Here is a 57,671-nt window from a genome sequence, read left to right on the forward strand (position 1 = left end):
CAAATCATATCGATAATGCTTCTCGCATTTGTCATTCACCTAGCAAAACCGCTCTTAAGCGTTCTCTTGGTATAGGTGCCTCCAGCTGTAATTACAGTGATTGGATTGGAACGGATGTATTGATTTTTTGGGGCTCTGTCGCAGCAAACAATCAGCCTGTTTCTACTAAATATATGTACGCCGCTAAAAAGAAAGGGACTAAAATTATTGTCATCAATCCATATAAAGAGCCTGCGATGGAAAAGTACTGGGTTCCCTCTATTCCAGAGAGTGCATTATTCGGCACAAAAATAGCTGATGATTTTTACCAAGTCAATATAGGCGGCGATATTGCATTTATGAATGGCGTCATCAAACATTGGTTTGACATGGAGGAGCATGCTCCTCATTCCGCTCTTGACCATGAATTTATTCAAGCACATACAACCGGCATACAGGATTTAAAGCAACATGTCGATCAGTTGAAATGGGAGGATCTAGAAGCATCATCAGGCTTATCTAAGGAAAGAATGAAGGAATTTGCTGTACTTCTTGCCAATGCCAATTCAGGTGTTTTTATTTGGAGTATGGGCCTCACCCAGCATCGTTTTGCAACTGATAATATATCACAAGTCGCAAATCTTGCCATGTTACGTGGATTTATTGGCAGAAAGCATTGTGGTGTCATGCCTATTCGCGGACATAGCGGCGTCCAAGGTTCAGGAGAAATGGGCGCCGATCCATTCGTGTTGCCAGGCAGTGATTTTGATGAAGAGAATATTGAAAGAATTGAGAAGATATGGGGATTCGACATTCCAAAATGGCATGGTGACACCATTGGTCAATCATTTGAGAAAATGACTCTTCCAAAAGAACACCCGCAAAAGCTCAAGATGTTGTTTACTAGCGGTGGAAACTTTTTAGAAACGATGCCAAATCCAGAAGCGATTGAAAAGGCATTATCTGAGCTTGAACTCCGTGTCCATCAAGATATTATTTTGAACACCTCTACACTCGTAGAAGCAGAAGAGACCGTGATTGTTCTGCCTGCTATGACACGATATGAACAGCCAGGCGGAGGTACATCAACTAGTACGGAGCGCATGGTGTATTTCAGCCCGGAAATTGAAGGACCTCGTATTGAAGAAGCCAGAGCTGAATGGGACATTTATATTGATCTTGCGAAAAGGGTTCGTCCAAAAGATGCCGAGCTGATTCATTTTGAGAATGCTGAAGCCATTCGTCGTGAGATCGCCATCGCAAATCGAAACTATGATGGCATACAGCATTTGCGTCATAAAGGGGACGTCTTTCAATGGGGAGGCGCTTGGCTTTGCGAAGATGGCGTGTGTCCAACACCGGATGGCAAAGGACACCTTCTGCCTGCCCAGCTGCCTCAATATCGGAAAACGGAGGGGCATTTCAACATCACGACAAGACGAGGTAAGCAATTCAACTCAATGATTTACAGTGAAAAGGATGCCTTTAATGGCGGAAAGCGGCATTCTATCTTGTTGAACGAGGAAGATGCAAAAGAGCTTTATATCAATGAAGGAGATCCAGTTGTCCTTTTTAATCAATATGGGTCCTATCAAGGAGTTGCTCAATTCGGAGATCTGAAACGTGGAAATATTGCTGTTTATTGGCCTGAAGGGAACGTTTTAATACCAAAAGGAGTTTATGAAAGCTATTCACAGATTCCAGAATATAATACCACTGCAATATTAGAAAAAGCCGAAACCTTTCATGCAAGAAAAGATCAGCACTACGTGGAGAAACGAATTGATGAATTAGAAACGACTTTAAATTAATCTTCAACTAAAAAAAACAGCTGGGGGTTTGTCTCCCCAGCTGCCTATTCACATCCTACTGGCCAAAAGAGCTAGCTTCTTTTTGAAGAATGTGATTCAATTCTTCTGCATTTGCTGCTGGTTGATATTGTCCACCGCCAGCTTTTGCAACAGATTTTAGACTTTTTGCTTCTTTTTGATTTACATCGAAGCCAATGATATTGACGATTGTATCAATACCTTCTTCATGTAATTGCTTTGCTGCTTGTGATGGGCTCCCGCCACAAGTTTCTTCACCATCACTGACAACATATACAATATTTTTTCCCTCAGCTTGGTGATCTTCAAAATCTTGTTTCGTATCAGTTAATGCTTTTGCAAGTGGTGTCCAGCCTGTTGGACCATACACATTCAGCGCTTGTTGAAAGGTTGATTCCTCATAGGTTCCAAACCCATAAACTGCTTCAGAACTTTCACAAGAAACGGCTTTTCCTGCATTTTTATTGGTTCCTTCATGACCAAAAACACGAAGCAGGACTTGCGTATCTTCTGATAAAAGACTTGCGAAGCTTTGAATCGAACGTTTTGCGATATCAATTTTCTTTTCGCCTTCAACCGATTGTGCCATACTGCCACTTAAATCAAGTAAAATCACCACATGAGCCGGCTCCTTTTTCGTTATAGCATGAGCAGGTGAAGAAAGAAGCAGGACAAGACTAGCTAAGATGGTTAATACAATATTTCTTTTCATCAATAAAAAACCTCCCTTTTTTCATTTGTACAGAAAAAGAGAAACGAAAGCATCAATCAATCGTTTCCCTTTTCTTCTGCAAGTTTATTCGTGTAGTTTTAATGATTCTGCTGTAAAGATAGAACCCATTTCTTTGCCAGTGCTTGCTTGGTAGTAAGAGCCTTTACCAGCTTTGGCTACTTCCTTCAATTGGCCTTCATAGCCATCGTTAAAGTCTAATCCGATTACATTGACCACAGTAGATCCTTTTGAGTTATGCAAATCTTTTGCTACTTTCACTGGATCTCCGCCACAAGTTTCTTCACCATCAGTAATTAAGTACACAATATGTTTTGTTCCATTATGAAGCTGCTTATCCGTTTGCTTTGCACTTTCAAGAGCACGTGCAATCGGTGTCCAGCCATTTGGTCCAAGACCGTTTAGAGAGTTTTCGAAGCTTTCCTTTTCATAAGGTTGAACACCGTAAACGCCTCTAATGACTTCACATGATTGAGCTTTACCTGAGTTTTTGTTGTTTCCTTCAGAACCAAACAAGCTCATACGGATTTTCGCGTTTTTCGGAAGTGATTGAGCAAATTTGAATACCTCTTGTTTTGCTAGATCAAATTTGCGCTCTCCTTCTACTTTTCTTGCCATGCTTCCACTGGCATCAAGTAAGATTGTCACTCTTACATCTTTCTTATGTTTTTTGGCTGCTGTTGCTTCTGCAAATACTGGTGAAGAGATTGACATTGATAATGTCAATACAGCTAAGGCTACGAGTGTAAATACTTTTTTCATCATGCTTTTCCTTCCTCCTTATGTATTTGATTGAAACATCTTAATCGTAAATTATTCTCACTTGGAATGGTATAGGACTCGATCCCTTTTTCTCTTTCATCAAAATCACTAAAATTCTGTCAGATGTCTAGATATTTTCACCTAACGCTTCCTTTTTCCCTTTATTTTCTCTTTCTTTCGAGGGACTTTGTATCGGCCATCGGTTCTTGTCGGGACATAAATGTTTAAGATTTCCTGACCTGAGCCTTAAGTCACAATTTGACACATTCTGTTCAAACCTCTTTGAAAACAAAAAAAGATGCCCCATTTTACGGCACCTTTTCCTTTATTTCTTAGCCATATATGTGTTGAGAAAGCGATCAGCTGATTCAATTTGAATTCCTTTATAATAATGTTTCACGATCTCATCTACTTTTTTGCCTGACTGGGCCATATAATGTGCACCATACTGACTCATTCCCACACCATGGCCATATCCTTTTGTCGTAATCACAATTTGCTGGCCTTTTCGTTCCCATGTAAAGTCCGCAGAATGCAGCCCTAGTGATTCACGAATATCTCTGCCTGTCAGTGTTTTCCCGTTTATGACTGCTTTGGCTACTTGATTTCCTGGTGTCCGTTCTACAATCTCTCCCACCTGATGATGCTGATTGAGGGTTACACCCAGTTTTTGCTGAAATTCACTAACTGTGATGGTTTGCTTGTTTTGAAATTTGGGTGATTTTTCGTCCCATTTGCTTGAAACACTTTTCAAATATGGGATTTCGTTTTTCCAATAGGCTTCTGCATTTTCAGTTTTCCCGTTACTTGTTGAAAAGAAAGAAGCATCAATTGGTTTTTCATCATAAGTCAGCACTTTCCCTTGTGTGCTGGCGACGGCTTCTGTGATCTTTTTTAATTTCCAATTGTACGCTTTCCCCCAAATTTTCTTCAGTTCCTGTTTATTTTTGTAGACCTGGAACATTTGTGTGTCATCTACAAGAGAGCCTTTTGGCGATTTTACGGTCTTGTCGATGATCATTTGTCTGACGATATACGTTCTAGCGGCGAGTGCCTGTGCTTTGAGTGCCTCGATTTCAAAATCAGCTGGCATTTCCGAAGCGACGACACCGATCACATACTCTTCTAAGGGGATGTTTTCTACCTGTTGATGCGCTGAACGATAGACTGGAATGGAGACGGGTGATTGCTTCAATTTGACTGAACCTTTCACTTCTTTTTTTGCTGATGGTTCTGCTGCTACGTGTTGGCTGGCCGTTGGTTTTCCTTGGAACGTCGGCAACACGAGTAAGGTTGGAATCATTAAAATGATGATGCATATTCCTGCGATTGTCCATATCATTGGTTTCATATTTGGCTGCCCCCATTTGTCATTGAATCTCTTTTATCCTATGGACAAGGACAAGCTAATATGACAGCTTCTTTCATTCATTGGACAAGTCTTTTGGTGATATGCTGGTGCTCTTCATCATTTGATTTTACTGTTCGTCTTTATGAATAAAATTTAAGATGATTGGATACACTAATGATAAGCTTTTAAAAATAAAACACTCTATGATTCTAAAAAAAATCAGCATGCCCAAATGGACACACTGATTTGTTTATTACGCGTTTAGATCTGACACAACTTGTTCTTGTGTCACATCTGCTGATTCATCATTTACTCTTTCAATGTCTGCACCGATTGCTGCAAGCTTTTGGTGGAAGTTCACATATCCACGGTCAATATGCTTCAATTCAGTGACGCGTGTATGACCTTCTGCCACTAATCCAGCAAGTACAAGTGCTGCTCCTGCTCTTAAATCAGTCGCTGAAACTTCAGCACCTTGAAGTTGAACCGGCCCATTGATAATCACAGAGCGACCCTCAATTTTAATATCGCCATTCATGCGGCGGAATTCTTCAGCGTGCATAAAACGATTTTCAAACACAGTTTCTGTGATCATGCTTGTTCCGTTCGCACGAAGCAATAGCGCCATCATCTGAGACTGCATATCCGTTGGGAACCCAGGATGCGGCATTGTTTTTAGATCGATTGGCTTGAGCTCAGATGGTCCAATGACTCTTAAACCTTCTTCTTCTTCAATGATCTGAATACCCATTTCTTCCATTTTTGCAATAAGTGAAGTCAGGTGTTCCGGAACTGCGCCTTTCACAAGCACATTTCCTTCTGTAATGGCTGCTGCCACCATGAAAGTACCCGCTTCAATTCGGTCAGGAATGATGGTGTGTTTTGCACCGTGAAGTGTTTCCACACCTTCAATTTTGATTGTACCAGTACCAGCCCCGCGAATCTTACCGCCCATGGCATTAATGTAGTTTGCCAAATCAACAATTTCAGGTTCTTTTGCTACGTTCTCTAAAATGGTTGTTCCTTCAGCTAATGCTGCTGCCATGATGATGTTTTCAGTTGCACCTACACTTGGGAAATCCAAATAAATTTTTGCACCTTTTAGACGGCCTTTTACTTCAGCCTCGATGAATCCATTACCTACTTGAATTTTAGCTCCCATTGCTTCGAAGCCTTTTAAATGCTGATCAATTGGTCTTGAACCAATTGCGCAGCCTCCAGGTAATGCAACCCTTGCATGACCTGTTCTAGCTAAAAGTGGTCCCATGACGAGCACAGATGCTCGCATTTTACGCACATACTCAAACGGAGCCTCAGTTTCTAGTGCATGAGATGCATCTACTGATACTTCGTTATTTTCAAAATGTACTTCTGCTCCTAAATGACGTAACACTTCATTGATTGTATATACATCGGAGAGCGTAGGTACATCACAAATTACGCTTTTTTCTGTACTTGCTAACAAAGATGCAGCGATAACTGGTAAAACGGCATTTTTTGCGCCTTCTACTTTAACTGTGCCGTTTAACTTTTGACCGCCGCGGACGATGATTTTTTCCAAGGTCTTCCCCTCCGCGTCCCAAATTCTCTATATTAATATTCAGTCGTTACGATTGGTGTGCCAACCGTAATCGTATGATTTTCGTTCATTTCCGAACTTCTGATGGCAATTTGAACATTCATTTTATCATTTGAAGTCATAATGAACTGTTCCCACTTCTCTGTGTAAGCGGAAAGCGACACAAAATTAGACTCAACGAGGTACTCAACTGGTTTTGCTTGAAATTCATTTGCTATCATTTTAGCTTTTTTTTGCAAAACAACATCCATCATACCATTTACATGACCATTAAGACAAGTAAAAATCACAATTTTTTCTTGTAATATGCTTTTTGCATGACGTACGAACTGATCATATGTATGCTCCCAGGTATTCAGTGGACGAGCACCTTTTTGCTCATATAATAAATACGACTTTTGATTGGATTTTGTGTCGGTCTTCACGAGTAAAATTTTCGAAAATGTATCATTTTTTTCATCTTTGTAAATACCTGTGACTTTGGTGACATGTTTCTCTTTTTTTTCGGTCCACTCATATTGTCGTAGTTCGTCTTTCAAACGTTTCACTTTATTTGAAAATTGTTTGGATGAAATATCTACATTTGTTTTGGCATGAAGGGTCCATCCATCCACTTCGATTTGCTGGTTTTTCAGACCTTCTGCTATTTGGGCGAGCGGAGACGTTTCTTCCGCACGCACACCTTGAATCATTAGAACAAAAAAAAGAATAAACGCAAATAATGGCCAACCCTTCAAATACTTTCTCATTTGTCATTCCCCCTTGCTACAAGTGTTGCCGCAAGGAGATAAATGCATACGTGGAAAAGTCATCAAAGACCATCCTTTTGACACTTCTTTTTACGTTCCCGCAGAAGGTTGCGATCAAACCTTTTTTGTTAAAACATATAAGGGATTTGTCTGGAGAAATTTAAATAATCAAGGAAGAAATTGCTGACTGCCGATGCAATGGCAATGGTGATTAGCATCATCAGCAACCTTGCTTGAACGATTTTTCCTTTTTTAATCAGTGGATCGATATTCACGGCAAGCAATGCCCACCACGTAATGGCGATAAAAAATAAGTGGATCACAATACTGACAATTGCTTGTTGTCCTACGTCTTCCATACAGTTGAATCCTCCTTTTATTTATTTCTGTAAAGGAAAACTCCCTTTCATTATATCCGCTAAAATCGGAAAGATGAATCATTTGGAAAAAAGAGCTACATTTAGTGTAAATCCCCTCTTATTCTGATACGAAGGAGATGATATACTGCGTGTGGAAGGAGCTGAACAGATTGAAAGATTCTTTTCCTGACTTTGTTGATTTGTACGGAGAACAGGTTCCCTCATTTGATCATGAATGGGAGGCCATTGCTTTCTACTTTGATTATAGACAGACACAGCTAGAAGAATTAGCCCAATTGTGTCATTTTCATCACATTTCTTTAGATTATTCTGAGGACAGCCTGTATCAGTTAGAATCATTATACTTCGATGCGTTTACCCAGCAGCTTTTTGCTGAGTGGAAAATGCCAATTGATGCATTGGAAGCGATGATGAGTGTGTATATGGGAGAGGTTGTCATCAGGCATCATTCGGATGCTGACTGGGTGGTGCTGCCTTATATGGACTCTCCGCATCAATATACCCTCGGCTTGCGCCGAGACAATAAGACATGGCATAGTCCCGCATTTTGCGAGCACTTATATCTTGAAAAGCAAGCATCTCATCCTTATGTGTCGATGTATCAGTCTCTCATGTAACTCTTAAAAAAATCCTTCTTATCACAATGATAAGAAGGATTTTCTGTTTTATTTCCCTGCTACATTTAAACGGTTTAACGCCCGTTTTAATGCGAGTTCCGCCCGGCGTACATCACTTTCATTCGGGTGGTTCAAATGCTCTTCAGCACGCTGTTTTGCTGATTTAGCACGTTCTACATCAACTTTGTCTGATGTTTCAGCAGCTTGAGCAAGAATGGTTACTTTTTCAGGGCGAACTTCTACAAAGCCGCCGCTGACTGCAACCAATTCAGTTGATCCACTATGTTTTAAGCGAACTGCACCGATTTTTAGCGGAGCAACCATTGGAACGTGGCCAGCTAAAATACCAAGCTCACCGCTTTCTGCTCTTACACTGACCATTTCCACATCCGCTTCATACACTGGGCCGTCGGGAGTAACGATATTGACTTGAACGGTCTTCATGCTTTTACCCTCCTAAGGACCAGATTAGGCCTCTACACCCATCTCTTTGGCTTTTTCAACCACTTCTTCAATGCGGCCGACTAAGCGGAATGCATCTTCTGGAAGGTGATCGTATTTACCAGATAGGATTTCCTTGAAGCCTTTAACAGTTTCTTTCAATGGCACATAAGAACCTTTTTGGCCAGTGAACTGTTCTGCTACGTGGAAGTTTTGAGATAGGAAGAATTGAACACGACGAGCTCTGTGTACCACAAGCTTATCGTCCTCAGATAATTCATCCATACCTAAAATGGCAATGATATCTTGCAATTCTTTATAACGCTGTAATGTTTGCTGAACTTCACGCGCAATGGCATAATGCTCTTCGCCAACAATCTCAGGTGCAAGGGCACGAGATGTTGATGCAAGTGGATCTACCGCTGGGTAAATCCCCATTTCTGTCAGCTTACGCTCTAGGTTTGTCGTTGCATCAAGGTGAGCGAACGTTGTAGCTGGAGCTGGATCTGTATAGTCATCCGCAGGTACATAGATCGCTTGAATCGATGTAACCGATCCTACGTTTGTAGACGTGATACGCTCTTGAAGCTGACCCATTTCTGTTGCAAGGGTTGGCTGATAACCTACCGCTGAAGGCATACGTCCAAGAAGGGCTGATACTTCAGAACCTGCTTGTGTAAAACGATAGATGTTATCGATGAAGAACAATACGTCTTGACCTTGTTCATCACGGAAATGCTCTGCCATTGTCAAACCAGTTAGAGCTACACGCATACGTGCACCTGGTGGCTCGTTCATTTGGCCGAAGACCATCGCTGTTTTTTCGATAACGCCAGAATCTTTCATTTCGTAGTAAAGGTCATTTCCTTCACGTGTACGCTCTCCAACACCAGCAAATACAGAAATACCGCCGTGTTCTTGTGCGATGTTGTTGATCAATTCTTGAATCAGAACGGTTTTACCTACACCGGCTCCACCGAATAGACCGATCTTTCCACCCTTGATGTAAGGAGCAAGAAGGTCTACAACTTTGATACCTGTTTCAAGAATTTCAACTTCTGTAGAAAGTTGATCAAAAGAAGGCGCTTGTCTGTGGATTGGATCTCTTTGAGCTTCCACACCAAGTGGCTCATCTAAGTCAATGTTATCTCCCAGTACGTTGAATACACGTCCAAGTGTTACGTTACCAACTGGTACTGAAATTGGTTTTCCAAGGTCTACAGCTTCCATACCGCGCTTCACACCGTCTGTTGATGCCATTGCGATGGTTCTCACTGTATCATCACCTAAATGTAGTGCTACTTCTAAAGTTAAGTCGATATCAACTTCACTTTCGCTTTCCGCTTTATGCGAAACTTTGATCGCATTATAAATCTCAGGCAAGTGACCGTCTTCAAAACGAACGTCTACGACTGGTCCCATGATCTGACTGATGCGTCCTGTTTTCATTGCATTCCCTCCTGACAATTATTTCTATTCTAAGGCAGCTGCTCCGCCGACAATTTCTGTAATCTCTTGTGTAATCGCTGCTTGACGAGCACGGTTGTAAGAGAGTGTCAGGCTGTCGATCAATTCTTTTGCGTTGTCTGTTGCACTCTTCATTGCTGTCATTCTTGCAGCATGTTCACTTGCTTTGCTGTCAAGAAGCGCACCGAAAATCAAACTCTCTGCATATTGAGGAAGGAGAACTTCAAGAATTTCTTCTTCAGAAGGCTCAAACTCATAAGATGCGGAACGTTTATTTGGTGTCGCTGCGGCCGAAAGGTCCGTTAGCGGCAATAATTTTTTCTCTGTTACTTCTTGTGAAATGGCACTGACGAAATGGTTATAGAACATGTAAAGCTCATCAAACGCTTCATCAGAGAACATTTGCACTGTACTGCTTGCTAATTCTTTAATATCAGCAAACGCTACTTCGTCTCCAAGCCCTGTTACTTCAGAGATCACTGGAATACCGCGCTTTTTGAAGAAGTCGCGTCCGATTTTACCAATCACAATCACCGCATATTCATCAGCAGACTGATGACGAGATTGAATGGTTTGGTAAGCGGCACGCAAAACCGAGCTGTTAAAAGGTCCGGCAAGTCCTCGATCAGATGTAATGACGAGATACCCTGTTTTCTTAACAGGTCTTGAAAGAAGCATTGGGTGCTTAGCACTTGTTCCAGTTGCGATTGCCGCAACGACTTCTTGGATTTTCTCCATGTATGGAACAAAGGACTTCGCATTGTTTTCAGCACGATTCAGTTTCGCAGCTGATACCATTTGCATCGCTTTTGTGATCTGACTCGATTTTTTTGTTGACGTGATCCTTGACTTAATATCGCGTAATGAGGCCAAAGATTTCACCACCTTTTTTCAGGAATCCGTGTTCATTTACGTGAAAAGAGAGAAAAAGAGAATCTTTTTCTCTCGGAAAGATTACTAATTAGTTGCTTGGTGCAAACGTACGTTTAAAGCCTTCGATTGCTGTCTTCCACTCTTCATCAGCAGGCATGTTTCCTGTTTGAGAGATTGTGTCAAACAAGTCTTTATGGTTTTCTTCAATGTACATGAATAACTCAGCTTCAAAACGTTTGACATCAGCAACAGCTACATCGTCTAAGTATCCTCTTGTCAGTGCATAAAGAATCGCTACTTGTTTTTCAACTTTAAGCGGTTTGTTCAAGTCTTGTTTTAAGACTTCAACTGTTCTAGCACCACGGTTTAATTTGGCTTGAGTCGCTTGGTCTAGATCAGATCCAAACTGAGCGAATGCTTCAAGCTCACGATAAGAAGCAAGATCCAGACGAAGTGTACCTGCTACCTTTTTCATCGCTTTGATTTGTGCAGATCCACCTACACGAGATACAGACAATCCTGCGTTTACCGCTGGACGTACGCCTGAGAAGAAGAGGTCAGATTGTAAGAAGATCTGTCCATCTGTGATTGAGATAACGTTTGTTGGGATATATGCAGAGATATCACCAGCTTGCGTTTCTACGAAAGGCAATGCTGTGATAGAACCGCCACCCTTTTCATCACTAAGCTTCGCTGCACGCTCTAATAAACGAGAGTGAAGATAGAAAACATCACCAGGGAATGCTTCACGGCCTGGAGGACGACGAAGCAATAATGAAAGCTCACGGTAAGCTGCCGCTTGTTTAGAAAGGTCATCATACACAACAAGCACATGCTTGCCGTTATACATGAATTCCTCACCCATCGTTACACCTGCATAAGGAGCAAGGTAAAGAAGTGGAGCTGGCTGTGATGCAGAAGCTGTGACAACGATTGTGTAATCAAGCGCACCATGCTTACGAAGTGTTTCAACAACACCACGAACAGTTGACTCTTTTTGTCCGATCGCTACATAGATACAGATCATGTCTTGATCTTTTTGGTTTAGGATCGTATCAATTGCAACAGATGTTTTACCTGTTTGACGGTCCCCAATGATCAATTCACGCTGTCCGCGTCCGATTGGAATCAAGGCATCAATCGCTTTAATTCCCGTTTGAAGCGGCTCATGTACCGATTTACGATCCATAACGCCTGGTGCTTCACTTTCGATTGGACGTGTTTTGCTTGTTAAAATTGGACCTAGTCCATCAACAGGCTGACCAAGTGGGTTCACAATACGTCCGATTAACTCTTCTCCTACTGGAACCTCCATGATACGACCTGTACGTTTTACATCGTCACCTTCACGGATATCTTTGTAAGGTCCTAAGATTACGATACCTACGTTAGACTCCTCAAGGTTTTGAGCCATACCCATTACACCGTTAGAGAACTCAACAAGCTCTCCTGCCATAATGTTGTCAAGGCCATGTACACGCGCGATACCGTCCCCTACTTGAATGACTGTACCGACATCTTTTACTTCAATTTCAGATTGATAGTTTTGGATTTGCTGCTTTATCAGCGCGCTAATCTCTTCAGCTTTGATACTCACTAAGGTTTCACCCCTTCTAACGATTTTCGCCTGCAAGCTGACGTTCAATGCGGGAAAGCTTTCCGCTGACACTGCCGTCATAAATGCGGTTTCCGATACGGATTTTCACTCCGCCTATTAGATCCTTGTCAATCACGTTTTCAACACGCAGTGATGTGACGCCGGCTTTTTTCGCAAATACTTCAGATAAAGATTGAATTTCAGCCCCGCTGAGCGGTTTAACTGAATACACGATCGCATCGTCTATTTGTTTTGCACGGTTTGCAAGTTTCACAAACTCAGACGTCATTTCAGAGAAAATATTCGTGCGTCCGCGGTCAATCAGTAAATACATTGTGTGCAACACATGCGTTGAAACACCTTTGAAAGCTTCTGCAATTAGATGTTTCTTTTTGTCTGACGTAATCTTCGGATGAACAAGAAAGTTTTTCAGTTCTTGATCAGCCTTTAGAACTTTTTTGATCTCATTCAGCTCTTTTTCAGTTTCGTCTACTGCCGAAGAAGCAAGAACGATGTCAAAAAGAGCAGAAGCGTAACGCTTAGAGACAATAGTCACGCTCATCGGCTTTCGCCTGCCTCTTTAAGGTACTCTTGGATCAATTTCTCTTGTGCTTGCTCATCAAGTTCTTTTTCAATCACTTTAGAAGCAATTAACACAGATAGTGATGCAACCTGCTCACGCAGCGCAGCAACAGCTTGTTCTTTTTCTTTCACGATTTCAGTTCTAGCAGACTCTTTCAAGCGCTCTGACTCTTGACGTGCTGCTTGAATGATCTCTTCTTTTTGTTTCTCACCAATTTTTTTCGCGTTTTCGATGAGTGTATGTGATTCTTCGCGTGCTTCTTTCAATAAAACACGTTGTTCTTCAAGAAGCTTTTCAGCTTGGACATGTTTTTGTTCAGCACTTGAAATTTCATTTCCTATATAATCTTCACGCTGTTTCATAATCCCTAATAAAGGCTTAAGCGCAAATTTCTTTAAAAGTGCAAGCAGGATGAGCATAGCGATTAGCTGGAACAACATATCCCCGGCGTTAAAACTTAAGCCCCCTGCTCCTAAAACCACTGGTAACTGAGACATTTAGTACGGCAACTCCCTTCTTTAAATAATATGTTAAGAAACAAAACATAAAGGAATGGCGAAGTTTCGAACTAATCTGATCTTCGCCATTAAAATTCATATTAGAACGCTTCTCACATATTAACCAAAGAATGCCAAGAATGCGATAACGACAGCGATAATTGGAAGTGCCTCAACTAAAGCTACCCCGATGAACATAAGTGTTCTTAGTTCTCTACCAGCTTCTGGCTGACGAGCGATTCCTTCAACTGTTTTAGATACGATTAGACCGTTACCAATACCTGCTCCTAGTGCTCCTAAACCGATTGCAATTGCTGCTGCTATTAAATTCATTAAAAAGCTCCTCCTTTAAAATAACGTCCATTTTGGACTCTCAATTTTTTAGTGTTCGTCGCTGACTTTATGGGAGATATACACCATTGTCAGCATGGTGAAGATAAATGCCTGGATGGTTCCGACAAACAAACTGAATGCCTGCCATACAATCATCGGCACGATGGCACCTAATGTACCAACAATACCTAGTGCAATGTTTTGCGTGTAGAAATTGGTCGCAAGTCCTGCGAGCAAACCAAGAAGAATCTCTCCAGCGAAAATATTTCCGTAAAGACGCAAACCAAGTGTTAACGTGTTTGCAAATTCTTCAATGATTTTCAGCGGCACTAAATATGGGATCGGCTTGAAAAAGTCTTTTGTATATTCCTTGACTCCTTTTGCCTTGACACCATAGTAATGTGTCAATCCCATGACCATAATCGCTAGTGTCATTGTGATTGCAGGATCAGCAGTTGGTGATTTCCACCATAAGTTGTGATCGACCGTAATCGAGAATGGCAGTCCCAGCATGTTTGAAACGAATATGTACATGAGTAATGTAACGCCAAGCGCTAGAAATGGGGCTCCTGTTTTCATGTCCATCGAACTACCTATGATATTTCGAACAAAATCAACGATCCATTCCATGAAGTTCTGCGCCTTTGTCGGACGAATAGACAGAACACGAGTAGTCAGCACCGCTATGAGAAGAACGATGATACTAGCAATCGTAATCATGAGAACATTGGATAAGTTGAACGTTAACCCTAAAAATTCTGTCGTTTTTGAACTGTGACCCAAAGAGTATTCACCTCTCTTCCATAGTAGAACGTTTAAGTTGAATGAAGGAATCTATCATAATGACAGGATATATTGTCATTAATCCTATAACAACACCTGCCAGATGAACTTCATTAGGATAACGCCAAGCAATCGCTACTGCGAGAATCGCGTTGGCCCACCTGGCTGTACTTCCCATTGAACGAATGGATTTTCCTTTTTTAACTGCTCGATCAAAAGCGTGCATTCTCCGTATAAGTAGAAATAAATTAAAGAAAGCAAAAATTGTGCCGATAATGAAACCAAGAAAGAATGGTTTATAACCAGGCATGGCATAGCCAAACACAAAAATTGCCAATAGATACAACATGTATTTACTCTGTCTGCGGAAAATCGCGTTTGGATCGTTCATTCATCTGACTCCCGATGAAAAATATTGTAAAAAAGGTGATAAATGGTGATGAAAACTGCGTAGAAGACGCTTATGATCAGCCGTCCTATTCGAAAAAAATCAATCACCCATCGGTCTAATTGGACAATCAGACTTGAAATCTTTAGATCTATGGGATGTTGCTTCATTCGCTGATACAAACCCTGATTATAAAAGGGTTCACAATGAGGATTAGTAGAGTGCTATAGGCTATGAAAACCTTACCATAATACCCTCGTTTAGCATACAATAGCGTCTATGATGTGTCAATCCGTTGAAAGTTAAAAAACTTTTCTATCATGATAGAGCACACAAAATGTTCACAATTTCATCAAACTTTAGGAGAACTGTGACATTCATTCAAAAAAACTGCTAATGTTCAGTATACATTGATTTTTCTAAGAACGATATCAAACGTTTGTCATATTTTTCAAAAAACCCACATGCACGTTGGCATGTGGGCTTTTCATGAATCATTTTATTTTGTTCCATACATACGGTCACCAGCATCACCAAGACCTGGGATGATATAACCTTTTTCATTCAACTTCTCATCTAATGCTGCAATGTAGATATCAACATCTGGATGATGTTTTTGCATTTCTTCTACACCTTCTGGAGCTGCAATCAGACACATGAAGCGGATGTTTTTCGCACCGCGTTTTTTCAGACTATTTAATGCTTCGACTGCTGATCCGCCAGTTGCAAGCATTGGGTCTACAACGATAAATTCACGCTCTTCCACATCAGATGGAAGCTTTACATAATATTCAACAGGCTTCAATGTCTTCGGATCACGGTACAAACCGACATGTCCCACTTTAGCAGCTGGAATGAGTTTCAAAATCCCGTCTACCATTCCAAGACCTGCTCTTAAGATCGGCACAACTCCGAGTTTTTTCCCTGAGATCACGTTTGATTTCGCTTTTTGTACAGGTGTTTCTACATCTACCTCTTCAAGCGGTAAGTCTCTTGTGATTTCGAATGCCATTAACGTTGCGACTTCATCCACTAGCTCTCTAAATTCTTTTGTTCCTGTATGAACGTCACGAATATATGTAAGTTTGTGCTGAATAAGCGGGTGATCAAATACATAAACCTTTGCCATTGCTTGCTACAACTCCTTTTCTTTCATCTTCCGGTGAACTTTGCACACTTCCTACAATTCTACATAAAAAGACATCATCTTTCAATATGATTCGCAAATCCTACAAAAAAAAACCCACATGCCAAAAATAGGCAAATGGGTCTGCTTTTTAATAATCTAATTCTTTATATAGAGGGAAACGAGCCGTTAGATCAGATACGCGCTTTTTCGCCTCTTCTAATTTCGCTTCATCTTCATGATGTTTCAGAGCAAGCGCAATAATGGAACCGACTTCTTTCATCGCTTCTTGATCGAACCCGCGGCTTGTCACTGCTGCTGTACCTACACGTACACCACTTGTAACAAACGGCTTCTCTGGATCATAAGGAATCGCATTTTTGTTCACTGTGATACCAACTTCATCAAGAACGTTTTCTGCAATTTTCCCTGTAATCCCGAGAGAACGCAAGTCGATGAGAACAAGATGGTTATCTGTTCCACCAGATACAAGCTGAATGTCTTCAGATAAAAGTGTTTCAGCTAATTGTTTTGCGTTATCAATGACGTTTTGTGCATATGTTTTGAAATCTCCGTTCAATACTTCACCGAAAGAAACAGCTTTTGCAGAGATGACATGCATGAGTGGTCCGCCTTGAATACCAGGGAAGATCGATTTGTCGATCTTTTTGCCAAACTCTTCACGGCATAGGATCATTCCACCGCGAGGTCCACGCAGTGTTTTGTGAGTCGTTGTTGTCACAAAATCTGCATAAGGAACTGGGTTTGGATGAAGACCTGCTGCTACAAGACCCGCAATGTGAGCCATATCGACCATAAAGTACGCGCCGACTTCATCAGCAATCTCACGGAACTTTTTGAAGTCAATTTGACGTGGGTATGCACTTGCACCCGCTACGATAAGCTTTGGCTTATGCTCACGTGCTTTTTCAAGTACATCTTGATAGTCGATATGCTGCGTTTCTTTATCTACACCATATTCTACAAAGTTGTACTGCACGCCACTAAAGTTAACAGGGCTTCCATGTGTTAAATGTCCGCCATGTGATAAGTTCATGCCTAGCACCGTATCGCCATGCTCAAGAATTGTAAAGTAAACGGCCATATTCGCTTGAGCACCTGAGTGAGGCTGTACGTTCACATACTCAGCGCCAAAAATTTCTTTTGCGCGGTCACGTGCGATATCTTCTACAACGTCTACATGTTCACAGCCGCCATAGTAGCGTTTACCAGGGTAGCCTTCAGCATATTTGTTTGTTAAAACAGAGCCCTGCGCTTCCATGACTGCTTCGCTTACGAAGTTTTCTGATGCAATTAATTCGATTTTGTCCTGCTGGCGTTTCCGCTCTAGTTGAATTGCTTTGAATACTTGTGCGTCTTGCTCAGGTAAATGTTTCATCAGCGAAATCCTCTCCAATCTATTTCCATTCGATGTTTTTCACCATCTCATTGTACATGGTTTTTGAGTGAAATGTAAAAGTTTTTTTTGAAAAACCGACTTCTTTTTTATGAAAATCCGAATATTCAAGTGCTAAAGCGTCTTCATTATTCAACATTATATTAGAAATATATCTGAGCTATGATCTTGTATAAACCGCTCGTTCTCCGCCAATCAGCTTTGGACGAGTCTTCGCAAACGTCACATGCGCTTGTCCTAATTGATGACGGCTGAGGCGGACAGGAACAGCTACCCGTTTTAGGTGCATGCCGATCAATGTATCGCCAATATCAATTCCCGCATGCGCTGCAATGGATTCAACCAGCACAGGGTGCTCCATTTGCTGATACGCATGCGCCGCCATAGAACCACCCGCCTTACGGACAGGTATTGCAGTGACAATCTCTAGGTTAAGCCGGTAAGCCATCTCTTCTTCAACGACGAGGGCACGATTTAGATGCTCGCAGCATTGAAAGGCCAATTCAATTCCAGTCTCGCGTCTCAGCTGATCCAGCTCGTGATAGATGGCTTCAGCGATGTGCTCACTTCCCGCTGTACCAATGTGCTCGCCAGCCACTTCCGATGTACTGCAGCCAATCACTAAGATTTGGCCGGCTCGCAGTTCAACTGTTTGATGAAATTCTTTTAACATTTCAAGCCAATCTTGACCAATGTTCATGTTAAGCGCTCCTTATCGGTGCTTTTCTTCGTAATCAGCGATTTTACCAATCCGTACAGCATGGCGTCCTGCAGTAAATTCAGTCGTCAGCCAAATGCGGGCGATTTCTCTTGCCAATCCTGGGCCAATGACACGTTCTCCCATCGCAAGAACATTTGTATCATTATGTTCTCTAGTCGCCTTTGCGCTAAATGTATCATGTGCCAGCGCACAGCGGATGCCTTTCACTTTGTTTGCTGAAATGCTCATGCCAATGCCTGTCCCGCAAATTAAAATGCCGCGATCGACTTCTCCGTTCGCCACCATATTGGCTACGGGAAAAGCATAATCTGGGTAGTCTACAGAACCTGATCCACATTCACAACCCATATCAATGTATTCAATCTTTAATTCATCCATTAGTTGTTTGATTTCTTCACGAATATTCGTTCCGCCGTGATCGGATGCAATAGCTACTTTCATCGGGCAGTTCCTCCTAAGGGTGAGTTGATCTGTCATGTCTTACATTCATTCTTTATTTACAGTTATATTTTAACCTCTGCCTAGTCATTTGCAAACAAAAGCAGAAAAACCGTTTACACAACGGTTTTACAGGTTTGTCCATTTATGAGGATGTTTGATCCTTTTTAAGCTTTTCAGCCAGCTGATACAACAGCCCTTCTAGTTCATCGCGTGTTTCTTGGTAAACGGAAAGACTTCCACCAAACGGGTCGGATATGTCACCTTCTGACCCTGTCGCAAATTCCTTTAAAGTAAAGACTTTGTCTTTCGTATGCGTATATTGCTCAACAATCAACTGTTTATGCTGAATCGTCATAGTAAAGACGTAATCGGCTTCGTTCAGAAGATCCTCAGTCAACTTAGACGATGAGTGATTAAGCGGAATGCTTTTCTCAAATAATGCTTCAATGGCTTGAGGAGAAGCCTTTCCTGCATCAGAGGCGAAGATGCCTGCTGATTTTACCGTCACATGCAATCCTTTTTCATCAGCGATTGAAGCAAAAAGGGCTTGTGCCATCGGACTTCTGCATGTATTTCCCGTACAAACAAATAAGATATTCATCTTTCGCCCTCCTTTTCTTCTATTATATAGCATTTCATTCTATATGTTATGTAAAGAGACTGGCTATAGCGGAAGTAATAATTTGATACCAAAGGCTAGTAAAATAAGGCCGCCAAGTGCCCCGCTGTATGAACCAACCCATGACCGAACCTGTTTACCGAGCAATAATCCGAGCCATGTGAGCAGCATACTAAAAAAGCCGAATAAAAAAATGGTCATCCATACGCGTGAACCGTAAATCCCGAGGCTTAGACCGACAGAGAAACTATCTACACTCACACTTGTGGCAAAAAGAACGAGACCAGCCCCAACAGGTGCAATAAATGGTTTATCTTCTTTTCGGATAGAGGCAATGATCATTTGCAGCCCCAGCACCAAAAGCAGCGCCCCGCCAATATAAGTTGCAAGGAGGCCAAGCCAGCCAGATAAGAGCTGACCTGTCAGCATACCAAAAAGCGGCATAAACATATGAAATAAACCAATGACTAGTCCAATATAGATGATTTGGCGGATCCTCAGCTGAATCATCCCCATGCCGAGCCCTACCGAAAAGGCATCCATCCCAAGTGCAAAAGCCATGATACTGAGTGTCAGCAATTCGCCAGCTAGTTCGTTCATGTAAATCCCCCTTGGACACGCATTCTCCTTTAACCTATGTTTGTCCAAGAGAGGTTAGAACTATTTGAGCGAAGAGAGGTTACGCCCTCCTGCCGCTTTTTGAAGACGGTTCATGATCGCAGAACCAACGCCCTGTTCTGAAAAAGTTTCTGAAATGATTAAGTCTACATCCGTTTCATCAAACTGTCTTAGCACACGATATAAGTTGGCAGCAACGGTTTCAGGCTTTTCTCTCCGTCCACAGCTAAAAACAACATCTGCCGCAAACCATTCTTTCTTTTCTTCTGTCGTCAGCACACCAACTTTTAGCCCTTCAGCCTGGTACTTCTGAATGTGACACTGCATTTCTTCATCACTTCCATGAAACATATACATTTGTGCTTCAGGTGCATAATGTGTGTATTTCATCCCTGGCGATACAGGCGCCTCATCCTTTTTCGTCAGCCCCGGATCGACGTTGACTGTTCCTACTACCTCTTCTAACGCTTCTTTTGTAATGCCACCCGGTCTTAAGATCACGGGAATCTCGTCTATACAGGATACAACCGTTGACTCAACACCAATACCCGTTGAACCGCCATCGACAATGCCAGCAATTCTCCCATCAAGATCACTCGCTACATGATCAGCTAGTGTCGGCGACGGTTTCCCTGAGCGATTGGCACTTGGAGCGGCAATTGGCAGGCCAGCTGCCCGGATGAGTTCGAGTGCAACGGGATGATCTGGCATTCTTACACCCACTGTGGATAAACCTGCTGTCACCTGCTTTGATAAAATGCCAGGCTTACATGGAAGCACAAGCGTTAAAGCACCGGGCCAAAAGGCATCCATCAGTGTTTTTACTTTTTCGTTTTCTATTTGTGCAAATTCATGGAGTTGCTGAACCTCCGCAATGTGTACAATCAAAGGATTATCACTTGGGCGCCCTTTCGCTTCATAAATTTTCTTAACTGCCTCGGTCTCTTTTGCATTTGCCCCTAGTCCATAAACCGTTTCTGTCGGAAAAGCGACCACTTCATTTTGCTGCAACAACAGGGCTGCTTGTTTAATTTGTGGATAGTATGTGGATAAATCCTTTTTTAAATCCACAGACCACCTTTTTGTATTTAACATCATACAAACTCCTTTTAAAAAAGATAAAACTGTTGATATATCTCGATTATCCTTTTGAAAGTATAAAAGATGATGCTAAATAAAACAAGCGTTGTCCACAATTTGTGGATAACGCTTGTTTAACAGTGGATAAGTATGTGTATAAGTCCGATTTTTTGTGATTAACCTCTCGATTTTTGCAGCACGACAGCCTGTTCTTTCCCCAATGACTCTTTTGCATGCGCAGATACCCACACACATTGCGGGATTTCCTCTAAAGGTGTAAAACCCATGAGTGCTAAAAAATCATGCGAGGACGAATGGTTTGCTATGACATAAAAGGTATCCACACCTTGTTTTTCTCCCAGCGTTTGAACACTTTGGAACAAAGAAACAATGTGCCCCTGACCGAGCTTATCCGATATAACAAGCGACCGCAGCAATCCCTCTTGTTCACTAAGCTGTTCAAGCCCTAAGCAGCCTGCAAGCTGACCGTCCGCATCTTCCATCACAACAAATGTTGTGCGTTCTGCAATCGTCACCCCGCCTTTTGCTTGTCCTTTTTCAAGAAAAGCATTGATAGCCGGAACATCTTCTTCTGTTGCTATTCTTAATTGATAATACATGCTTTCACCTCTTTTTGATCTCTTACTTCAACTCTATGAGGCAAAAACAGATTTAGACCTTTTTTTAAGAGAAAAGACTAGAGACCCATTCGAACAAAAAGAACTTCACTTCACCAGTCTCCTCTTCCTCTTCTTTCACCACTTCATTGACAGACTCATTTGATTGCTGCGCTGAAACTTGACCTTTATCTTCTCCTTCTGGTGATGCAATGGCTTCTCCGTTTGAAAAGTCGATAAAGCAGAGAGGCGGGAATAACACACACCACCAATTGGCTCCGTCCCCTTCTCCAAGCGTAATCAAAATGGCTTCATATTTTCCAGCAGGATAGACGAAGTTTCCATAAAGCTTTGTTGGAAAAGAGGCTTTTTGAAAACTGACGGATACCGATTGGTCAATGTGCTGTTCCTTTAATTTTGCTTTGGCGATCCGATTGATGTCTGGAAGCTTTGAACGAATGACACGTCTGGCTTCTTCAATGGATGTGAGGTCTTTGACCCACTCCGTTATATTGGCATTGACCTCATCTCGAATGCTTCTTTTCACATCCTGGTCCGCCGACCGGTCACTATTGGCTAAAATACGTAAACGAATCGCTTCATCTGGGATCACAACAGGCTGATTTGCAGAAGCAGCCGCTGTCTCCTCTTTTCCAAGGTTTGCAAAAGCACCACATAATAATAGAAACATATAAAGACAAATCATCATTTTACTTTTGAACATGATGTGTTCCCCCCACTTTTTCTCTTCGCTACAAACATTGTGTCCAGGAAACGCATCTCGTAAACAGCAAAAATGATTTTTTTAATAGATTATGAGCGAGAGCCATTAAATTTGATTCGTGAGATGAGCACGTTGAAAAGCCGTTCAACCTATGAACGGCTTTGGTGTGAGGATTGGTAATCAGAGGGATACAGTCTCCCATCCCAATCTCGGCTGATTTTTAAACCTGATTCTGTTTTGATGACAGTCATTTGCCCTTTCTTCTCGATTTCCTTTTTGACATTTCCTTTTTGATCAATAAATTGAATGGTCATTTCATAGTCAAATTCAATCCTGTCGTCGCTTTCATCTGAAGGTGTAAACGTAATGTTTTTCAGCTTAATTTGACAATCTTGGTCCTTTGCTGCTTCTAATACACTCGGGAACATGCTGTCTTGTGTATATTCTTGATATTCATGATCAGTTAAATAAGACTTCAACTTCTCCTTCATGTCAGATAGGTCATCTGTTCGATTCACTGTGTATTGTGCTTTTTTATAACTTTCTCCAAATGCTGCTGCTTCTTTTTTAAAGCCCGTTTTGCCACAAGCACTCACAATCAATAGTACACTGACGATGACCAACACCATCGCATACCTTCTGTTCACACCATTCGCTCCTTCAAAACAAATTTATGTAAAAAATCATGATCAGAATGTTCATTCTTCTATATATACGTTCCTCTTTTACCATAAGTTTCATCTTTACATAATAAAATAGTCCGACTTTATTCAGCCGGACTTTCGTTTTGAATATGTGCGCAAACAGCTCGATCCTTTCCGTTAATGTCCTTGACGATGCGGACAACAGCTGAAGGGAATGCCTGCACGAGAAGTGCTTTGACATCTTGTGCTTGCGTGTGTCCAATTTCAAAGACAACTACTGCTTGCTTGTTGAGTACGTTGTGGAGATCACAAGCGAGACGCTTATAAAACCACAGACCGTCACGACCATCAGTCAGCGCATTGACAGGTTCATGCTTCGTGACAACCTCTGATAAACTGTCCATTTCCTCTGCCGCAATATAAGGAGGGTTGGAAATAAATAAATCGACTTTGATGCCTTGAGCCATGACAGGTTCAAGTAAATCTCCCTGTAAAAAATGGACGGCTGCACCAAGCGCTTCTTGATTCCGCTTTGCTACCGCAAGTGCTTCATGCGAAATATCAGTCGCTGTGACAGATAATGATTTTTTTTCAAGAGCTAACGTTATAGCGATTGCTCCGCTGCCTGTGCCAACATCAAGTGCTTTAAGCGGCTGATCATCTGGAAAAACGCGATTCACCATATTCAATGCCGCCAGCACAACTTCCTCCGTTTCAGGACGAGGAATGAGGACATGTTTGTTCACCTCAAATGGACGGCCATAAAAAAATTCAACACCCGTTAAATGCTGAACAGGCACTCCAAGCTTGTGCTGCGCTACGAACTCGCTGAATTGTTGATCTTGCACCTCTGGCAGTGGATCATGAAGGCGTGCAAGAAGTTCACTTCTGTTCCATCCAAGCACATGCATCAACAATAGCTCTGCTGCGTTTTGGTCTCTGCCCGCTTCCGTTAACAAAGAAGAAGCCCATTTAAGGGCTTCAAAGATCGTTCGCTCTTTATTTTGCATTTTGAAGTTTTCTTGCTTGGTCTTCCATAATTAATGCATCAATGACCTCGTCAAGTTTTCCTTCTAAAATTTGATCAAGCTTTTGAATCGTCAATCCAATGCGGTGGTCCGTTACACGGTTTTGCGGGAAATTGTACGTACGGATACGCTCTGAACGATCCCCTGTTCCAACAGCAGATTTACGTGTTTGATCATATTCAGCCTGTGCTTCACGCTGGAATTTATCATAAATTCTTGCACGTAACACTTTCATTGCTTTTTCTTTATTTTTAATTTGTGATTTTTCATCCTGACAGGAGACAACCACGCCTGTTGGCAAGTGAGTCAGCCGGACAGCAGACATAGTTGTGTTTACACTTTGTCCCCCAGGTCCGCTTGATGCAAATGTATCCACACGAATATCTTTTTCGTGGATATCAATTTCAACTTCCTCAGCCTCAGGCAATACAGCAACTGTAGCTGTTGATGTATGAATCCGGCCGCCTGATTCTGTTTCAGGAACACGCTGCACGCGGTGTGCGCCATTTTCAAACTTTAGCTTGGAGTATGCGCCTTTTCCGCTAATCATAAAGATGATCTCTTTATAACCGCCAGTGCCAGTAACACTTGCTTCCATGACTTCCGTTTTCCAGCCTTGCATTTCGGCATAACGGCTGTACATACGGTAAAGATTCCCTGCAAAAAGAGCAGCCTCTTCTCCACCCGCTGCACCACGAACCTCCACAATTACGTTCTTATCGTCATTTGGATCTTTCGGGATGAGCAAGATTTTCAGTTCGTCTTCTAAACGTTCCGTTTCCTCTGTGAGCTCTGAAATTTCTTCTTTGACCATGTCGCGCATGTCGGCATCCAGCTTATCTTCAAGCATGGCTTTCGCTTCATTCAGCTGATCGTATGCCGCACGATATTGTCTATATACCTCAACAGTTTCTTGAATATCGGATTGTTCCTTCGAATATTCACGAAGCTTCTTAGGGTCGTTCACCACTTCAGGATCACTTAAATATTCATTTAGCTTTTCATAGCGTTCTTCGATTGATTTTAAACGGTCTAACATGGTCTTCACCTCTGTTTTGTGCGTAACAGTCTAATTATAGTATAGCAGGGTATGACAGTCAAAAAAATTTCCAAAACAATTGTTTTTTGCAATTTTCCACTAGAAAACACGATCTTTGGCGATTGGTTACTTGTTTTGTCTAACGTGAAGGAACGGCTACTCCTGAAAGAGAATGGTACTTGTAACTGAAAAAGGGAGGGCATTTGATTTGAATACAAATGAGGTTGCAAAGGAAATTGGTGTATCTTCAAAAACAATTCAGCGTTGGGTGAAACAACTCAACATCCCTGTCGCCCGAAATGAACTTGGACATTACGAATTTCACGATGACATTGTGCAGCTGCTCAAAGAGGTCAAACGCCAAATGAATGAAGGTGTGATTCTTCATGACATTAGGCTGCCGATCCATGAAGAAACTGTTCAGCAGTTATCACCTGCTGTAGAAACTTCTGCCTCTGCACAGCGGATAGAAGCCTTAGAAGAACAAGTGAAGAAGCTCCTTCAGCAGCAATCACACGCCAGTCATATTGAAACACGTTTTCAAGAAATTGAACGGAAACTCGCTAAAAAAGCGGATGAAGGTGTCTCCTACCAGCTCCTCCAGCACCGAAAAGAAATTGAAGAATTAACGGCTACATTAGAGCGCCTCACAGCCACATTGACACAACCATCAAAAGGAGAAGCAGAAAAGGAAAAGGGACACCCTGAGATCAAAAAGAAGCGTGTGCTCTTCCCACTGTTTCATTCATTTCGTTAAGAAAGGCTGCCTCGATAGGCAGCCTTAGATTGTTGACAAAGGGCTAAAATGATCTTTATTTTAGCCCTTTGTCTTCTTTATTATACGGTAAGTGCAATAATGATCGGTAATGTAATAAGTGACATGATCGCACTGATCACAAATGCGGATGCAGTTTCCGCTTCTTGTTTCTCAAATCGTGTTGCGATCATCGCTGCAACTGCTGAACCTGGGAAGGCAACCAGCAATACAGCTTTTGTAATTTCATCAGCCGAAAGTCCCATAAGAATGGCGATCAAATACATAAGCAATGGTTGTACAGCTACTTTTAATAGGGCAATACTGAATGCTGGTAAGCTGAGTTTAATTTTTCGAATACCAACCGTTACACCGACTGCGAATAGCGCAACCCCTGAAGTTACACTACCAATTTCCTCTAACATTTCATGTCCGATTTCAGGAAGTTTAAATCCTAAAAGAACAAGGATGATACTTGCTAGCGGTGCAAGTGCAAGTGGTTCTGACAAACCATGCAAAATAGCTTTTGTTGTCATTTTCAAGAAGCTTTCGCCGTCTTTTGTTTTTCCTTTTGTTTTTTCACCGACAGTTGACACAATAATGGCAATTGGATCAAGCAATGCATTTACAACTATTCCGGTAATCGCAATCGGAATTGCGACTTCTTGAGCCCCAAATAAACTGCCTAAGACCGGAATCCCCATAAATGCAAAGGTCGGTTGAGCTGAGTTTAATGAGAAAACAGATGAATCTGTTAAATCGTATTTAAACGCAAATTTCGTCACAAGAAGGATAATAATATAAAAACCAACGATTCCTAAAATCAATGCAACGAAAAACGGAATTTGACTATAGAATTTATCTTTTGGTGTTGACAGAATGCTGGCGATAAAGTGCGCTGGTAAAGCATACTTTGTGACAAGTGTACTTACACCTTTTGCAGATTTAGCGTCATAGCTGCCGAAGTTCCCTGCGAACCAACCCAGCGCGATAACGAAAAAAATCGGTGCTAGGAGGATCAAAATATGTAAAAAGTCCATCTTACTATTCCTCCTTAAATCCTTAACATGTTTCTTTTTCATGCGGCATTGCTTAAATTACCCTAAACAACGCCGCATGACACATTTTATTATGCTCTTACAATTTTTTTATATTCAGGAATCCACATTGCGTCTTTCACAGCTTGTTCGATGTTGTCAGGCGTTTTTCTTGCCACTCCATCTTCAATCGCTGCTTTCGCTACTTCAATTGCCACTTGAATAGAAACTTCTTGCAATTTATCAATGCTTGGAAGTAGACCAGCGCCTGGTTTTTCATGATCAACCATTTCAGCAATCGCATTCGCTGAAGCGACGAACATGCCTTTTGTGATGATTTTTGATTCCGTTACGATAGAACCAAGACCAAGTCCTGGGAAAACGAACGCATTGTTTGATTGTCCGATTTCATGTTCGATGCCATTATACTCAACGTTATCAAATGGGCTGCCTGTTGCAACAAGTGCACGACCGTCTGTCCATTTGAATAGATCCTCTGGCACTGCCTCAGCAAGTGGCGTTGGGTTAGACATTGGCATGATCACAGGACGCTCTGTATGAGCTGCCATTTCTTTAATGATTTCTTCAGTGAATGCGCCGCCTTGACCAGATGTACCGATTAGGATCGTCGGCTTCACCCTGCGAACGGTTTCTGCAAATGAAATTTGTCCTTTTTCATCACGTGCCCATCCGCTCACTTCATCAGAAGAACGAAGGTACGGCTTTTGGAAATCAAGCACTTCATCTTCAAATTGATCTGTTAACAATCCTCTGTAGTCTAATGTCCAAAATGCATTGTTTGCTTCTTCTTCAGAAAGACCTTCAAGTACCATTGTGTCACGCATTTGATCTGCGATTCCGATACCAGCTGAGCCAGCTCCGAAAATCACAACACGGTGATCTTTCAATTGAGTGCCAGTTTTCTTGACAGCTGCAAGAACTCCCGCTAAAGTAATGGCACCCGTACCTTGAATATCATCATTGAACGTTAAGATCTTGTCGTTGTATTTTTTCATGATGTTACGCGCATTTTTGTTTCCAAGGTCTTCCCAGTGAAGCAATGCTTTCGGGAAGAATTTAAGTGCTGTTTTTACATACGCATCAATGAACTCTTCGTATTTTTCACCTTGCACACGTTTGTGATGGTTACCGATGTATAATGGATCATTCAATAATTTTTCATTGTTTGTTCCTACATCTAATACCACTGGAATGACGCGGCTTGGGTCAATACCTGCTGCTGCAGTGTAAACAGCTAATTTACCGATCGCAATATTGATACCGCCAACGCCCCAGTCACCAATTCCAAGAATGCTCTCAGAGTCAGTCGCAACGATGAGGTCAATGTCGCCTGCTGTTGCATGTAAGTTTTCAAATGCTTTCTCAATGCCGTCAATGTTGTCGATTGAAAGATAAACACCATGAGGTCTTCTGTATTCATGGCTGTATTCTTGAATCGCTTCACCAACAGTTGGTGTGTAAACAACAGGAAGCATTTCACGAAGCTTGTCTGTAAGAAGCTTATAGAACAATACTTCGTTACGGTTTTGCAAATCACTTAAGTATACGTTTTGACGAAGACGATCTGGCTGAGCTAGAAATTGCTTGTACGCTCTCTCCGCTTGCTGTTCTAAAGTAAGAACAGTTGGGGGAAGTAAGCCTTCTAATCCAAGCTCTTGTCTTTCCTCTTCAGAAAAAGCAACGCCTTTGTTCAACGTTGGAATCGATAATACATCTTTACCTGTCAAAGTGGTTTCGAGGTACCCTTCTTTTGTTTTCTTCACGTTGTTCATCAAAAACTACCCTCTTTCTAAAATATAAATAAAGTTAAATATTAATAAGAAGAATGATTAAGGAGAAACACCCTTAATCATAAAAATTATGACAAGAAATCGAACTTTTCGTTTAAATGCTTTACACTACAGTTAGTCATTTTATTCCTGCTTATGCCAAAACGCAAGCGTTGAAAATTAGATAATTTTTTCATAGTATTATTTAATTTATTTAAGTACAAATGATGGGTGTTCAGCCAAAATATCGAAAAACAAAACACAGCGGCATTTGCTATTTTTTTAATTGTCAAGTGTTGTACCAACGTCCAGTCTTGGTACTTCATGGTGATGTCTGCATCGTGCTTCGTATGATTCCTGCGCACCTACTAAAATAATAGGATCATCATAGGATGCGGGTTTACCGTCGATCAAGCGTTGTGTTCTACTCGCTGGGGAGCCGCATACCGAACAAACCGCTTGAAGTTTTGTTACAAGCTCTGCACATGCCATTAAATGCGGAACAACACCAAATGGCTCTCCTCTGAAGTCTTGATCAAGACCTGCAACAATGACTCGGTAGCCTTTATCAGCCAGTTGAGTGACAATATCAATGATTGTCTCATCAAAAAATTGCACCTCATCAATGCCAATGACATCGGTTCTTTCTGATATGTGCGTTATTATGTCTTTTGGTGAGGATACTGCAATCCCATCTACTGATGAACCGTTATGTGACACAACTGAGTTTGAGCTATATCGGTTATCAATTGCTGGTTTGAATATTTTTACTTCTTGTTTGGCAAAGGTGGCTCTTTTGACTCTCCGAATCAATTCTTCCGACTTTCCAGAAAACATACTACCGCAGATGACTTCAAGCCAACCGCTTTGTTTCATCACATACATAAGGTCTTCTCCCCCGTTTTAAAGTTCCATCAATCCACGTAAAAAAACAGGCAAGAACGGATTCCTGCCTGTTTATTGTATCTATTATTACTTAAGACCGTATTTTTTGTTAAAGCGGTCAACACGTCCATCAGCAGAAGCGAATTTTTGACGGCCTGTATAGAAAGGATGGCACTCAGAGCAAATCTCGATGCGTACCTCTTCTTTTACTGATCCAGTTTCAAACTCATTTCCACAAGCGCATTTGACTGTAGCTTTTTTGTAGTTAGGATGAATTCCTGTTTTCATCTACTGTCATCTCCTTCCGCCCTGAATCCAATTCGGAAACAGAGTTAATATCTCAGAATAAATTCTGAAACGCACATGATAAAATTATAACAGCGTGAGTCTATGATTGCAAATGTATTTTTTCAGGAAGCTATCTTCTTGATGCAGACATATTGGCTTGTTTCCATTCTTGCGTTAAAATATCGAAAAATTCTTGGTTCGTCTTTGTTTTTCTCATTTTACGCATGAACTTCTCAGCGAAATCAGGTGTATCTGACATCGATTTTCTCATCGCCCATAGACGATCAAGATGCTCTTTTGGCACAAGCAGTTCTTCTTTTCTCGTACCAGAACGACGAATGTCGATCGCCGGGAAAATCCTTCTCTCTGCAAGAGAGCGATCCAAATGGAGCTCCATGTTTCCAGTACCTTTGAACTCCTCATAAATGACATCATCCATACGAGAACCTGTATCAACAAGCGCAGTGGCTAAAATCGTTAGGCTTCCGCCTTCTTCGATGTTACGCGCAGCACCAAAGAAACGTTTTGGACGATGGAACGCAGCTGGATCAATCCCCCCAGAAAGCGTTCGCCCGCTTGGCGGGATGACTAGGTTGTATGCACGAGCAAGCCTTGTGATGCTGTCCATTAAGATGATGACATCTTTTTTATGTTCAACAAGACGCATGGCACGCTCTAATACAAGCTCTGCTACTTTAATGTGGTTTTCCGGTACTTCGTCAAAGGTTGAACTAACAACATCCCCTGCAACAGAACGTTCGATGTCTGTTACTTCCTCTGGACGTTCGTCAATGAGAAGGACAATCAGTTCTGCCTCTGGATGATTTTCAGAAATGCTATTGGCTATTTCTTTAAGTAAAATGGTTTTCCCTGCTTTAGGCGGTGCAACGATTAATCCACGTTGTCCAAATCCAACTGGTGCCATCATATCCATAATTCTAGTAGACAGGTGATTAGGCTGTGTTTCAAGAATCATTTGGCGATCAGGGAATAGCGGTGTGAGTGCAGGAAAGTGAACACGTTCCTTTGCTGATTCTGGGTCGTCCCCATTTACCGCTTCTACATGAAGGAGGCCATAGTAGCGTTCATTCTCTTTTGGAGGTCTTACCTTTCCAGACACCTTATCTCCATTTCGTAAATCAAAGCGTCTGATTTGTGAAGCAGAAATATAAATATCTTCAGAGCTTGGGGAGTAGTTAATGGGTCTTAAGAAACCAAATCCCTCTGACTGAATAATTTCTAGAACCCCTTCCATAAATAAGAGATCCTCTTGCTCAGCGTTTGCCTTTAAGATGGCAAAAATTAATTCTTTTTTTGTTAGTTTGCTGTAATAAGAGATTTTGTACCGTTTTGCTAACTCATACAGCTCTTTTAATTTCATATTTTCCAAAGATGAAATCGAAACATCTTTCAATATGGACACCACACTTTTCTAGTCAATGTATTTCATTACAAATGCATGACCATTGTATTTGATTAGCTTTTAATTCCGTTTTTTTGTTGGATTGACCTCGCTCTCATGGTAACGCTCCCACTCGTTTTATCGTAAAAGATAGGAACAATGTGAAATAGAGCTTTGTCAACATAGAGAAGGATAATGAATATATCGTCATGATGCGGCAGTATTTAAACTTATTGAAGCTTAAAAGAAGTAAATTCGCAGAAAATTTCGCAGCACTCTTTAGTTTTACCTCATTTGCAGAGAATATTCAACTTTAAAAAGAAAATGATATACATTTGACACCTATATGAAAAGCGGGTAATGAATACCCGCTTTCAGATTACGGACGAATGACAAGATTCGGTTTTTTCTTTAAGCTGTGTCTGCCATCGACGAATCGGACAGTACCCGATTTTGCACGCATGACAACACTATGTGTTGTTCCAACAGAGCCTTTGAATTGAACACCTTTTAATAACTCGCCGTCTGTTACACCTGTCGCTGCAAAAATGGCGTCGTCACCTTTCACGAGGTCTTCCATTCTGAGGACTTTCCCAACATCCAGCCCCATTTTCTCGCAGCGTCTCAGCTCTTCTTCACTTTGAGGAAGAAGCTTACCGTGGATTTCACCACCAAGTGCCTTTAACGCAACAGCAGAAAGAACACCTTCAGGCGCACCGCCTGAACCAAATAGAATATCAACACCTGTGTGATCAAATGCTGTATTAATGGCTCCTGCAACGTCACCATCATCAATCAGTTTAATTCTTGCGCCTGCTTCTCTCAGCTCAGCAATAATTTGTTCATGTCGATCTCTGTTTAAAATCGTCGCAACCACATCTTCAATATCTTTGTTTTTCGCTTTTGCAACAGCACGAAGATTATCAATGACAGGCGCTTCAATGTCGATGCAGCCTACCGCTTCTGGACCTACTGCGATCTTATCCATGTACATATCAGGTGCATTCAGCAAGTTGCCATGATCCGCAACAGCAATGACAGCTAAGGCATTCCAGCCGCCGCTCGCCACAATATTTGTTCCTTCCAATGGATCAACAGCGACATCCACGCGAGGTCCATATCCGTTCCCAAGCTTTTCCCCAATATAGAGCATTGGTGCTTCGTCCATTTCTCCCTCGCCGATGACCACAGTTCCCTTCATCGGAATGGTATCAAATACATCACGCATGGCACTTGTTGCAGCATCATCCGCTTCGTCTTTTAATCCTCTTCCCATCCAACGGGCAGATTTTAATGCGGCTGCTTCTGTCACCCGTACTAGTTCCATCGATAAACTTCTTTCCATTTTTGCCCAAATCTCCTCTCACAGTCAAAGCCTTATGAATTTTGAAGTTCTTCTATTTCTTGATCATTCAGCTTTTCACGCCAGATGGTTGCACCCAAGCCTTCAAGCTTCTCCTCAAGCATACTATATCCTCTGTCTATATGTTCAAGCCCTGTGATTTCGGTCACACCGTCTGCCATTAACCCTGCGACAACAAGACAAGCACCTGCACGCAGATCACTTGCTTTTACTTTTGCTCCTTGAAGCTGAGTTTGCCCCGTAATAATGGCAGACCTTCCTTCCACCTTCATGTTTGCCCCCATGCGGCGCAATTCGTCAATGTGCTTAAAGCGGGCAGAGTAAATCGTATCTGTGACAACACTCGTGCCTTTTGCTTTTGTTAACAAAGCGGTCATCGGCTGCTGAAGATCGGTCGGAAAGCCCGGATACACAAGGGTTTTGATATCGACAGGCTTGAGTCCTTCATTTCTGCCAACAATCAGCATCTGATCGTTGCTCGTTTCAATTGTGAACCCCATCTCTCTCAGTTTTGCCGTAATTGATTCTAAATGAGTTGGGATCACATTATCAAGTACAACTTCATCCCCCATCGCTGCACCTGCAATTAAAAACGTACCTGCTTCTATGCGATCAGGAATGATCGAATGCTTGCAGCCATGAAGAGATTCTACACCATCGATTCGAATCACATCAGTACCCGCACCTTTGATGTTGGCTCCCATGCTTGCAAGCAGTGTCGCTACATCAATAATTTCTGGCTCTTTGGCGGCATTTTCAATCACCGTTTTCCCTTCGGCCAGTACAGCGGCCAGCATGATATTAATGGTTGCACCTACACTGACAACATCGAGATAAATACGGGCTCCTACTAGCTTTTCAGCACGTAAATAGATCGCTCCTTGCTCGTTTGTCACCTCGGCTCCAAGTGCCTCAAAGCCTTTGATATGCTGATCGATCGGTCTAGGTCCTAAGTGACATCCTCCTGGCAAACCGATGACAGCCTGCTTGAATCTGCCTAGCATGGCCCCCATTAAATAATAGGACGCCCGCAGTTTCTTCACTTTCCCGTTAGGAAGCGGCATGCTGATCATTGATTCAGGATGGACAACCATTTCACCTTTTTCAAAAGTGACCTTTCCGCCAATTTCTTCTAACAGATCTCGTAATGTGTCAATATCTGAAATATGCGGAAGGCCTTCAATCGTTACAGAAGAATTAGCGAGAATCGTGGCAGGAATCAGTGCTACAGCACTATTTTTCGCACCACTAATATGTACGGTCCCGCGCAATGGGTCACCGCCGGCAATGTTTAATTTTTCCATATTTATCTCCCTTCTTAAAGAAGATCACTGTTGGAGTTATACTGTTGTGGATGTCGCGCTTTAAAAGGTCTTGTCCAAAATTTAGCCAATATCAAGAGAAAGAATACAGGTTAAACGAAATTTGTCGGAAGAAAAATAATCGAAGCTTTGCGAGGCTGTGATGTTCTCTTCTTTGCACAAAACATTTCTTAGCGTTTTTAAAGGAAAACTGCGGCAAACGGAACCACATATCCCGTCTGCCACAATCACTTATTTATTCCAGTCTGCTAAAAATTGCTCAATGCCTGCATCCGTTAATGGGTGTTTTGTCAGCTGCTTGATGACTTTCAGCGGCATTGTACCGATATGAGCGCCTCTAAGTGCAGCTTCTGTCACATGCTGCGGGTGACGAATGGATGCAGCAATGATTTGTGTATCTAATCCATGAACATCAAAAATGGTTTTCACTTCACTGATGAGATCAAGACCGTTGTGGCCAATGTCATCTAAACGACCAAGGAATGGAGAAACATATGTCGCACCAGCTCTAGCTGCAAGAAGTGCCTGATTTGAATTAAAAATCAGCGTGACATTTGTTTTGATACCAAGGTCTGTTAATGCTTTGACAGCTTTAAGACCATCTGTAGTCATTGGAATTTTGACAGTGATATTTGGTGCGATAGCAGCGAGTTCTTTTCCTTCTTCAATCATTTCTTCTGCTTTTAGGGAAATGACTTCCGCACTGACAGAACCTGACACTATGTCAGTGATTTCGCGAAGGCGATCGTGGAATGATACGTCCTTTTCTTTCGCTACTAAACTAGGGTTTGTTGTAACACCTGCTAAAATGCCAAGCTCGTGTGCCTCTTTAATGTCTGCGATATTCGCTGTATCTACGAAAAATAACATAACTGTGCCACTCTCCTATCAATAAATTGTCTGAAATGTAAATTTGATTGCGCTTTCTCAAGATATGGAGAAAACCGCCTGTGAGTCAGGCGGCTTTCGGTTCTCATCAAATTATGCTTGGTTAGAAGAACCAAATTCGCGCATTTTGCCGATAACAGTCGCTTTAATTGCGTCACGAGCTGGTCCAAGATATTTACGTGGATCATACTCTTCTGTTTTCGCAGCAAGTGTTTCGCGAACTGCTTTTGCAGAAGCAATTTGGTTTTCAGTGTTTACATTGATTTTTGCTGTACCAAGTGAGATCGCACGCTTGATGTCAGCAGTTGGGATACCTGTTCCGCCGTGAAGAACAAGTGGAAGACCTGTCGCTTTTCCGATCTCTTCCATTTCAGCAAAACCAAGGTTTGGTTCACCTTTGTATGGACCATGAACAGAACCTAGTGCAGGTGCAAGGCAGTCAATACCCGTACGTTCTACAAGCTCTAGGCACTCTTTTGGATCAGCATAAATAACGCCCTCAGCGATGACGTCGTCTTCTTGTCCACCAACAGTTCCAAGTTCAGCTTCTACAGATACACCGTGGAAATGTGCAAGCTCAACTACTTTTGCAGTTGTTGCTACATTCTCCTCAAATGGATGGTGAGAAGCATCAATCATAACAGAAGTAAATCCTGCATGAATCGCTTTTGCACAAGATTCAAAGCTTGAACCGTGATCTAAGTGAATCGCAACAGGAACTGTCACATTATATTCTTCGATTAACGCTTTTACCATTGCGACAACTGTTTTGAAGCCGCCCATGTAGCGTCCTGCTCCTTCAGATACTCCTAAGATAACTGGAGATTTCTCTTCTTCAGCAGCTTGTAAAATCGCTTGCGTGAATTCTAAGTTATTTAAGTTAAACTGTCCAACAGCGTAACCTTTTTCCTTTGCGTCTTTCAACATTTCTGTCATTGAAACTAAAGGCATGATGAAAAATCCTCCCTATGTAGCTAATTTGCTTACTAAAAAAAGCTCTCCACCCTAGCATGACCAGAATTTCTCGCCATATGTAAACTTTCAAAGTCAGATCGCTTTCTTCTTATCTAGAATACCAATTATTCGACAAATCGGCAACAGAATGACTCGATTCAATCATTTCCATCTAGCCGTTTGTTTCAAGCGGCAAGTATTCTTTGACTGCATCACGGATTTCATCAATATCAAATGGTTTAGCGAAGTGCGTCAAGGCACCGAGTTCTTTAGATTCTTGAATCATATCTAGCTCGCCATAGGCTGTCATAATGATGACGCGGATGTCTTCATCAATTAATTTCATCCGTTTTAAAATCTCAATTCCATCCATTCCGGGAATCTTCATATCCAGCAGGACAAGGTTGGGTCTATGATTCTTCACAATATCTAATGCCTGTAGCCCGTTGGCGGCTTGGAAGGTTTGATAGCCTTCTTTATGAAACACTTCATTCAATAAGATTCTAATACCGTACTGATCATCGACAATTAAAATTTTCTCATTCATCTGTTACACCCCATTGCTTTCATTTTTCGCCATAAAAAGAGCTGTTGTTAAATAATTCTGTTTGATTTTCACATTTCCTTTAATTATAATAGTTTACTTTACGACATTTTCTGAGCATTTTTCCTAATATTCTCTTTATATTCTATTATAAAATGATCTGACCGAAGGAGGAAATGAGTCTTGTTAAAAATTTTTACTACCCAATTATCAGGTATTTTTTCACGTATTGGAGATAAACAGGCAGAAGCGATTGAAGATGGGGCACGCCTTCTTGCTCAGGCTGTCGTTAGTGGCCATGCTGTCTATTTTCATGGAAAGAATGAATTGGCCGCTGTCGCCCTTGAGGCATCCGAAAGCAACGAGCCTTTTCCATGTGCAAAAGTGTTGCCTCTCGATCAAAAGGAACGCAGCTTACTTCACCCAAGTGACAGGGTGCTGCTTTTTTATTCAAATCCAGAAGATCAGGAGATTCAATCTCTTGTCAAAGAGCTGCATGCGCAAGGTACACCTATTGTCGGTGTCGGTCCAGCACAAAAGGAACCGTCATTGATTGAAGAACATTGTGATGTCCACATTGATTTCCAGCTCAAAAAACCACTAGTGCCTGCTGAGGATGGAACAAGATTCGGCTATCCTGCATTGATGACCTGCTTATATGTCTATCATGCTCTATCGTTTACTGTGAAAGAAATCGTAGAAGAATATGAATAAAAAAACTGCCGAGAATATCATCTTCTCGGCAGTTTTTTGTTTTATTTTGATTCAGATGCTTGCAGTGAAGCACCAACGAAATCTCTAAATAATGGCTGTGGTCTTGTCGGTCTTGAAATGAATTCTGGGTGGAACTGAGAAGCAAGGAACCAAGGGTGATCCTTCAGCTCAATGATCTCAACAAGGCGTCCGTCTGGGCTCGTACCAGAGAAGACAAAGCCTGCAGCTTCCATTTGCTGTCTGAATTCATTATTAAATTCATAGCGATGACGGTGACGTTCATAGACCACTTCGTCATTGTATGCAGCATACGCTTTCGAATCTTCATTTAATTTACATGGGTACAGGCCAAGGCGAAGTGTTCCGCCTAAGTCATCTATATCCTTTTGTTCTGGAAGAAGGTCGATGATTGGGAATGCTGTTTCCGGGTCAATTTCAGCGGAATGTGCTCCCTCAAGGCCTAGTACGTTTCGCGCATATTCGATAGATGCGACTTGCATGCCTAAGCAAATGCCGAAGAATGGCACTTTGTTTTCACGGGCATATTGTGTTGCAATGATTTTCCCTTCCACTCCGCGGTCTCCGAAGCCTCCAGGGACGATAATGCCGTCTACATCTTGAGCGAAATCAGCTATATTCTCTGCTGTGACTTCTTCTGCGTTAATCCATTTGATTTGCACATCCGCATCAAATGCATAGCCAGCATGACGAAGTGATTCGACGACAGAAATGTATGCATCTTGCAGCTCAACATATTTCCCTACAAGTCCAATTGTGACTTGCTTTGAAAGGTTTTGCACTTTGTCAACAAGCGCCTTCCATTCCGTCATGTCCGCATCTTGGCAGTCAAGCTTCATGTGTTCACATACAAGCTTGTCTAAACCTTGTTTTTGTAAATCAAGCGGAATGGAGTAAAGTGTGTCTGCATCTTGGCATTCGATCACAGCTTTTGTATCAATATCACAGAATAAAGCAATTTTGTCCTTCATATCTTGTGTCATTGGCATTTCTGTTCTGACCACAATGACGTTCGGCTGAATACCGAGGCTGCGAAGTTCTTTGACACTATGCTGTGTTGGTTTTGTTTTCAGTTCGCCTGCTGCACGGATGTAAGGAACAAGGGTACAATGAATGTACATCACGTTTTCACGGCCAATGTCACTCTTCATTTGACGAATGGCTTCAAGGAATGGAAGAGATTCGATATCTCCAACTGTTCCACCGATTTCTGTAATGACAACATCTGCACCCGTTTCTTTCCCTGCACGGTACACACGGTCTTTGATTTCATTTGTAATGTGGGGAATGACCTGTACTGTTCCGCCTAAATAGTCGCCGCGGCGCTCTTTTTTCAGGACGGTAGAGTAGATTTTACCCGTCGTTACGTTGCTGTATTTATTCAAGTTAATATCAATGAAACGCTCGTAGTGACCTAAGTCAAGGTCTGTTTCAGCACCGTCATCTGTGACAAATACCTCACCGTGCTGATATGGACTCATCGTCCCTGGGTCTACGTTGATATATGGATCAAATTTTTGAATGGTGACATCCATCCCTCTGTTTTTCAGAAGGCGGCCTAACGATGCAGCCGTGATCCCTTTTCCAAGTGAGGAAACAACTCCTCCTGTTACAAAAATATACTTTGTCATTTCGTATGCTCCTCTCTTTTTTACCCTTGCATGACTAGACATGCACAGCTTCATCCTTTTAGAGTGTATCCCTAAATCTCTTGAAAAATAAGAAAGCTCCCTTTCAAATAAATGAAAGGGAGCGTAAATGAACGTATCTTTACGTACTCTTTTTTAGAGAGCCCAAAATACATACTACATAGTTCGCTCTGGAAAGTCAAGACGGTTTTGTCCTGTTTTGAGAACCGGTTTGTGAGGGTTATTTTTCTTCCTCATCATCGGCTAAATCGCCTTCGTCAATTTCCGTTAAGCCGTCGTCATCTTCATCATCATCTTCGTCGAAGTCTTCTAGATCTTCATCAATTTCCTCATCATCTAAGTCAAGAACATCGTCGTCTTCAACAAGTTCAAGATCTTCTTCAAGATCTTCGATTTCTTCTTCTTCAATATCATCGAAGTCTTCTTCAACGACAGCTGCTTTTGTTTTTTTCTTTTTCGCTTTTGTTTTCACAACTGGCTGAACTTCTTCTTCGATTTGATCAACTGGATACCAGCTGCGAAGTCCCCATCTCTGATCACCTAACGAAATAAAGCGGCCATCTATATTTAAATCTGTATAAAATTGGGCAAGTCGATCATCCAGATCAGATTTTTGTATCCCTTGCAAACGGACAATTTCATCTATTAACTCGGAAAACGTAACCGGCTTTTTGCTGTCTCTGAAAATTTCATAAGCAAGTTCAACTAAAGACATTTGTTTGAGCTGTTCCTGTGAGTATTCTTTCAAACTCAAGGTCAGACACTCCCTTTCTATTACATGTATGTATCCATTTATCAGTGAAATAATAAGTATTTATACCTTATTTTTACGACAAACCATACCTCTCATTATAAACAAATTAGGGGAGTTTATGCCACCTTTATTGATGTTAATTTTTGATTTTTTCATATGATGAGCGTTAAAATCCAGTCATTTGCGTTAAATTGGCCTGATTCCTGTGTGTGATATACTTTTTGCAAGTGTCCCTTCTATGAAAGGCAATGTTAGGAATGAATACAATAAAGACAATGCACCTGATCGGCTATCGATTGAACGAAGCGATTATCCATTTTATAAAAAGGTACACATAAACGGGTTTAAGTCTACGTGTACCTTTTTGAAAAACTTCTTGTACATTTTTTAGATGATCTTTTCTTAACTTGCACTAATATGGTTCCCCTTTTTCACAGACCTTGTTTATAAACTACCTATAAATGCAAGTTCATGCTCTACTTATCATACATCACAGTATAGAGACAATTTCTTTCCCTAAGGAGATTAATGCATCAATGATAAACGGCGCAGCAAAGAGAATTGATGCTTTCCAATTCTCTTTTTTGTACTGGAAAAAGAGCAAAATGAGAACAGACCCTATAAGCGCTGTCAACATGTACAACAATAAGTTATCTATCTGCAAAATCCCCATGCATATTACATTGATAAACATAATGAGAATCTTAGGAATCAGAGCATAAAACAACTTACTCTTAACTTCAGGAGCAAAGATCATCAATAAGAATTTACCAATTAGATACTGCACTAAAAGGCTTATTGTTGTTAAAGTTGTAGTGATGACAACAATTAGATTCAGCATTGTTTCATAGGAGATATCCTCTAACAAAGCTTTCAAATCATCTAGTTTAGAAATGTAGCCATTCAACTCAATAGCAAAAGTTACAAAATAATAATTGACAAAAATAAAAATGACCAATGATATCAGTGATGTTATTCTTGGACGTTGTTCCATAAAAGCATCCCATCTCCTATACTAATAATGCTTGAATTATCATTTAAGCGTTTATTGACCATGCTATGGGAAACATAAATAATGGTTGCATTTTTTTTAGAAATTTTCACTAACCTTTCAGATAGCATATCTATACTTTCTGAATCGAGCGATGACATGGTTTCATCAATTAGTATTGTTTCCCAATCTTTTACGAACACTAAAGATAACCCTACCTTCGCTTTCATACCCGTAGATGCTCTACTATACGAACCATCTAGGTTGCCATCAAAAAAATCATTCACATTACACATTTGTTCTTTATTAGGTGTAATATTAAACGTATTCCACAAGATCTCTAGATTTTCTCTAATCGTAAATGGGTGAATACCAATAGAGTCCACATTTAAATAAAGAGTCGATTCTTTGTTTATCTCAATTACCCCAGAGTATCTTTTATCTAAACCAGATATCATTCTAAGGAGAGTACTTTTACCTGCACCATTTCGGCCTACTAAATGAAAGAGACCCGATGGAATTGAAAAATTCACTTTATCGAGTATCATATTTTTTTTGAATTTCTTCGTACATTCTACAAATTCTAATCCCACTTGAATCCCCTTCTCTGTAATATAGAGTCTTCAATAAAATCAGCTATTGTTGATAATGATAGAAAATAATAAGGAATCATACCCTTCAATAAAGGCAGCTATTATTAGGATGACTAACGATAGGACATAATAAGGAATCATTTTTTTCATGACACCTAGAGCAGCTTTAATTGACTTCGTATAGATTAATGTGAAAAGCACATACTGGCTTATTCCTTGATACAGCAGCATATTTGGGAATTCTAATAAACCATGAGGAATTAATTTATCTAAAGCTTCTTGCGCTCCTAACGTCCTAAAACCCATTGTAATAACGAAGGACGAACCTCCGAAATCCATTATTTGAAATAATGGCGAAAATAAAAAACCCAATAAATACATTCCAAAATTCGTTAAGTTATGCATCAGGACTACAGACATAAAATCTTGACCCGAAGTTGGCGGTGCTGCTTCAAATAATTCTTTGTTGACTATGCTTCCAAAATAAATTCCTATACTAATCAGTAATATACAGTAGCTAGAATAGTACCAAAGAAAACATTTGAATCTTTTATTTATCATTTTCCTCCTCTTTTCATGAAGTAATAGTAAATATTGTAATGCATATTAGTAATAAAATAGGCAAAGAAAGTTTCAGCAATGTATGTTCATAATCGTTGATTAATAGTTCGGTTTTTCTAAAATATACAACCCCAATAAAGATTATTATAGGAATCGACAACATGTTTTTAAGATTAATTGAGATATCAGAAGTGTTTATCATTACTCCGACTATTCCACACGCGCTTATAAAAATGAGCACAAGACATAGTAAATAAATCGTACTAGATTTAAATCTCTCATATGGACCTACAATCAAAGAGGCTTGTAACATCTCAACTCTGGCCTTATCAAGCATGATCTCTTCCTTTTTTGACCCTATTAAGATTTCTAAGATCGTTATAAAGTTTATATAGACTAGAATTAGCGCAGGCAGGTTTTCTACTTTTGTTAAAAGAGATTGGGCAAAATAAGTAAGTACTGAAGCTAAGGTACCTATTAAGACTATTAATATTTTATTGCTATTCATATAAGATAAAAATAGATGCAGAATATTACCAGATCTATATTTCTCATTAGCACTTTTTAAAAATGAAAGTCCAATTGTCATCGGTATTCTATGAGAATTACTTATGTAAATATAAATAAGAAGAGATTGTACTATCTGCAGTATAATAACTGCTTCAAGAATAGATGTTATAATATACCAAAATTGTAACAAAAGAAGTAGTCTATTCATAATATTGAATAAACCCGACAATAATTGAGATGCAAATGAAAGTATTATAGCAACAATAGATAGTATAATAATTAAATATTCCTTTTCTACTAACAAAAAGATTGAAGAGATTAAACAAGCAAGAAGTAGTTGAACTGCATATCCTTTTTTCATAGTAAAGAATAAATGTTTCATCAACAATTGTTTAGAGATAAAGACCAAGCCTGGTTGTTGTCTTCTGTATGGTAATACACAACGATTGATATTAGCTGTAGCCACAATATATATTGAAGTAAAAATAAAGCTGTTCAGGTAAGAGTTAGGAATCATACCACGATAGAAAATAATCCCTACCATAACAATAAAAGAAAAAAGGATCATCCCAATATAATTGAGGTACCCCATTATACTTCGATCATACATTTTAAATAGCTTATTTAGTTTGTACATAAGTCACTTTAACAAGCAGTAGCTTTGGCTTTCCCATGCACAGCCAAAATACCAGCATTCCCATTACTAACACCCAACTTTACTTCAATCAAAGAACCTCTACCAACAAATAAAGCTGCCATTGTAACTGCAAATAACAATGATGAGAATAAGTAAGTTTTTTGGGGTTTTATCATCAAAAAATACCTCCTAATTGATGTTTTATAATAATCCAAAATGGGCATACAATGTTAAATTAGTTTTAAAGTTACCATTTATTGAAATTTATTGACCATACAATAATATTGGAAAAAATCATCTCAATAAAGATTGAGATGATTTTTTCTGAGATTAAAAAGCAGCAGCTTTAGCTTTTCCTTTTTTCTTGAGGATAGCCAAAATAGAAGCAGCTACACCTGCACTAATTGTTCCTACGCCAGTGAACATACCAACGATAGTAATGACAGTTGCTACCGAGGACCAAGTATCTAAGAAATTAACTATTGTAAACGCGGTTCCAGTACTAACACCAAGATTTGCTGCAATCAAAGAACCATTACCAATCACTAAAGCTAATGATGTTACCGCCAGAAGTGAAAGCGATAATAAAGCATAAAACTTAGAATCTGTTGCTTTCGTCATAATTTGACCTCCTTCGATTATTTACTACTCCTTTAGTCTAACAAGAAGTAAATTACATTTCAATATTTTTTTGGAAAATTTGTAATAATTATTTATATAGAGGTATTTATAATCAATTTTTTAGGAATTAAGCTCTTTTTCCATTTTACAGGTTACTTATGTAATGGCATAAAACACTCTAATTCGCCAAACTCTAGTCAAAATTTCTAATAAAACACTATTAAAAATCAATTCATCTCATATCTTTAATGTCTTAGAGGTAGGTAACTTTTATCATGACTGAGATACTTATGGCATTTATATTTTTAAGATATGATTAGCTCCTTTATTTCTTGAATTTATTAATATAATGTTCTTAATAAAATAAGTCCATCTTCACTAAAGGCAGAGGCAAAGCCAAATTCAATGAATATATCTCTCTCATTTTATTTTCTATAAACTGCTCACGGATATAGAATAAAAAGGGCTTTCTTGGGCATTAATCGAATCAATGAATTGAATTGGCAGAACTAATCCTACCCCCTTGAACCTTGTAAAGACAAGATCCTTATAATTTTTTAAAATTACATTAGTATGATCGAACATGTCAGTATCTTTATACATCGCAATTCCTATGAAATTCTTCAAAAAGTTGAAAAATATTAGAAAATGCGATAAACATGCTACTCTTTAAAAACCAACATAAGTCCCTGTATATGGATGTTGAAAAAGACTGGAACGGATAAAGTCAACCAATAGAATTTTACCAATTTCTAGTATTCCAAAAAATCGAGACACTCATTATGAGATGTCCCGATTTAGGTTGATAACAGAATAAATGTACTTTAATAAAGGTTTTATTTTCATTTTAAAGGTTACTAGTATTAATTTTGGATATTTTGTATTAAATACCTCACGGAGATCTTTTCAATTTCTTTAAATCAAGATATTCGGACAAATAAAATCTTTTCCTCATCTATGTTTGAATAATATCCAGCATTTTAGAAATTTATTCTCTTTTAGAAATAAGCTAATTACTGATATTTTCTACAAAATTCAAAACACTCTCATTGAGGTAAGTATTTACCAATGAAATTGATTTGTTATATATTTCTCAAACATTGAGATTTGCTTTAAATATGTAATGTCTGTGAGACGATTGCCTCACTTATAATTATGTTTAAAAATGAAATGATGAAAACTTTATAGCTATACACTTTTATTTATCTTAATCTAAAGTTTCTGAAATAATGAAATGACTACAGCTATGGTCAATACAATTCCTGCAAACATGAATACAATTAATTTTCTACGACTGTTTTCTTTTTGATCACTGTCCTTTTTTGAATTCTTAGAAAGTTCTGTCGAAACCAGAATCCATATAACCATTGTTACGATTCCTAAGATGGTAGTAGTGGTCATAATAACCTCCAAATATTTATATTTCTTCAATTTTAACATAACCCCATGATAAAATGGGTCGATACTGGAAATTATCTTAAATTCAGGAAAAAACGACTATTACCTTTTGTGCAGATTTAGTTAATCCTTTATTTAGTGTCTAATGCTTTAGTAGGTTTGTTGCCAGTTCATATGAATCAATACTCTCTACATCATCGGTGACAGATCACTCTTAAGTTAAAGATACAATCCTTTTTCACCCTAAAAAACCTTTAGATTTTGCTACTGTTTTAAAAATTTCAAAACTAATTGAACCGTAACAAAACAGACCACCTCACATCAGGTGGTCTTTGCTTGTTGTCTACATATCTAGCAGTTTCCTTGAGATGACCAGCCGCTGAATTTCTTGTGTGCCTTCATAGATTTGCGTGATTTTCGCATCACGCATGTATCGTTCAACTGGGTAATCCTTTGTATAGCCGTATCCGCCGAAGATTTGTACGGCTTCTGTCGTCACCTTCATGGCTGTATCACCGGCAAAGAGCTTGGACATGGCTGATTCTTTTCCATACGGAAGCCCTTTCGTTTCAAGCCATGCAGCCTGATAGGTGAGCAGTCTTGATGCCTCAATCGCTGTTGCCATATCGGCTAGCTTAAAAGCAATTCCTTGCTGCTGAATGATTGGTTTGCCAAATTGCTTGCGCTCTTTTGCATAATTAACTGCCGCATCTAGAGCACCTTGTGCAATTCCAACCGCCTGAGCGGCAATGCCGTTTCTGCCGCCGTCGAGCGTCATCATTGCGATTTTAAACCCTTCTCCTTCTTGACCGAGCCGATTTTTGTCGGGAATACGACAGTCTTCAAAGATCATTTCTGTCGTTGGCGATGAGCGTATGCCCAGTTTGCTTTCTTTTTTGCCTATTGAGAAGCCTGGCGTCTCTTTTTCTACAATAAAGGCGGTTGTATTGCGGGATGAAGCATCTTGGTCAGTGACAGCAAACACAATATAAACATCCGCAATGCCTCCATTTGTAATAAAGATTTTCGCTCCATTTAAGACGTATTCATTGCCCGCTTTTACTGCTGTTGTCTTCATTCCGCCGGCATCTGAGCCTGATCCATTTTCAGTTAAGGCGTAAGCCCCTATCTTTCGGCCCTCTGCAAGCGGCTTTAAATACGTCTCCTTTTGCTCATCTGTCCCAAATGTATAGATTGGCCATGAGGCGAGTGATGTGTGGGCAGACAGGGTGACGCCTGTTGAGGCGCACACTCGTGAGAGCTCCTCAACCGCTATGACATAGGCCAAATAATCACTGCCAATCCCCCCATTTTCTTCTGGCCAAGGGATTCCCGTTAAACCAAGCTCCGCCATTTGGCGAAAAATAGCGGGATCATAGATTTCTTTTTCATCTCGCTCCGCTGCTGTTGGCTCCACTTCATTTTTCGCAAAATCTCTCACCATTTTTTGTATCATTTCATGTTCGTCACTTAATTGGAACTGCATCATGAGCCACCTCATTTCATATTAGCTGTTTGCAAATAACCAGCCTTTGAATTTCACTAGTTCCTTCATAGATTTCACAAATTTTCGCGTCACGAAAGTAGCGCTCTGCGTTGTATCGATTGGTATAACCGTCCATGCCAAGTAAATGGATGGCTTCTGTACTGATCTCAACGGCCGTTTTAGAGGCAAATAATTTTGCCATCGACGCTTCCTTTGTGACAGGACGATTGACCTCTTTAAAAGAAGCCGCTTGATAGACGAGAAGTTTTGCCGCTTCAAGCTTTGTTCCCAGATCGCCTAGCCGAATGGTTGTTTCAAGGCCGGCTGGATGCTGCTTTAAATACGTCACCGCTTCAGCTAATGCGGCTTCTGCAATGCCAAGGCTTTGAGCCGCGATGCCAATTCTCCCTGCATTTAAGCTAGACATGGCAATCCGAAAGCCTTCTCCTTCTGCACCGAGCAGCTGCTTTTTTGGAATTCGCACACCGTCAAAATGAAGCGTGACTGTTTTTGATCCATGCAGGCCCATCTTCTTCTCATCTTTTCCGATCGTAAATCCTTGGGTATTTTTTTCGACAATAAACGCCGATATATTCTTTTTAGCAGATGCGGGGTCTGTCACGGCAAATACAAGATACACTTCCGCTTCCCCGCCGCTTGTGATAAAAATTTTCGTTCCATTTAACACATAGTGGTCGTCTACCCGCTCTGCTCTCAGCTGAATACTAGAGGCATCTGATCCTGCCTTCGGTTCAGTTAGACAAAAGGCGCCCAGCTTCTGCCCGGACGCAAGCAGCGGTACGTAGGATTCTTTTTGTTCAGTCGTTCCAAACGCCAAAATAGGCATCGTCACAACGGAGGTATGAACGGACACAATAACACCAATGGTGGCGCTCACTTTCGATAGTTCATGAATCGCCATGATATATGTTGTAAAATCTGCCCCTAATCCTTGATACGTAGCTGGGATTGGAATGCCTAAAAAGCCTTGCCGTCCCATCTCATTTAAAAGTGTTCTCGGGAACACGCCCTGTTCCATCGCTTCTACTTCAGGGAATACATGGTGGCGTGCAAACGCGGCTACCTGTTCTTTCCAAAGACGTTGTTTTTCTGTCAGCAACACATCCATATTGACTCCCCCTATGAGTGGTCGTGGTAAGTGTAAAAACCTCTCTTTGTCTTTTTGCCCAGCCAGCCTGCGTTCACGTATTTTTTCAAAAGAGGACAAGGTCGATATTTGCTATCTCCAAGACCCTCGTGAAGGGTATTCATAATAAATAAACAGGTATCCAGTCCAATGAGATCGGCAAGACGAAGCGGACCCATCGGATGGTTCATCCCAAGCGTCATGATGCCGTCAATGCTTTCTGCATCTGCCACACCTTCATAAAGGGTGTAAATGGCTTCATTGATCATCGGCATCAAAATGCGATTTGACACAAACCCAGGGAAGTCTTCCACTTCAATAGGGGTTTTGTCTAATACCTTCGCTGTTTCAAAAACGACTTGATACGTGGCGTCATTCGTTTGCAGTGCACGTATGATTTCAACCAGCTTCATCACTGGAACTGGATTCATGAAATGCATCCCAATCACTTTCTCCGGTCTTTTCGTCACGGCTGCTAATTCTGTGATCGACAAGGAAGACGTATTTGTCGCAAATATCGTGTCATCTGGTGCAAATTGATCGAGGGTTTCAAAGATTAGTTTTTTGACACTCATTTGTTCAGATGCCGCTTCAATCACTAAATGTGCCTGCTGTACGTCCTTTAGATCCGTTGAGACGGCAAGCCGCTGCGTAATATCACGGACTGCCTGATGTGCCAGCTTTCCTTTTTCTGCTCGTTTCGTCAGCTGTTTGGTCATAGAGGAAATGGCTCTATGAACATGCTCTTCTGCTGTATCATGGAGTAGGACTGTGTAGCCTGACTGCGCAAATACTTGGGCAATGCCTGGACCCATTTGACCAGCCCCAACGACCATGACGGTCTCTTCTGTACTCATGACAATGAACGCCTCCTTTTTAATCCACCTTGATCATGATGGCATCTCCTTGACCGCCGCCGCTGCAAATCGCAGCAATGCCAATGCCGCCCCCTCTTTGTCTGAGTGCATGAATCAAGGTTAGTATGATACGTGTTCCGCTTGCCCCAATCGGGTGACCAAGGGCGACGGCCCCTCCGTTCACATTCATTTTCCGCCGGTCCAGCCCGAGGGTTTTTTCGCATGCCAATGCCACCGCTGAAAAGGCCTCATTGATTTCAAACAAATCGATATCCTCCACCCGTTTGCCTGTTTTCTTTAAAAGCTTTTCGATGGCAAAGGCTGGTGTTTTCGGAAAGTCCTTTGCCTCTGTTGCTACCTGCGCATGCCCAAGCACCGCCGCCAGCGGTTTTTCGCCTTGCTGCATGGCATAGGTGTCTTTCATTAATAGGAGCGCACTTGCTCCGTCATTGACACCCGGTGCGTTTCCGGCAGTGATTGTACCAGTCTGGTCGAAAACGGGCAGGAGTTTTGATAATCGTTCATATGACGTATCACGCCGCGGAGATTCATCTTCTGTGATCAGCTGTTCTCCTTTTTTCGTCTTGACGGTGACTGGAGTGATTTCATTTTGAAAAAAGCCGCTTTTTTGAGCCTCAACTGCTCGTTCATGGCTTCTTAACGCCCAGAGATCTTGCTCCTCTCGTGTAATACCGAGCTCTTTTGCCGCCATACTGCCGTATTCGCCCATATGGACTCCTGTAAATGAACAGGTAAGCCCATCTAAAATCATCGCATCTTGCACTGCGCCATCTCCCATCTTGTAGCCCCAGCGTGCTTTTTTTAGAAGATAGGGAGCTTGAGACATAGATTCCATTCCGCCAGCGATGATGACGTTGGCATCTCCTGCTCGAATCATCTGATCAGCTGTGCTGACGCTACGCATTCCTGAAGCACAGACTTTGTTAATGGTTTGCGCCGGAACCGACCATGGGAGATCAGCATATCTAGCTGCTTGCCTTGAAGGGATTTGACCTTGTCCTCCTTGAAGTACGTTTCCCATGATGACCTCATCCACTTCATGAGAGCCTGAGGCACCTTCCAGCGCAGCCTTGATTGTGATTCCACCTAATTCGGCGGCAGTCAGTTCACTTAAAAGCCCGCCCAGTTTTCCAAATGGTGTTCTCGCTCCAGAAACAATGACCGTCTTACTCATGTCTTTCCCCTCCTGTTTGTTACCGCTTACATATCTATTAGACAGCTGATGAAGCACTTCCATACTTAGGCCGATGAACAGCATATTCATCGGCTTGACATGTTTACGAGGCCTGGGTTCTGGTCTCGCCAAACACTGATTTTTCAAGAAGTTCTGCGACATCAAAAGTACCTACTTGCTCCTCTACTTCCTTCGCTTTCGTCCCATCTCCAAGCATGGTTAAACAATAAGGACATCCTGAGCTGATGATAGACGGCTGCACCTGTAGGGCCTGCTCCGTCCGCGCAACGTTAATTCGATTACCTGTCTCTTCTTCCATCCACATTAAGCCGCCGCCGGCACCGCAGCACATCCCGGATTCACGATTTCGTTCCATTTCTTTCAGTGTCACACCAGGAATAGCTTTTAAAATATCTCTTGGCGGATCATATACCTCGTTATATCTGCCTAAGTAGCAAGAATCGTGGAAGGTGATGACCTCGTTCACTTCATGAATAGGCGTTAATTTCCCTTCTTTCACTAGCTCTGCCAGCAATTCTGTATGATGGTACACTTCTGCTTCTAGCCCGAAGTCTGGGTATTCATTTTTAAATAAATTGTAAGCATGCGGATCAATCGTAACGATTTTGGTCACACCATTTTTCTGGAATTCTTCAATGTTTTTGGCAGCAAGTTCTTGGAACAAAAATTCATTCCCGAGTCTTCTAGGTGTATCGCCAGAGTTTTTCTCTTTATTGCCTAAAATGGCAAAAGATACCCCTGCTTCATTGAGCAGTTTTGCAAACGCCAGAGCAATCTTTTGGCTTCGATTGTCATATGCCCCCATTGATCCAACCCAGAATAAATACTCAAAGGACTGATCTTCCTTTTTCAGCTCTTTCACTGTCGGGACATGTACATCTTCTCTTAGGTCACGCCAGTTTTCTCTTTCCTTTCGATTCAATCCCCACGGGTTGCCCTGGCGCTCAATGCTTGTCATGGCACGCTGGGCATCTGTGTCCATTTTCCCTTCTGTCAGCACAAGGTATCTGCGCATATCAATAATTTTGTCGACGTGTTCATTCATGACAGGACATTGATCTTCACAGTTTCGGCATGTCGTACATGCCCAGATTTCTTCTTCTGTAATGACCTCACCAATGAGAGAAGGATGATACATCGAACTGGCGGCTGATTCTTCCGCTCCTGCTCCTCTCGCCTGCATCGCCAGCTGATTCCCTGTTGTCTGGCTGAAGGCAAGGTGCGGGACCCAAGGTGTTTTGGATGTAATGGCAGCCCCTTTATTTGTTAAGTGATCTCTTAATCGTAAAATCAAATCCATTGGAGACAGCATTTTCCCTGTTCCTGTCGCCGGACACATATTCGTACAGCGTCCGCACTCGACGCAGGCATAAAGGTCAATCAGCTGAGATTGACGGAAATCTTCAATTTTTCCAACACCAAATGTCTCTTGTGTCTCATCTTCAAAATCAATTTTCTGGAGCTTGCCAGGCGGGTCCAATCTGCTGACAAATACATTCACCGGGCCAGCAATTAGATGGGCGTGCTTAGACTGCGGGACATACACTAAAAACGTCAATAAAATGAGAAGGTGTACCCACCATGCGACATAAAAAACGATTGTTGCCGCAAGTGGTGAAAGCCAGCCAAGCAAGAAGGCAATACCGGAAGCAATTGGCTCTGTTGCCGATAGTGAGTGTCCATGCCAAATGATGTTCATGCCGTTTCCTAGTAATACAGTCAGCATCAAGCCGCCAATAAATAGCAGCACAAGCCCTGATTTAAAGCCCCTTTTTAAACGAACCAGCTTCTCTACGTATCGTCTATGGAATGCCCAAACAACCGCTACTAAAATGAGAAGTGTGACGACCTCTTGGAAGAATGTAAAGACGCCGTACAGTGGACCTAATGGCAGCCCGCTGTCTGGAACAAGTCCCTTCAGAATAAAGTCAAGGGCTCCGAACTGTACCAAAATAAACCCATAGAAAAACAGCACATGAATGATGCCGCTCTTCTTGTCCTTTAACAGCTTTTTTTGCCCAAATACATTCACCCAAACACGCTCTAACCGTTTCTTCATATCTTGTTGAAACGCTTCTTTTTTGCCAAGACGAATATACGCCGCTCGTGTTCGAATGAGATAAATAAACAAATACACAGCGTAAGCGGTCACTGCCGCAAATGCAATCAAGTTCACAATTAAAAGGCTATTCATCTTGTTGCTCCCCCTTTCATTCCCCAAAACCCACTTTGTACCGTTTCCATGTTGTACCTCTATCATAAATAATGAATGAGTATTCAGTCAATATTTTTTGCCCATATGGGTACACTATTGAAATATGCAAAAAAGGAGGAACCTTCATGACCGCATGGATCATTCTACTCGTAATCATTGTCATCGTTCTGCTCGTCAGTCTAGACCTCTATATGGGCAAAAAGTATTTTTCTACCCATGCTTTCGAACGATCTTTTGACCAAACAAGCGGCGATGCAACCTTTTATCATGATGGCGAACCACTTTTCGATCAACTGCTCACAGATATACAGCAGGCCTCTTCTTCTATTCATATGATGTTCTTTATTGTAAAGAACGACAAGATTGGGCAAAGGATTCTTCAAGCACTTAAAGCGAAGGCAGAGCAAGGTGTTTCAGTTTTTTTGCTCACTGACCGATTAGGCTCCTATCCATTTGATCGAACATCCATTCAGATGCTAGAAAAAAGCGGCATTCGATTTTACTTTTTAAATAAACCACGTTTTCCTTTTTTCATTTATCGTTTAAACATGAGAAATCACCGGAAGATTACGGTGATAGATGGGAAGATCGGCTACATTGGCGGGTTTAATATTGGCGATGAATATGTAGGGAAAAACGGCAGATTTGGCATTTGGAAGGACTATCACCTGCGTATGACAGGACAGGTTGTGGCAGACCTGCAGCATGTGTTCCTTAATGATTTGTACCGTTCCTCTGGTATTCAGCAGCTGCAATACGAGGTTTTTCCCGCATTAGAACCGGGAACATTACAATGCACAACACGTGCGACGGCTGGTTTTTCTTTAGAAGCCTTATTTCTTCATGATATTCAACAGGCGAAACAGCACATCACCATCTGTACGCCTTATTTTATTCCATCAGCCCCTCTTCTCACTGCCCTGCTTGAGGCACGGAAGCGAGGCGTCACTGTCGACATCATCCTCCCAATGAAGGCGGATCATCCTCTTGTGAAGGAAGCTGGATTTCATTATTTCAAGGATCTGATCGCCGCTGGCTGTGTTGTGTATCGTTTTTATAAAGGGTTTTATCATGCGAAAGCCATTCTCATAGATCATAGTCGCTGTATGATCAGTACGGCGAATTTTGATAAACGAAGTTTGTTTTTCAACGAAGAAGTAGATGTGGCCATTGATGACCAAGCCTTCACCGCACATGTAGAGGAAAAAATCCGTGAACATATGGCAGTTTCCGAACGGCTGACAGAAGAAGAATATAAAAAACGTCCGCTTCTCATGCGTCCAATTGAGTGGATCGGTGCCCTATTCTCGTATTTTTTATAAAGGAGATGACATATGCGTTATCGATTTGGTTATGTATCCAATGCCGTCACCTTATGGGAAGCTTCTCCTGCCAAGTCGCTGACCTTTGCAAGATACAGCAAGCTTTCAAATGAAGAAAGGAAAGAAGCTTTATGGCGAACGACGAAGGCCAATCTCGTCAATACGTTAAGAACGCTCTATTTTGCGATTGCCCATGATATTCCGCTTTACCGCTTTTCAAGCTCGATTGTCCCACTCGCCACCCATCCTGAGGTGCGTTGGGACTTTGTGACACCCTTTCGCAAAGAATTTCTTGAAATTGGCCAATTGGTGAAACGCCACGGGTTACGAGTGAGTTTTCACCCCAATCAATTTACCTTGTTCACAAGCCCAAAACCCTCGATTACAGAGAATGCGGTGATTGATATGACCTATCATTATGACATGCTTGAGGCCATGAAGCTTGAAAAGGAAGGCTATATGAATATTCATGTGGGCGGTGCTTACGGCGATAAGGAATCGGCTTTACAGCGTTTTGATGAAAATATTAAACAGCTGCCGGCACATATCAAGGCGAGGATGACGCTTGAAAATGATGACAAAACATACACGTCGTTAGAAACGCTCGGTGTATGCGAAAAGCACGGCATACCGTTTGTGTTCGATTACCATCATCACATCGCAAACAAAGATGATGATGCGGCACTTGATGACATCCTGCCAAGAATGTTTGACACGTGGGCAAACACTGGCATACCGCCTAAAATCCATTTATCCTCACCAAAATCAGAAAAAGCGATACGCAGCCATGCAGATGGTGTGGAGATGTCCTTTGTTTTACCGCTTTTTCAAGCATTAAAACCGTATGGGCGTCATGTGGATTTTATGATTGAAGCAAAGCGAAAGGATCAGGCCTTGCTCCGCCTTGTCGAAGAGCTGTCAGCAATTAGAGGCAATCAGCGGACGGGCGGAGGAACCATTGAATGGAAATCGTAGTAACTGGTTTACCCCTGTGTCAACAGGGGTAACAAAGCTATTGTGAGAAAGTATTTAACAGGAGGATATGAGGATGTCTCAAATCTATTCAATCCGAATTGCTGCAAAAGCATTGAATTTACATAAGCTTATTTCTCTATACGAAAAGTGCCAGCACGCACATCATCGTTTATATGTATATTCTAAAAAAACAATGTGCAACATAAAGAACATCGTCGAGCTAGAAACCTTCAGGCTCACTCATTTAGAATCAGACTATTTAATTGTAGTACAGGGAAAAGAGGCACAAAACCTCCTTCAGCCATTTGAAAAAGAGAAGGTTTCATAAAGCACAAGTGCCGCTCCAGATTGTTGACAAAGGGCTAAAATAATCTTGATTTTAGCCCTTTGTCTCTTTTCAGCGTGAATTTCTTATATCCACGCTTCTGTCAGCCAAATCTCGCATGAGGTGGCATCCATTTTGACTTGTGTCCCGATTGGCATGGTGAGCATCGGATGCGTATGGGCACAGTCAAAATCCGCAATGAGCGGCCTCTTTGTATCTCCCAGCACTTCAAGTAAAAGATCGTGCGGCCTTTTGCCCGTTCCTTCATCATCAAACAGCTCATGTTTCCCTAAAAGAATACCAGATACCCGTTCAAACACCCCATTTACCTTCAAAAGAGAGAAGTTTTTTTCGACAATCGAGGCGGTTTTCATACAATCTTCAATGAGAAGGATATCACCCTGTTGAACTTGAGGCATGAATTCACTTCCCCATATGCCGTACATGGCATTGAGGTTCCCGCCGATCAGTCTGCCTTCTGCCTGCCCTTCTATGACGCACAGCCAATCGTTTGGACGTTTTTCTTTGTCTCGTATTTTCTCTTCCCAGTTGATTCGTTCATCTGTCCAATAGGGCGGCTTTTTCACCTGATATGGAATGGACTGCGGATGAATGAGGATATCCTCGAAAGATTGATATGTATGATGGACAAATGGTTCAAACTCTCCAAAAGACGGAACAAGCGCCGGCCCGTAAAAAACAGGCAGTCCCGTTTTTTCATAAGCCGCTAAAAGAATGGCTGTCGCATCTGAATAGCCGATCATGATTTTCGGATGCTTATTTAGCAGCTCAAAATCAAGATAAGGCAGTAAACTATTCGAGTTCGTCCCGCCAATCATCGACATGATGCAGGACAAATCCTCTCTCGCCATCAGCGCATTCAGCTCAGCCGCTCGTTCTTGAATCGTCCCCGAACGATAGTGATCCTTTTTCCCTGTTAATGTTCCTGGTACCACAATGAATCCTTTTCGTTCGAGCCATTCCTTTGCCCGCTCATACCTAAGTGGCGAGGTGGCGGATGCTGGACTTGAGGGAGAATAAATACCGATCTTATCGCCCTTCTGTAAACGCCGAAGCCCCTTCATTCCATCAGATCCTTCCTACACGAGTTTTTACTATCCTAGCAAAAAAAGCCCTTTTTCAAAAAGACTTCGATTTAAAAATAAAGTGCACTTCAATATAACAGCTTAAACAGTCCAAATAGGATGAGAGCAAAACTGATGGCCAGCGTCGCAAATATCTTTTTTTTGCTCAGAGAACTGTCTATGACGTTTACTCCCATGTTGATGCCAAACAAAATCATTCCCACATAAAAAAAGACTGAGTTGAGTCCAGCTGGAATGATCAAAATAAATAAGCCAATGAGCGTCACATAGTGAATGCTTTTTATCGTGACTGTTTTTGCCTGTTCACTCAAACAACCCTCTCCTTTTGAATCCAATTACCTTTAAGCATATCAACATTCCATTTAAATGGAAAATGAAATGTTACCCTATCAAAATGAGCCCAGCTCGATAGCTGGACTCATTCAATGACTTTTTTCTAATGACTAAACTGCGCTTCATGCAGTCTGCTGTAGACACCGCCCATTTGGATGAGGTCTTGATGACGGCCTTGTTCTTGGATGCCTTCTTCTGTCACGACAATGATTCGGTCTGCGTGCTTAATTGTCGCAAGGCGGTGGGCAATGACAAGTGTCGTCCGGCCGACTGCCAGTTCGCTCAGTGCGTCTTGGATCGCTTTTTCTGTTTCTGTATCAAGTGCTGACGTCGCTTCATCTAAAATAAGAATGGAAGGGTTTTTCAGGAACATTCTCGCAATCGACAAGCGCTGCTTTTGACCTCCTGATAGTTTGACGCCGCGTTCGCCAATGACGGTATTTAATCCTTCTGGGAAACGCTGAACGAGTTCCTCTAAATGCGCGCGCCGAACGGCGTCCCAAATGTCTGCATCGCTCGCTTCTAAGTTGCCGTACGCAATGTTTTCACGAATGGTGCCTGAGAATAAAAAGACATCCTGCTGCACAATGCCGATCTGTTGTCTTAAGGAAGACAAGGTCATGTCTTTTGTGTTCACACCATCAATGGTGATTTCTCCAGCGTCCACATCATAAAAACGAGGCAGCAGACTGCAAATCGTCGATTTCCCCGCTCCTGAAGGCCCGACAAACGCAACGGTTTCCCCTTGTTTGATCTTCAAATTGATATCCTTTAATACATGGCTGTGCTCATCGTAGCCAAACGTCACATTTCGATATTCAATTTCACCTTTCAGTCCGTATACATCACGTGCTCCTTCTGTATCCTTTACATCCGGCTCTGTTTCAAGCAAATCAACATAACTTTTAAAACCAGCAATGCCTTTCGGATACATTTCAATCACCGTATTGATTTTATCAATCGGCCTGAACAAAACGTTTGTGATCAGAACAAAGGCGATAAATCCACCTGCCGTTAATTGGCCTTGGAGGACAAACCAAGTACCTGCCAAAAGGACAAACAGCGTCACAAGACGTGTGAGAATATAGCTGATCGAACCGTTGACCGACATAATTTTATAGGAAAGAAGCTTCGCTTTCCGAAAGCGGTTGTTGTTTTCAGCAAAGCGTTTTTTCTCAAAATGTTCATTCGCAAAGGCTTGAACAAGACGAATACCGCCAATATTGTTTTCAACCCTTGCATGAAAATCTCCAATGTCATTATTCAGCTGTGTAATCGCCTGCGTCATTTTTTTATTAAAATGAAGCGCTAACCAGATGATGACAGGCATGATCAGGAAGGTTAATATGGCAAGTTGCCAGTTAATCATGAGCATGACGGCAAAGGCGCCAAGAATGGTCATAATCGCAATAAACAAGTCTTCCGGCCCATGATGCGCCACCTCCCCAATGTACATGAGGTCATTTGTCATCCGTGACATGAGTTTGCCTGTTTTGTTATTATCAAAAAATTTGAAGGACAGCCGCTGAAAATGATCAAACAGCTTTTTCCTCATATCTGTCTCAATATTAATGCCAAGCATGTGCCCCCAATACGACACGATAAATTGCATCACCGAGCTGAGTGCATAAATGACAAACAGCGCAAGGGCAGTCCAGCCAATGATCGTCCAGTTCCCTGTCGGCAGTAACGTATCAATGAAGTAATTCACGATGAGCGGAAAGCCCAGTTCCATGAGTCCAACAGCGACAGCGCAAAAGAAATCTAAAAAGAACAGACCGCGATAGGGCCTGTAATAGGCAAAAAAGCGTTTTAGCATATGTAAAAGAACCTCATCTCCTCTATAATTGATAATCATTTTCAATTATAGAGGAATCCTCATAGAAATACTAGATCAGGAAATGATTTCTTTCCCTAGAAATCCTTACAATACACCTGAGAACAATCGAGCAAACGATTCCTTCAACCGTTCCTTTAAGCCTCTTTTATAAAAATGAACCGGCC

Annotated in this window: 61 protein-coding genes (2 of these 61 cut by a window edge); 7 read left to right on the forward strand and 54 right to left on the reverse strand. The window is 41.4% G+C overall.

Annotated features, from left to right (window positions below):
- A protein-coding gene (locus BA1_RS01365; RefSeq protein ID WP_008354909.1) for an FdhF/YdeP family oxidoreductase crosses the window boundary here: on the forward strand, positions 1-1,790 show its 3' portion. Its footprint begins 559 nt before the window's first position; 1,790 of the gene's 2,349 nt are visible here — the last part of the coding sequence; its start codon lies off the left edge, out of view; the stop codon is at positions 1,788-1,790.
- A gap of 55 nt (positions 1,791-1,845) precedes the next feature.
- Here BA1_RS01365 and BA1_RS01370 read toward each other — a convergent pair whose 3' ends face one another.
- The 6 genes from BA1_RS01370 to BA1_RS01400 form a co-directional block, all read right to left on the reverse strand.
- Entirely contained in the window at positions 1,846-2,520 is a 675-nt protein-coding gene (locus tag BA1_RS01370; protein ID WP_008354911.1) for a VWA domain-containing protein, read from the reverse strand.
- An 84-nt stretch (positions 2,521-2,604) separates the two neighbouring features.
- On the reverse strand, positions 2,605-3,300 hold the full coding sequence (locus BA1_RS01375; protein WP_034738196.1) for a VWA domain-containing protein: 696 nt from the start codon (positions 3,298-3,300) through the stop codon (positions 2,605-2,607).
- A gap of 325 nt (positions 3,301-3,625) precedes the next feature.
- On the reverse strand, positions 3,626-4,651 hold the full coding sequence (gene spoIID, locus BA1_RS01385) for a stage II sporulation protein D (protein WP_008354917.1): 1,026 nt from the start codon (positions 4,649-4,651) through the stop codon (positions 3,626-3,628).
- Between the two features lie 253 nt (positions 4,652-4,904).
- Positions 4,905-6,212 carry a UDP-N-acetylglucosamine 1-carboxyvinyltransferase gene (gene murA, locus BA1_RS01390; protein WP_008354919.1) on the reverse strand — a complete coding sequence of 436 codons (1,308 nt, stop codon included), beginning with the start codon at positions 6,210-6,212 and terminating at the stop codon, positions 4,905-4,907.
- A 32-nt stretch (positions 6,213-6,244) separates the two neighbouring features.
- Complete coding sequence (locus tag BA1_RS01395) at positions 6,245-6,979, reverse strand: YwmB family TATA-box binding protein (RefSeq protein ID WP_008354921.1); 735 nt, start codon at positions 6,977-6,979, stop codon at positions 6,245-6,247.
- 128 nt (positions 6,980-7,107) lie between these two features.
- The gene (locus tag BA1_RS01400; RefSeq protein WP_008354922.1) at positions 7,108-7,338 is read right to left on the reverse strand and encodes a DUF1146 family protein; all 231 of its coding nucleotides are present in this window, start codon (positions 7,336-7,338) and stop codon (positions 7,108-7,110) included.
- A 170-nt stretch (positions 7,339-7,508) separates the two neighbouring features.
- Between BA1_RS01400 and BA1_RS01405 the strand changes: the two genes are divergently transcribed.
- Entirely contained in the window at positions 7,509-7,976 is a 468-nt protein-coding gene (locus BA1_RS01405; RefSeq protein WP_034738198.1) for a hypothetical protein, read from the forward strand.
- A 48-nt stretch (positions 7,977-8,024) separates the two neighbouring features.
- On the opposite strand, the gene BA1_RS01410 is transcribed toward BA1_RS01405, so the two are convergent.
- From BA1_RS01410 to prfA, 21 genes are all read right to left on the reverse strand, one after another.
- Positions 8,025-8,420, reverse strand: a complete 396-nt coding sequence (locus tag BA1_RS01410; protein ID WP_008354926.1) for a F0F1 ATP synthase subunit epsilon — start codon at positions 8,418-8,420, stop codon at positions 8,025-8,027.
- Between the two features lie 24 nt (positions 8,421-8,444).
- The gene (gene atpD, locus BA1_RS01415) at positions 8,445-9,866 is read right to left on the reverse strand and encodes a F0F1 ATP synthase subunit beta (protein WP_008354929.1); all 1,422 of its coding nucleotides are present in this window, start codon (positions 9,864-9,866) and stop codon (positions 8,445-8,447) included.
- Positions 9,867-9,890: 24 nt separating this feature from the next.
- A complete protein-coding gene (locus BA1_RS01420) occupies positions 9,891-10,757 on the reverse strand; it encodes a F0F1 ATP synthase subunit gamma (protein ID WP_008354930.1) in 867 nt (288 codons plus the stop codon).
- Between the two features lie 88 nt (positions 10,758-10,845).
- The gene (gene atpA / locus BA1_RS01425) at positions 10,846-12,354 is read right to left on the reverse strand and encodes a F0F1 ATP synthase subunit alpha (RefSeq protein ID WP_008354932.1); all 1,509 of its coding nucleotides are present in this window, start codon (positions 12,352-12,354) and stop codon (positions 10,846-10,848) included.
- Between the two features lie 16 nt (positions 12,355-12,370).
- Complete coding sequence (locus BA1_RS01430; RefSeq protein ID WP_008354933.1) at positions 12,371-12,916, reverse strand: F0F1 ATP synthase subunit delta; 546 nt, start codon at positions 12,914-12,916, stop codon at positions 12,371-12,373.
- Positions 12,913-13,434, reverse strand: a complete 522-nt coding sequence (gene atpF / locus BA1_RS01435; protein WP_008354935.1) for a F0F1 ATP synthase subunit B — start codon at positions 13,432-13,434, stop codon at positions 12,913-12,915. Before atpF ends, BA1_RS01430 begins: the two co-directional genes overlap by 4 nt.
- Before the next feature lie 120 nt (positions 13,435-13,554).
- The gene (atpE, locus tag BA1_RS01440) at positions 13,555-13,767 is read right to left on the reverse strand and encodes a F0F1 ATP synthase subunit C (protein ID WP_003214968.1); all 213 of its coding nucleotides are present in this window, start codon (positions 13,765-13,767) and stop codon (positions 13,555-13,557) included.
- Positions 13,768-13,815: 48 nt separating this feature from the next.
- Positions 13,816-14,550 (reverse strand): F0F1 ATP synthase subunit A, encoded by a 735-nt coding sequence (gene atpB / locus BA1_RS01445; protein WP_008354937.1) that lies wholly within the window; start codon positions 14,548-14,550, stop codon positions 13,816-13,818.
- Positions 14,551-14,557: 7 nt separating this feature from the next.
- Positions 14,558-14,941 carry an ATP synthase subunit I gene (locus tag BA1_RS01450; protein ID WP_008354938.1) on the reverse strand — a complete coding sequence of 128 codons (384 nt, stop codon included), beginning with the start codon at positions 14,939-14,941 and terminating at the stop codon, positions 14,558-14,560.
- 496 nt (positions 14,942-15,437) lie between these two features.
- A complete protein-coding gene (upp, locus tag BA1_RS01455; RefSeq protein ID WP_008354940.1) occupies positions 15,438-16,067 on the reverse strand; it encodes a uracil phosphoribosyltransferase in 630 nt (209 codons plus the stop codon).
- 148 nt (positions 16,068-16,215) lie between these two features.
- Positions 16,216-17,463 carry a serine hydroxymethyltransferase gene (gene glyA, locus BA1_RS01460; RefSeq protein WP_008354942.1) on the reverse strand — a complete coding sequence of 416 codons (1,248 nt, stop codon included), beginning with the start codon at positions 17,461-17,463 and terminating at the stop codon, positions 16,216-16,218.
- A 178-nt stretch (positions 17,464-17,641) separates the two neighbouring features.
- Complete coding sequence (locus tag BA1_RS01465) at positions 17,642-18,181, reverse strand: TIGR01440 family protein (protein ID WP_008354944.1); 540 nt, start codon at positions 18,179-18,181, stop codon at positions 17,642-17,644.
- A 12-nt stretch (positions 18,182-18,193) separates the two neighbouring features.
- Positions 18,194-18,643, reverse strand: coding sequence for a ribose 5-phosphate isomerase B (gene rpiB, locus BA1_RS01470; protein ID WP_008354947.1), 450 nt, complete (start codon positions 18,641-18,643; stop codon positions 18,194-18,196).
- A 142-nt stretch (positions 18,644-18,785) separates the two neighbouring features.
- Positions 18,786-19,244 (reverse strand): low molecular weight protein arginine phosphatase, encoded by a 459-nt coding sequence (locus BA1_RS01475; protein WP_008354950.1) that lies wholly within the window; start codon positions 19,242-19,244, stop codon positions 18,786-18,788.
- A 63-nt stretch (positions 19,245-19,307) separates the two neighbouring features.
- Entirely contained in the window at positions 19,308-19,862 is a 555-nt protein-coding gene (locus BA1_RS01480; protein WP_008354952.1) for a manganese efflux pump MntP, read from the reverse strand.
- 60 nt (positions 19,863-19,922) lie between these two features.
- Complete coding sequence (locus BA1_RS01485) at positions 19,923-20,975, reverse strand: L-threonylcarbamoyladenylate synthase (protein ID WP_008354954.1); 1,053 nt, start codon at positions 20,973-20,975, stop codon at positions 19,923-19,925.
- A 161-nt stretch (positions 20,976-21,136) separates the two neighbouring features.
- Positions 21,137-21,580 carry a GNAT family N-acetyltransferase gene (locus tag BA1_RS01490; RefSeq protein WP_008354956.1) on the reverse strand — a complete coding sequence of 148 codons (444 nt, stop codon included), beginning with the start codon at positions 21,578-21,580 and terminating at the stop codon, positions 21,137-21,139.
- 64 nt (positions 21,581-21,644) lie between these two features.
- Positions 21,645-22,301 carry a stage II sporulation protein R gene (gene spoIIR / locus BA1_RS01495; RefSeq protein WP_008354958.1) on the reverse strand — a complete coding sequence of 219 codons (657 nt, stop codon included), beginning with the start codon at positions 22,299-22,301 and terminating at the stop codon, positions 21,645-21,647.
- Positions 22,302-22,450: 149 nt separating this feature from the next.
- Positions 22,451-22,930 (reverse strand): hypothetical protein, encoded by a 480-nt coding sequence (locus BA1_RS01500; protein ID WP_008354961.1) that lies wholly within the window; start codon positions 22,928-22,930, stop codon positions 22,451-22,453.
- Between the two features lie 137 nt (positions 22,931-23,067).
- Positions 23,068-23,955, reverse strand: a complete 888-nt coding sequence (gene prmC / locus BA1_RS01505; RefSeq protein WP_008354963.1) for a peptide chain release factor N(5)-glutamine methyltransferase — start codon at positions 23,953-23,955, stop codon at positions 23,068-23,070.
- Positions 23,945-25,012 (reverse strand): peptide chain release factor 1, encoded by a 1,068-nt coding sequence (prfA, locus tag BA1_RS01510; protein WP_008354965.1) that lies wholly within the window; start codon positions 25,010-25,012, stop codon positions 23,945-23,947. The genes prmC and prfA overlap by 11 nt, the downstream gene beginning before the upstream one ends.
- A gap of 208 nt (positions 25,013-25,220) precedes the next feature.
- Here prfA and racA point away from each other — a divergent pair, with 208 nt between their 5' ends.
- Positions 25,221-25,769 (forward strand): chromosome-anchoring protein RacA, encoded by a 549-nt coding sequence (racA, locus tag BA1_RS01515; RefSeq protein WP_008354967.1) that lies wholly within the window; start codon positions 25,221-25,223, stop codon positions 25,767-25,769.
- Between the two features lie 80 nt (positions 25,770-25,849).
- On the opposite strand, the gene BA1_RS01520 is transcribed toward racA, so the two are convergent.
- The 10 genes from BA1_RS01520 to BA1_RS01565 all read right to left on the reverse strand — a co-directional run bounded on the left by BA1_RS01520 (position 25,850) and on the right by BA1_RS01565 (position 36,242).
- Positions 25,850-26,806: an AEC family transporter gene (locus tag BA1_RS01520; RefSeq protein WP_008354969.1), complete on the reverse strand. Its 957-nt coding sequence runs from the start codon at positions 26,804-26,806 to the stop codon at positions 25,850-25,852.
- An 89-nt stretch (positions 26,807-26,895) separates the two neighbouring features.
- Positions 26,896-28,596, reverse strand: coding sequence for an oxaloacetate-decarboxylating malate dehydrogenase (gene malS, locus BA1_RS01525; protein WP_008354971.1), 1,701 nt, complete (start codon positions 28,594-28,596; stop codon positions 26,896-26,898).
- A 279-nt stretch (positions 28,597-28,875) separates the two neighbouring features.
- Positions 28,876-29,478 (reverse strand): thymidine kinase, encoded by a 603-nt coding sequence (locus tag BA1_RS01530; protein WP_008354973.1) that lies wholly within the window; start codon positions 29,476-29,478, stop codon positions 28,876-28,878.
- Positions 29,479-29,565: 87 nt separating this feature from the next.
- A complete protein-coding gene (gene rpmE, locus BA1_RS01535) occupies positions 29,566-29,766 on the reverse strand; it encodes a 50S ribosomal protein L31 (RefSeq protein WP_003215407.1) in 201 nt (66 codons plus the stop codon).
- 130 nt (positions 29,767-29,896) lie between these two features.
- A complete protein-coding gene (gene rho / locus BA1_RS01540) occupies positions 29,897-31,180 on the reverse strand; it encodes a transcription termination factor Rho (protein WP_008354975.1) in 1,284 nt (427 codons plus the stop codon).
- A 367-nt stretch (positions 31,181-31,547) separates the two neighbouring features.
- A complete protein-coding gene (gene glpX, locus BA1_RS01545) occupies positions 31,548-32,513 on the reverse strand; it encodes a class II fructose-bisphosphatase (RefSeq protein WP_008354977.1) in 966 nt (321 codons plus the stop codon).
- A gap of 32 nt (positions 32,514-32,545) precedes the next feature.
- Entirely contained in the window at positions 32,546-33,835 is a 1,290-nt protein-coding gene (locus BA1_RS01550; RefSeq protein ID WP_008354978.1) for a UDP-N-acetylglucosamine 1-carboxyvinyltransferase, read from the reverse strand.
- A 249-nt stretch (positions 33,836-34,084) separates the two neighbouring features.
- Complete coding sequence (gene fsa / locus BA1_RS01555) at positions 34,085-34,723, reverse strand: fructose-6-phosphate aldolase (protein WP_008354980.1); 639 nt, start codon at positions 34,721-34,723, stop codon at positions 34,085-34,087.
- Positions 34,724-34,834: 111 nt separating this feature from the next.
- A complete protein-coding gene (locus tag BA1_RS01560) occupies positions 34,835-35,692 on the reverse strand; it encodes a class II fructose-bisphosphate aldolase (RefSeq protein ID WP_008354982.1) in 858 nt (285 codons plus the stop codon).
- A gap of 175 nt (positions 35,693-35,867) precedes the next feature.
- A complete protein-coding gene (locus tag BA1_RS01565) occupies positions 35,868-36,242 on the reverse strand; it encodes a response regulator (protein WP_003214681.1) in 375 nt (124 codons plus the stop codon).
- 180 nt (positions 36,243-36,422) lie between these two features.
- Between BA1_RS01565 and BA1_RS01570 the strand changes: the two genes are divergently transcribed.
- A complete protein-coding gene (locus tag BA1_RS01570; protein WP_008354985.1) occupies positions 36,423-36,953 on the forward strand; it encodes a DUF2529 domain-containing protein in 531 nt (176 codons plus the stop codon).
- Positions 36,954-36,994: 41 nt separating this feature from the next.
- On the opposite strand, the gene pyrG is transcribed toward BA1_RS01570, so the two are convergent.
- The 13 genes from pyrG to BA1_RS01635 form a co-directional block, all read right to left on the reverse strand.
- Entirely contained in the window at positions 36,995-38,602 is a 1,608-nt protein-coding gene (pyrG, locus tag BA1_RS01575) for a glutamine hydrolyzing CTP synthase (protein ID WP_008354987.1), read from the reverse strand.
- A gap of 238 nt (positions 38,603-38,840) precedes the next feature.
- Positions 38,841-39,374, reverse strand: a complete 534-nt coding sequence (gene rpoE, locus BA1_RS01580) for a DNA-directed RNA polymerase subunit delta (RefSeq protein ID WP_008354989.1) — start codon at positions 39,372-39,374, stop codon at positions 38,841-38,843.
- A 490-nt stretch (positions 39,375-39,864) separates the two neighbouring features.
- Entirely contained in the window at positions 39,865-40,368 is a 504-nt protein-coding gene (locus BA1_RS01585) for a hypothetical protein (RefSeq protein ID WP_008354991.1), read from the reverse strand.
- Positions 40,347-40,958 (reverse strand): ATP-binding cassette domain-containing protein, encoded by a 612-nt coding sequence (locus BA1_RS01590; protein ID WP_008354993.1) that lies wholly within the window; start codon positions 40,956-40,958, stop codon positions 40,347-40,349. Before BA1_RS01590 ends, BA1_RS01585 begins: the two co-directional genes overlap by 22 nt.
- 39 nt (positions 40,959-40,997) lie before the next feature.
- Positions 40,998-41,519: a stage II sporulation protein M gene (locus BA1_RS01595; RefSeq protein ID WP_008354996.1), complete on the reverse strand. Its 522-nt coding sequence runs from the start codon at positions 41,517-41,519 to the stop codon at positions 40,998-41,000.
- Between the two features lie 13 nt (positions 41,520-41,532).
- Positions 41,533-42,639, reverse strand: coding sequence for a hypothetical protein (locus tag BA1_RS01600; protein ID WP_237739175.1), 1,107 nt, complete (start codon positions 42,637-42,639; stop codon positions 41,533-41,535).
- Positions 42,640-42,674: 35 nt separating this feature from the next.
- On the reverse strand, positions 42,675-42,842 hold the full coding sequence (locus BA1_RS19230; RefSeq protein ID WP_193351998.1) for a hypothetical protein: 168 nt from the start codon (positions 42,840-42,842) through the stop codon (positions 42,675-42,677).
- A 154-nt stretch (positions 42,843-42,996) separates the two neighbouring features.
- Positions 42,997-43,287: an uberolysin/carnocyclin family circular bacteriocin gene (locus tag BA1_RS01605; protein WP_008354999.1), complete on the reverse strand. Its 291-nt coding sequence runs from the start codon at positions 43,285-43,287 to the stop codon at positions 42,997-42,999.
- Positions 43,288-45,028: 1,741 nt separating this feature from the next.
- Positions 45,029-46,171 (reverse strand): acyl-CoA dehydrogenase, encoded by a 1,143-nt coding sequence (locus BA1_RS01615; RefSeq protein WP_008355002.1) that lies wholly within the window; start codon positions 46,169-46,171, stop codon positions 45,029-45,031.
- 16 nt (positions 46,172-46,187) lie between these two features.
- On the reverse strand, positions 46,188-47,300 hold the full coding sequence (locus BA1_RS01620) for an acyl-CoA dehydrogenase family protein (protein ID WP_008355005.1): 1,113 nt from the start codon (positions 47,298-47,300) through the stop codon (positions 46,188-46,190).
- Between the two features lie 11 nt (positions 47,301-47,311).
- Positions 47,312-48,175, reverse strand: a complete 864-nt coding sequence (locus BA1_RS01625; protein ID WP_008355007.1) for a 3-hydroxybutyryl-CoA dehydrogenase — start codon at positions 48,173-48,175, stop codon at positions 47,312-47,314.
- A 19-nt stretch (positions 48,176-48,194) separates the two neighbouring features.
- Complete coding sequence (locus BA1_RS01630) at positions 48,195-49,370, reverse strand: acetyl-CoA C-acetyltransferase (RefSeq protein ID WP_008355010.1); 1,176 nt, start codon at positions 49,368-49,370, stop codon at positions 48,195-48,197.
- A 103-nt stretch (positions 49,371-49,473) separates the two neighbouring features.
- Entirely contained in the window at positions 49,474-51,585 is a 2,112-nt protein-coding gene (locus tag BA1_RS01635) for a (Fe-S)-binding protein (protein WP_008355012.1), read from the reverse strand.
- Between the two features lie 146 nt (positions 51,586-51,731).
- Between BA1_RS01635 and cls (BA1_RS01640) the strand changes: the two genes are divergently transcribed.
- The 3 genes from cls (BA1_RS01640) (at position 51,732) to BA1_RS01650 (ending at position 54,231) form a co-directional block, all read left to right on the forward strand.
- Positions 51,732-52,928, forward strand: a complete 1,197-nt coding sequence (gene cls, locus BA1_RS01640; RefSeq protein ID WP_008355014.1) for a cardiolipin synthase — start codon at positions 51,732-51,734, stop codon at positions 52,926-52,928.
- A 12-nt stretch (positions 52,929-52,940) separates the two neighbouring features.
- Entirely contained in the window at positions 52,941-53,903 is a 963-nt protein-coding gene (gene uvsE / locus BA1_RS01645; protein WP_008355016.1) for a UV DNA damage repair endonuclease UvsE, read from the forward strand.
- A 73-nt stretch (positions 53,904-53,976) separates the two neighbouring features.
- On the forward strand, positions 53,977-54,231 hold the full coding sequence (locus BA1_RS01650; RefSeq protein ID WP_008355018.1) for a hypothetical protein: 255 nt from the start codon (positions 53,977-53,979) through the stop codon (positions 54,229-54,231).
- Between the two features lie 83 nt (positions 54,232-54,314).
- Here BA1_RS01650 and BA1_RS01655 read toward each other — a convergent pair whose 3' ends face one another.
- From BA1_RS01655 to cls (BA1_RS01670), 4 genes are all read right to left on the reverse strand, one after another.
- Positions 54,315-55,313 carry a S66 family peptidase gene (locus tag BA1_RS01655; protein WP_008355021.1) on the reverse strand — a complete coding sequence of 333 codons (999 nt, stop codon included), beginning with the start codon at positions 55,311-55,313 and terminating at the stop codon, positions 54,315-54,317.
- An 89-nt stretch (positions 55,314-55,402) separates the two neighbouring features.
- Positions 55,403-55,645, reverse strand: coding sequence for a hypothetical protein (locus BA1_RS01660; protein WP_008355022.1), 243 nt, complete (start codon positions 55,643-55,645; stop codon positions 55,403-55,405).
- A 125-nt stretch (positions 55,646-55,770) separates the two neighbouring features.
- The gene (locus tag BA1_RS01665; protein WP_008355024.1) at positions 55,771-57,486 is read right to left on the reverse strand and encodes an ABC transporter ATP-binding protein; all 1,716 of its coding nucleotides are present in this window, start codon (positions 57,484-57,486) and stop codon (positions 55,771-55,773) included.
- 105 nt (positions 57,487-57,591) lie between these two features.
- Positions 57,592-57,671, reverse strand: the end of a protein-coding gene (gene cls, locus BA1_RS01670) for a cardiolipin synthase (protein ID WP_008355026.1). 1,423 nt of this gene lie beyond the right edge of the window; only the last 80 of its 1,503 coding nucleotides appear in the window; its start codon lies beyond the right edge, outside the window; the stop codon is at positions 57,592-57,594.

This window comes from Bacillus xiamenensis, from assembly GCF_000300535.1.
Classification (GTDB): domain Bacteria; phylum Bacillota; class Bacilli; order Bacillales; family Bacillaceae; genus Bacillus; species Bacillus xiamenensis.

What these genes read in the sequence shown, in the direction of transcription:
- BA1_RS01370 (WP_008354911.1), bottom strand. Translation starts at nt 2,520, where the DNA reads ATGAAAAGAAATATTGTATTAACCATCTTAGCTAGTCTTGTCCTGCTT.
- BA1_RS01375 (WP_034738196.1), bottom strand. Translation starts at nt 3,300, where the DNA reads ATGAAAAAAGTATTTACACTCGTAGCCTTAGCTGTATTGACATTATCA.
- spoIID (WP_008354917.1), bottom strand. Translation starts at nt 4,651, where the DNA reads ATGAAACCAATGATATGGACAATCGCAGGAATATGCATCATCATTTTA.
- BA1_RS01395 (WP_008354921.1), bottom strand. Translation starts at nt 6,979, where the DNA reads ATGAGAAAGTATTTGAAGGGTTGGCCATTATTTGCGTTTATTCTTTTT.
- BA1_RS01400 (WP_008354922.1), bottom strand. Translation starts at nt 7,338, where the DNA reads ATGGAAGACGTAGGACAACAAGCAATTGTCAGTATTGTGATCCACTTA.
- BA1_RS01410 (WP_008354926.1), bottom strand. Translation starts at nt 8,420, where the DNA reads ATGAAGACCGTTCAAGTCAATATCGTTACTCCCGACGGCCCAGTGTAT.
- atpD (WP_008354929.1), bottom strand. Translation starts at nt 9,866, where the DNA reads ATGAAAACAGGACGCATCAGTCAGATCATGGGACCAGTCGTAGACGTT.
- BA1_RS01430 (WP_008354933.1), bottom strand. Translation starts at nt 12,916, where the DNA reads ATGAGCGTGACTATTGTCTCTAAGCGTTACGCTTCTGCTCTTTTTGAC.
- atpF (WP_008354935.1), bottom strand. Translation starts at nt 13,434, where the DNA reads ATGTCTCAGTTACCAGTGGTTTTAGGAGCAGGGGGCTTAAGTTTTAAC.
- atpE (WP_003214968.1), bottom strand. Translation starts at nt 13,767, where the DNA reads ATGAATTTAATAGCAGCAGCAATTGCAATCGGTTTAGGAGCACTAGGA.
- BA1_RS01450 (WP_008354938.1), bottom strand. Translation starts at nt 14,941, where the DNA reads ATGAACGATCCAAACGCGATTTTCCGCAGACAGAGTAAATACATGTTG.
- upp (WP_008354940.1), bottom strand. Translation starts at nt 16,067, where the DNA reads ATGGCAAAGGTTTATGTATTTGATCACCCGCTTATTCAGCACAAACTT.
- glyA (WP_008354942.1), bottom strand. Translation starts at nt 17,463, where the DNA reads ATGAAACATTTACCTGAGCAAGACGCACAAGTATTCAAAGCAATTCAA.
- BA1_RS01465 (WP_008354944.1), bottom strand. Translation starts at nt 18,181, where the DNA reads ATGAACATTGGTCAAGATTGGCTTGAAATGTTAAAAGAATTTCATCAA.
- rpiB (WP_008354947.1), bottom strand. Translation starts at nt 18,643, where the DNA reads ATGAAAGTAGCTATTGCATCCGATCACGGCGGAACGAATATTCGTGAA.
- BA1_RS01475 (WP_008354950.1), bottom strand. Translation starts at nt 19,244, where the DNA reads ATGAATATCTTATTTGTTTGTACGGGAAATACATGCAGAAGTCCGATG.
- BA1_RS01480 (WP_008354952.1), bottom strand. Translation starts at nt 19,862, where the DNA reads ATGAACGAACTAGCTGGCGAATTGCTGACACTCAGTATCATGGCTTTT.
- BA1_RS01485 (WP_008354954.1), bottom strand. Translation starts at nt 20,975, where the DNA reads ATGTTAAATACAAAAAGGTGGTCTGTGGATTTAAAAAAGGATTTATCC.
- BA1_RS01490 (WP_008354956.1), bottom strand. Translation starts at nt 21,580, where the DNA reads ATGTATTATCAATTAAGAATAGCAACAGAAGAAGATGTTCCGGCTATC.
- spoIIR (WP_008354958.1), bottom strand. Translation starts at nt 22,301, where the DNA reads ATGTTCAAAAGTAAAATGATGATTTGTCTTTATATGTTTCTATTATTA.
- BA1_RS01500 (WP_008354961.1), bottom strand. Translation starts at nt 22,930, where the DNA reads ATGGTGTTGGTCATCGTCAGTGTACTATTGATTGTGAGTGCTTGTGGC.
- prmC (WP_008354963.1), bottom strand. Translation starts at nt 23,955, where the DNA reads ATGCAAAATAAAGAGCGAACGATCTTTGAAGCCCTTAAATGGGCTTCT.
- prfA (WP_008354965.1), bottom strand. Translation starts at nt 25,012, where the DNA reads ATGTTAGACCGTTTAAAATCAATCGAAGAACGCTATGAAAAGCTAAAT.
- BA1_RS01520 (WP_008354969.1), bottom strand. Translation starts at nt 26,806, where the DNA reads ATGGACTTTTTACATATTTTGATCCTCCTAGCACCGATTTTTTTCGTT.
- malS (WP_008354971.1), bottom strand. Translation starts at nt 28,596, where the DNA reads ATGAACAACGTGAAGAAAACAAAAGAAGGGTACCTCGAAACCACTTTG.
- BA1_RS01530 (WP_008354973.1), bottom strand. Translation starts at nt 29,478, where the DNA reads ATGTATGTGATGAAACAAAGCGGTTGGCTTGAAGTCATCTGCGGTAGT.
- rpmE (WP_003215407.1), bottom strand. Translation starts at nt 29,766, where the DNA reads ATGAAAACAGGAATTCATCCTAACTACAAAAAAGCTACAGTCAAATGC.
- glpX (WP_008354977.1), bottom strand. Translation starts at nt 32,513, where the DNA reads ATGGAAAGAAGTTTATCGATGGAACTAGTACGGGTGACAGAAGCAGCC.
- BA1_RS01550 (WP_008354978.1), bottom strand. Translation starts at nt 33,835, where the DNA reads ATGGAAAAATTAAACATTGCCGGCGGTGACCCATTGCGCGGGACCGTA.
- fsa (WP_008354980.1), bottom strand. Translation starts at nt 34,723, where the DNA reads ATGTTATTTTTCGTAGATACAGCGAATATCGCAGACATTAAAGAGGCA.
- BA1_RS01560 (WP_008354982.1), bottom strand. Translation starts at nt 35,692, where the DNA reads ATGCCTTTAGTTTCAATGACAGAAATGTTGAAAGACGCAAAGGAAAAA.
- BA1_RS01565 (WP_003214681.1), bottom strand. Translation starts at nt 36,242, where the DNA reads ATGAATGAGAAAATTTTAATTGTCGATGATCAGTACGGTATTAGAATC.
- pyrG (WP_008354987.1), bottom strand. Translation starts at nt 38,602, where the DNA reads ATGACAAAGTATATTTTTGTAACAGGAGGAGTTGTTTCCTCACTTGGA.
- BA1_RS01585 (WP_008354991.1), bottom strand. Translation starts at nt 40,368, where the DNA reads ATGGAACAACGTCCAAGAATAACATCACTGATATCATTGGTCATTTTT.
- BA1_RS01595 (WP_008354996.1), bottom strand. Translation starts at nt 41,519, where the DNA reads ATGATAAATAAAAGATTCAAATGTTTTCTTTGGTACTATTCTAGCTAC.
- BA1_RS01600 (WP_237739175.1), bottom strand. Translation starts at nt 42,639, where the DNA reads ATGTATGATCGAAGTATAATGGGGTACCTCAATTATATTGGGATGATC.
- BA1_RS19230 (WP_193351998.1), bottom strand. Translation starts at nt 42,842, where the DNA reads ATGATAAAACCCCAAAAAACTTACTTATTCTCATCATTGTTATTTGCA.
- BA1_RS01605 (WP_008354999.1), bottom strand. Translation starts at nt 43,287, where the DNA reads ATGACGAAAGCAACAGATTCTAAGTTTTATGCTTTATTATCGCTTTCA.
- BA1_RS01615 (WP_008355002.1), bottom strand. Translation starts at nt 46,171, where the DNA reads ATGCAGTTCCAATTAAGTGACGAACATGAAATGATACAAAAAATGGTG.
- BA1_RS01620 (WP_008355005.1), bottom strand. Translation starts at nt 47,300, where the DNA reads ATGGATGTGTTGCTGACAGAAAAACAACGTCTTTGGAAAGAACAGGTA.
- BA1_RS01625 (WP_008355007.1), bottom strand. Translation starts at nt 48,175, where the DNA reads ATGAGTACAGAAGAGACCGTCATGGTCGTTGGGGCTGGTCAAATGGGT.
- BA1_RS01630 (WP_008355010.1), bottom strand. Translation starts at nt 49,370, where the DNA reads ATGAGTAAGACGGTCATTGTTTCTGGAGCGAGAACACCATTTGGAAAA.
- BA1_RS01635 (WP_008355012.1), bottom strand. Translation starts at nt 51,585, where the DNA reads ATGAATAGCCTTTTAATTGTGAACTTGATTGCATTTGCGGCAGTGACC.
- cls (WP_008355014.1), top strand. Translation starts at nt 51,732, where the DNA reads ATGACCGCATGGATCATTCTACTCGTAATCATTGTCATCGTTCTGCTC.
- uvsE (WP_008355016.1), top strand. Translation starts at nt 52,941, where the DNA reads ATGCGTTATCGATTTGGTTATGTATCCAATGCCGTCACCTTATGGGAA.
- BA1_RS01650 (WP_008355018.1), top strand. Translation starts at nt 53,977, where the DNA reads ATGTCTCAAATCTATTCAATCCGAATTGCTGCAAAAGCATTGAATTTA.
- BA1_RS01655 (WP_008355021.1), bottom strand. Translation starts at nt 55,313, where the DNA reads ATGAAGGGGCTTCGGCGTTTACAGAAGGGCGATAAGATCGGTATTTAT.
- BA1_RS01665 (WP_008355024.1), bottom strand. Translation starts at nt 57,486, where the DNA reads ATGCTAAAACGCTTTTTTGCCTATTACAGGCCCTATCGCGGTCTGTTC.